The sequence below is a fragment of the Pseudarthrobacter sp. O4 genome, from assembly GCF_050157025.1.
Classification (GTDB): Bacteria; Actinomycetota; Actinomycetes; order Actinomycetales; family Micrococcaceae; genus Arthrobacter.
The window spans coordinates 3,507,355-3,565,025 of sequence record NZ_CP189591.1; the positions used below are offsets into that span (position 1 = coordinate 3,507,355).

The 57,671-nt window shown below is 63.4% G+C and carries 44 protein-coding genes and 1 other annotated feature (2 of these 45 only partly in view); of the genes, 20 read left to right on the top strand and 24 right to left on the bottom strand.

Annotation, left to right across the window (positions count from 1 at the left end; genetic code table 11):
* Positions 1–57, top strand: the 3' end of a protein-coding gene (locus tag ACQCSU_RS16375) for an amino acid ABC transporter ATP-binding protein (RefSeq protein ID WP_426976320.1). It extends 702 nt beyond the left edge of the window; only the last 57 of its 759 coding nucleotides appear in the window; its start codon lies beyond the left edge, outside the window; the stop codon is at positions 55–57.
* A 38-nt stretch (positions 58–95) separates the two neighbouring features.
* Positions 96–1,694: a thiamine pyrophosphate-binding protein gene (locus ACQCSU_RS16380; protein WP_426976321.1), complete on the top strand. Its 1,599-nt coding sequence runs from the start codon at positions 96–98 to the stop codon at positions 1,692–1,694.
* A gap of 487 nt (positions 1,695–2,181) precedes the next feature.
* Here ACQCSU_RS16380 and ACQCSU_RS16385 read toward each other — a convergent pair whose 3' ends face one another.
* Positions 2,182–3,039: a PhzF family phenazine biosynthesis protein gene (locus tag ACQCSU_RS16385; protein ID WP_426976322.1), complete on the bottom strand. Its 858-nt coding sequence runs from the start codon at positions 3,037–3,039 to the stop codon at positions 2,182–2,184.
* Positions 3,040–3,148: 109 nt separating this feature from the next.
* On the opposite strand from ACQCSU_RS16385, the gene ACQCSU_RS16390 reads away from it, so the two are divergent.
* Positions 3,149–3,481: a hypothetical protein gene (locus ACQCSU_RS16390; protein ID WP_426976323.1), complete on the top strand. Its 333-nt coding sequence runs from the start codon at positions 3,149–3,151 to the stop codon at positions 3,479–3,481.
* A 332-nt stretch (positions 3,482–3,813) separates the two neighbouring features.
* Here the strand turns inward: ACQCSU_RS16390 and ACQCSU_RS16395 are convergent, their stop codons facing one another.
* Positions 3,814–4,245 carry a ParB/RepB/Spo0J family partition protein gene (locus ACQCSU_RS16395; protein ID WP_426976324.1) on the bottom strand — a complete coding sequence of 144 codons (432 nt, stop codon included), beginning with the start codon at positions 4,243–4,245 and terminating at the stop codon, positions 3,814–3,816.
* Between the two features lie 108 nt (positions 4,246–4,353).
* Positions 4,354–4,797, bottom strand: coding sequence for a VOC family protein (locus ACQCSU_RS16400; RefSeq protein ID WP_426976325.1), 444 nt, complete (start codon positions 4,795–4,797; stop codon positions 4,354–4,356).
* Positions 4,798–4,932: 135 nt separating this feature from the next.
* Between ACQCSU_RS16400 and ACQCSU_RS16405 the strand changes: the two genes are divergently transcribed.
* A complete protein-coding gene (locus tag ACQCSU_RS16405) occupies positions 4,933–5,166 on the top strand; it encodes a hypothetical protein (RefSeq protein ID WP_426976326.1) in 234 nt (77 codons plus the stop codon).
* Positions 5,167–5,398: 232 nt separating this feature from the next.
* On the opposite strand, the gene ACQCSU_RS16410 is transcribed toward ACQCSU_RS16405, so the two are convergent.
* Together ACQCSU_RS16410 and ACQCSU_RS16415 are read right to left on the bottom strand one after the other, a co-directional pair.
* Positions 5,399–5,860 (bottom strand): phage tail protein, encoded by a 462-nt coding sequence (locus ACQCSU_RS16410; protein WP_426976327.1) that lies wholly within the window; start codon positions 5,858–5,860, stop codon positions 5,399–5,401.
* A gap of 178 nt (positions 5,861–6,038) precedes the next feature.
* The gene (locus tag ACQCSU_RS16415) at positions 6,039–6,851 is read right to left on the bottom strand and encodes a helix-turn-helix domain-containing protein (RefSeq protein ID WP_426976328.1); all 813 of its coding nucleotides are present in this window, start codon (positions 6,849–6,851) and stop codon (positions 6,039–6,041) included.
* A 74-nt stretch (positions 6,852–6,925) separates the two neighbouring features.
* On the opposite strand from ACQCSU_RS16415, the gene ACQCSU_RS16420 reads away from it, so the two are divergent.
* Positions 6,926–7,408 (top strand): VOC family protein, encoded by a 483-nt coding sequence (locus ACQCSU_RS16420; protein ID WP_426976329.1) that lies wholly within the window; start codon positions 6,926–6,928, stop codon positions 7,406–7,408.
* Between the two features lie 48 nt (positions 7,409–7,456).
* On the opposite strand, the gene ACQCSU_RS16425 is transcribed toward ACQCSU_RS16420, so the two are convergent.
* Both ACQCSU_RS16425 and ACQCSU_RS16430 read right to left on the bottom strand, forming a co-directional pair.
* Positions 7,457–8,731, bottom strand: a complete 1,275-nt coding sequence (locus ACQCSU_RS16425) for an MFS transporter (protein WP_426976330.1) — start codon at positions 8,729–8,731, stop codon at positions 7,457–7,459.
* Positions 8,728–9,105: a MarR family winged helix-turn-helix transcriptional regulator gene (locus ACQCSU_RS16430; protein ID WP_426979819.1), complete on the bottom strand. Its 378-nt coding sequence runs from the start codon at positions 9,103–9,105 to the stop codon at positions 8,728–8,730. Before ACQCSU_RS16430 ends, ACQCSU_RS16425 begins: the two co-directional genes overlap by 4 nt.
* A gap of 258 nt (positions 9,106–9,363) precedes the next feature.
* Between ACQCSU_RS16430 and ACQCSU_RS16435 the strand changes: the two genes are divergently transcribed.
* A complete protein-coding gene (locus tag ACQCSU_RS16435) occupies positions 9,364–9,873 on the top strand; it encodes a mycothiol transferase (RefSeq protein ID WP_426976331.1) in 510 nt (169 codons plus the stop codon).
* A gap of 24 nt (positions 9,874–9,897) precedes the next feature.
* Here the strand turns inward: ACQCSU_RS16435 and ACQCSU_RS16440 are convergent, their stop codons facing one another.
* Positions 9,898–10,650, bottom strand: a complete 753-nt coding sequence (locus tag ACQCSU_RS16440; protein WP_426976332.1) for an ArsR/SmtB family transcription factor — start codon at positions 10,648–10,650, stop codon at positions 9,898–9,900.
* A gap of 259 nt (positions 10,651–10,909) precedes the next feature.
* On the opposite strand from ACQCSU_RS16440, the gene ACQCSU_RS16445 reads away from it, so the two are divergent.
* Both ACQCSU_RS16445 and ACQCSU_RS16450 read left to right on the top strand, forming a co-directional pair.
* Entirely contained in the window at positions 10,910–12,424 is a 1,515-nt protein-coding gene (locus ACQCSU_RS16445; RefSeq protein ID WP_426976333.1) for an MFS transporter, read from the top strand.
* A gap of 269 nt (positions 12,425–12,693) precedes the next feature.
* On the top strand, positions 12,694–13,074 hold the full coding sequence (locus ACQCSU_RS16450) for a VOC family protein (RefSeq protein ID WP_426976334.1): 381 nt from the start codon (positions 12,694–12,696) through the stop codon (positions 13,072–13,074).
* 118 nt (positions 13,075–13,192) lie between these two features.
* Here the strand turns inward: ACQCSU_RS16450 and ACQCSU_RS16455 are convergent, their stop codons facing one another.
* Both ACQCSU_RS16455 and ACQCSU_RS16460 read right to left on the bottom strand, forming a co-directional pair.
* Positions 13,193–13,831, bottom strand: a complete 639-nt coding sequence (locus ACQCSU_RS16455) for a hypothetical protein (protein ID WP_426976335.1) — start codon at positions 13,829–13,831, stop codon at positions 13,193–13,195.
* Positions 13,832–13,867: 36 nt separating this feature from the next.
* Entirely contained in the window at positions 13,868–14,629 is a 762-nt protein-coding gene (locus ACQCSU_RS16460) for a FadR/GntR family transcriptional regulator (RefSeq protein WP_426976336.1), read from the bottom strand.
* A gap of 94 nt (positions 14,630–14,723) precedes the next feature.
* On the opposite strand from ACQCSU_RS16460, the gene ACQCSU_RS16465 reads away from it, so the two are divergent.
* From ACQCSU_RS16465 to ACQCSU_RS16475, 3 genes are read left to right on the top strand one after another with little or no spacing between them, the layout of a single operon-like run.
* Positions 14,724–15,602, top strand: a complete 879-nt coding sequence (locus tag ACQCSU_RS16465; protein ID WP_426976337.1) for a carbon-nitrogen hydrolase family protein — start codon at positions 14,724–14,726, stop codon at positions 15,600–15,602.
* 9 nt (positions 15,603–15,611) lie between these two features.
* Complete coding sequence (locus ACQCSU_RS16470) at positions 15,612–16,964, top strand: APC family permease (protein WP_426976338.1); 1,353 nt, start codon at positions 15,612–15,614, stop codon at positions 16,962–16,964.
* 50 nt (positions 16,965–17,014) lie between these two features.
* The gene (locus ACQCSU_RS16475) at positions 17,015–17,797 is read left to right on the top strand and encodes a carbon-nitrogen hydrolase family protein (protein WP_426976339.1); all 783 of its coding nucleotides are present in this window, start codon (positions 17,015–17,017) and stop codon (positions 17,795–17,797) included.
* Between the two features lie 53 nt (positions 17,798–17,850).
* Here ACQCSU_RS16475 and ACQCSU_RS16480 read toward each other — a convergent pair whose 3' ends face one another.
* Positions 17,851–18,525 carry a hypothetical protein gene (locus tag ACQCSU_RS16480; RefSeq protein WP_426976340.1) on the bottom strand — a complete coding sequence of 225 codons (675 nt, stop codon included), beginning with the start codon at positions 18,523–18,525 and terminating at the stop codon, positions 17,851–17,853.
* Between the two features lie 363 nt (positions 18,526–18,888).
* Between ACQCSU_RS16480 and ACQCSU_RS16485 the strand changes: the two genes are divergently transcribed.
* The gene (locus ACQCSU_RS16485) at positions 18,889–19,461 is read left to right on the top strand and encodes a hypothetical protein (RefSeq protein WP_426976341.1); all 573 of its coding nucleotides are present in this window, start codon (positions 18,889–18,891) and stop codon (positions 19,459–19,461) included.
* A gap of 137 nt (positions 19,462–19,598) precedes the next feature.
* Here ACQCSU_RS16485 and ACQCSU_RS16490 read toward each other — a convergent pair whose 3' ends face one another.
* The 7 genes from ACQCSU_RS16490 to ACQCSU_RS16520 form a co-directional block, all read right to left on the bottom strand.
* Positions 19,599–21,161, bottom strand: a complete 1,563-nt coding sequence (locus ACQCSU_RS16490) for a hypothetical protein (protein ID WP_426976342.1) — start codon at positions 21,159–21,161, stop codon at positions 19,599–19,601.
* A 447-nt stretch (positions 21,162–21,608) separates the two neighbouring features.
* Positions 21,609–21,710, bottom strand: a complete 102-nt coding sequence (locus tag ACQCSU_RS16495) for a hypothetical protein (RefSeq protein ID WP_426976343.1) — start codon at positions 21,708–21,710, stop codon at positions 21,609–21,611.
* A gap of 55 nt (positions 21,711–21,765) precedes the next feature.
* Positions 21,766–23,427 carry an alpha-amylase family glycosyl hydrolase gene (locus ACQCSU_RS16500; protein ID WP_426976344.1) on the bottom strand — a complete coding sequence of 554 codons (1,662 nt, stop codon included), beginning with the start codon at positions 23,425–23,427 and terminating at the stop codon, positions 21,766–21,768.
* On the bottom strand, positions 23,424–24,353 hold the full coding sequence (locus ACQCSU_RS16505; RefSeq protein ID WP_426976345.1) for a carbohydrate ABC transporter permease: 930 nt from the start codon (positions 24,351–24,353) through the stop codon (positions 23,424–23,426). The genes ACQCSU_RS16500 and ACQCSU_RS16505 overlap by 4 nt, the downstream gene beginning before the upstream one ends.
* Positions 24,350–25,414, bottom strand: coding sequence for a carbohydrate ABC transporter permease (locus ACQCSU_RS16510; protein ID WP_426976346.1), 1,065 nt, complete (start codon positions 25,412–25,414; stop codon positions 24,350–24,352). Before ACQCSU_RS16510 ends, ACQCSU_RS16505 begins: the two co-directional genes overlap by 4 nt.
* Before the next feature lie 94 nt (positions 25,415–25,508).
* Positions 25,509–26,828, bottom strand: coding sequence for an ABC transporter substrate-binding protein (locus ACQCSU_RS16515; protein ID WP_426976347.1), 1,320 nt, complete (start codon positions 26,826–26,828; stop codon positions 25,509–25,511).
* Positions 26,829–26,947: 119 nt separating this feature from the next.
* Positions 26,948–27,985, bottom strand: a complete 1,038-nt coding sequence (locus ACQCSU_RS16520; RefSeq protein WP_426976348.1) for a LacI family DNA-binding transcriptional regulator — start codon at positions 27,983–27,985, stop codon at positions 26,948–26,950.
* Between the two features lie 498 nt (positions 27,986–28,483).
* Here ACQCSU_RS16520 and ACQCSU_RS16525 point away from each other — a divergent pair, with 498 nt between their 5' ends.
* Complete coding sequence (locus ACQCSU_RS16525; protein ID WP_426976349.1) at positions 28,484–29,785, top strand: hypothetical protein; 1,302 nt, start codon at positions 28,484–28,486, stop codon at positions 29,783–29,785.
* Between the two features lie 126 nt (positions 29,786–29,911).
* Here the strand turns inward: ACQCSU_RS16525 and ACQCSU_RS16530 are convergent.
* From ACQCSU_RS16530 to ACQCSU_RS16545, 4 genes are all read right to left on the bottom strand, one after another.
* Positions 29,912–31,176, bottom strand: a protein-coding gene (locus tag ACQCSU_RS16530; RefSeq protein ID WP_426976350.1) for an IS3 family transposase whose coding sequence is annotated in 2 segments (ribosomal slippage) — positions 29,912–30,903 and positions 30,903–31,176 — 1,266 coding nt in all. Because the reading frame shifts where the segments join, the coding sequence is not laid out codon by codon here.
* Positions 30,773–30,907 (bottom strand) — a sequence feature (AL1L pseudoknot). Its footprint overlaps the gene before it by 135 nt.
* A gap of 181 nt (positions 31,177–31,357) precedes the next feature.
* Complete coding sequence (locus ACQCSU_RS16535; RefSeq protein ID WP_426976351.1) at positions 31,358–32,680, bottom strand: ISL3 family transposase; 1,323 nt, start codon at positions 32,678–32,680, stop codon at positions 31,358–31,360.
* A gap of 191 nt (positions 32,681–32,871) precedes the next feature.
* Positions 32,872–34,416: an SIR2 family protein gene (locus ACQCSU_RS16540; protein WP_426976352.1), complete on the bottom strand. Its 1,545-nt coding sequence runs from the start codon at positions 34,414–34,416 to the stop codon at positions 32,872–32,874.
* A gap of 152 nt (positions 34,417–34,568) precedes the next feature.
* Positions 34,569–35,147, bottom strand: a complete 579-nt coding sequence (locus ACQCSU_RS16545; RefSeq protein WP_426976353.1) for a DUF7255 family protein — start codon at positions 35,145–35,147, stop codon at positions 34,569–34,571.
* A gap of 181 nt (positions 35,148–35,328) precedes the next feature.
* Between ACQCSU_RS16545 and ACQCSU_RS16550 the strand changes: the two genes are divergently transcribed.
* The 3 genes from ACQCSU_RS16550 to istB all read left to right on the top strand — a co-directional run bounded on the left by ACQCSU_RS16550 (position 35,329) and on the right by istB (position 40,792).
* Complete coding sequence (locus tag ACQCSU_RS16550; protein WP_426979820.1) at positions 35,329–38,472, top strand: DUF3427 domain-containing protein; 3,144 nt, start codon at positions 35,329–35,331, stop codon at positions 38,470–38,472.
* A 323-nt stretch (positions 38,473–38,795) separates the two neighbouring features.
* Positions 38,796–40,037, top strand: coding sequence for an IS21 family transposase (istA, locus tag ACQCSU_RS16555; protein ID WP_426976354.1), 1,242 nt, complete (start codon positions 38,796–38,798; stop codon positions 40,035–40,037).
* The gene (gene istB / locus ACQCSU_RS16560; RefSeq protein WP_426976355.1) at positions 40,034–40,792 is read left to right on the top strand and encodes an IS21-like element helper ATPase IstB; all 759 of its coding nucleotides are present in this window, start codon (positions 40,034–40,036) and stop codon (positions 40,790–40,792) included. Before istA ends, istB begins: the two co-directional genes overlap by 4 nt.
* Before the next feature lie 397 nt (positions 40,793–41,189).
* Here istB and ACQCSU_RS16565 read toward each other — a convergent pair whose 3' ends face one another.
* Together ACQCSU_RS16565 and ACQCSU_RS16570 are read right to left on the bottom strand one after the other, a co-directional pair.
* Complete coding sequence (locus ACQCSU_RS16565; protein ID WP_426976356.1) at positions 41,190–42,905, bottom strand: GmrSD restriction endonuclease domain-containing protein; 1,716 nt, start codon at positions 42,903–42,905, stop codon at positions 41,190–41,192.
* 99 nt (positions 42,906–43,004) lie between these two features.
* Positions 43,005–43,505, bottom strand: coding sequence for a DUF1643 domain-containing protein (locus tag ACQCSU_RS16570; protein ID WP_426976357.1), 501 nt, complete (start codon positions 43,503–43,505; stop codon positions 43,005–43,007).
* Positions 43,506–43,696: 191 nt separating this feature from the next.
* Between ACQCSU_RS16570 and pglW the strand changes: the two genes are divergently transcribed.
* The 4 genes in view from pglW to ACQCSU_RS16590 are tightly spaced (at most 53 nt apart) and all read left to right on the top strand, a layout consistent with a single transcriptional unit that may run on beyond the window.
* The gene (gene pglW / locus ACQCSU_RS16575; protein ID WP_426976358.1) at positions 43,697–47,947 is read left to right on the top strand and encodes a BREX system serine/threonine kinase PglW; all 4,251 of its coding nucleotides are present in this window, start codon (positions 43,697–43,699) and stop codon (positions 47,945–47,947) included.
* A complete protein-coding gene (pglX, locus tag ACQCSU_RS16580) occupies positions 47,944–51,504 on the top strand; it encodes a BREX-2 system adenine-specific DNA-methyltransferase PglX (protein WP_426976359.1) in 3,561 nt (1,186 codons plus the stop codon). The genes pglW and pglX (ACQCSU_RS16580) overlap by 4 nt, the downstream gene beginning before the upstream one ends.
* A 53-nt stretch (positions 51,505–51,557) precedes the next feature.
* Positions 51,558–55,109, top strand: a complete 3,552-nt coding sequence (gene pglX / locus ACQCSU_RS16585) for a BREX-2 system adenine-specific DNA-methyltransferase PglX (protein WP_426976360.1) — start codon at positions 51,558–51,560, stop codon at positions 55,107–55,109.
* A gap of 45 nt (positions 55,110–55,154) precedes the next feature.
* Positions 55,155–57,671, top strand: the 5' portion of a protein-coding gene (locus ACQCSU_RS16590; protein ID WP_426976361.1) for a DUF6079 family protein. Its footprint extends 1,203 nt past the window's final position; only the first 2,517 of its 3,720 coding nucleotides appear in the window; its start codon is at positions 55,155–55,157; its stop codon lies beyond the right edge, outside the window.

The following is a 57,671-nucleotide window of genomic DNA, read 5'->3' on the forward strand; positions in this document are numbered from 1 at the left end:
ATAATCTCCCGGCCACAGCACGAACGCACCCAAGCGTTCCTCTCCAAGGTGCTCTAGAACCCGGTCCTCCACGGGACACAGACAAGGATTCCCCCATGACCAGCGACATCCCGACGAACAACGTTGGCCTTGCCGTAATGACCACCTTGCGGAACTACGGGATCAACACGATCTTCGGCATCCCCGGCACGCACAACCTCGAGTTTTACCGGCATCTGAAACCGCTCGGCATCCACCCCGTGACCACCCGGCACGAGCAGGGGGCCGGGTACGGCGCGGACGGCTGGAGCCAGCTCACGGGGCTTCCCGGCGTCGTGATCACCACCTCCGGTCCGGGCCTGCTCAATGCGATGTCGGCGGCGGCCACGGCATATTGCGAGTCCCGGCCCATGATCATCCTGTCCCCGGGCGCGCCCCTTGGCAGCGAGTTCTCCGACATCGGGGCACTGCATGAGACCAGGGATCCGACCGGTGCCGTCCGTGCCCTGATCGGACGCAGCACCAGGGTATCCAGCGGCCAGGAGGCCGTGGAGCTGATCCACGGGGCCTTCGCCCACTTTGCCCACGCGCGGCCGCGTCCGGTCCACATCGAGATCCCGCTGGACCTGCTGGAATCAGCCAGCGACGTCGATCCCGCAGACTGCGCGGCCCGCCCCCTCGGTGCCCCGAAGAAAGCCGACGCCGACGCCGTTGCCGCCGCTGCGGATATCCTCCGGAACGCGTCCAATCCGGTGATCCTGGCCGGCGGCGGCTCGTTGGGGACCGGCGGCGCCCTGCTGGAACTCGCCGAGGCCCTGCGGGCCCCGGTGATCACCACGATCAATGGCAAGGGCGCCATTCCTGAAGCCCACCCGTTGTCCCTCGGTTCGGAAATCCGGCTCACCGCTGCCCAGGACCTGTGCAACGCCTCCGATGCGCTGCTGGTCATCGGGTCCAAGGTGGGCGAATCGGAGCTGTGGGGCGGCAAGATGGTGCCGCAGGGCAGCTGCATCCGGATCGACATCGATGCCGCGCAACTTGAGACCAACCTCGCCCCGGAGATCGGACTGTGCGGCAACGCGGCTGCCGTGGTTCCCCAGCTGCTGGAGGTGCTCGCCGGGCACCGTGCGGCGCCGGCGCCGGAACTGGCGCCGCTACGGCAGGACCTTCGGGCCGAGGCACGCTCGCTGGCGCCGGTGCTGGCCCGGATCAATGAGATTCTTGCCGCCGCGCTGCCTGCGGACACGGTGATCGGCGGCGACTCCTCGCAGATCACCTACTTTGGCACCACGTCCTTCTTCCCCATGCAGCAGCCCCACCAGCTGCTCTACACGCCGGCCTACGCCACCCTTGGTTACGGGCTGCCCGCATCCATCGGGGCCAAAGTGGCGGCGCCGGAGCGTCCCGTTGTCTGCCTGCTGGGGGACGGCGCGCTGATGTTCGCGGTCCAGGAATTCATCACGGCCGTTGAGCAGGGCGTGGACCTGCCCATCATCTGCGTCAACAACGGCGGCTACGGCGAAATCCGGCAGAACATGGCCGGCCGGGACATTGAACCTGTGGGCGTGAACCTCACCCAGCCCGACTGGGTGCGGCTGGCAGAAGGCTTCGGCCTCACGGCGTTCGAGGTCGGGTCCCTGGACGAGCTGGCGCACACGGTCAGGCAAGCCATGGCCGTCAAGGGCCCCAGCCTGATCCACGTCAGCATCCAGTGAGTCCCACGACCACCGCGGGCTCCGCGTCCCGGGTGCTGAACCCGGCCACGGGAGCAGTCCGGGCCGAGTTCCCCGAGGCCAGACCGGCCGAGCTGGAGGCGGCTGTTGCAGCGGCGCAGCGCGCGTTTGCGGACTGGGGGCCTTGCAGCGGCCGGGGGTTCAGGAGTCCAGCGGCGTTCGGCGGTACTTGGCAGGGCCGCCGGGCTGCTTTTGAAGCGGCGGGAAGCGCTGGCGCTCCTGGCCACGGAGGAAACCGGCAAGCTGCTGGCCGAGGCTGTGTCCGAGGTGGAGCTGTGCGCCGACGGCACGGGAATGAATGACAGAACCCGCCCTGCAGGAGGCCCGCCGTTTTCTCGCGGGGCGGCTGCTTACTGGCGTCGCGCGGCGCGATGCCTCGCAAGCCTCGCGGTGTGCTCGCTGGACGGTGGCGATGGTGTCGTCGGGAGGGAAGACATGTGTGGAATATCCCAAGACCGGCTCGTACGATTCAGGTGATCTCGACGGCTTCACCGCTCACGATAATCCCGCCGGACGCAGGAATGTCGACCGTGAGCACGCTCGCGCGGCCGACATGGCTGCCTTGGTGCACCACCACGCGGCTTGGCGGCTCCACGAGTGAAAGCAAGCGGAGGTATCCGCCGAAAGCAGCGGCAGCCGAACCGGTCGCCGGATCTTCAATGATGGTGCCCACCGGGAAGAGGTTGCGCGAGTCGAACTCGCCCGGTCCGATCTCGCAGAGCGTCGTGACGGTGCCAGCCCAGTTCTGGGCATCCATCAGCTTGCGCATGGGATCCGGGTCGAAAACGAACGAGTCAAAGATCTTTCGTTCTGCGAAGACGAGAATGGGGTGCCAGTTTCCGGCAAAAGCGATCATCGGAGGGTACGCAGGGTGCAGCTCGCCCCGGCCCACGCCGAGCAACCCGAGCAGGGTGGTCAGAACACCGTCGGGGAAATCGGCCACTCGCGGCTCCACGCTCGTGAAGCATGCCGTCACCGCTGCGCCCCGGCCTGCAGTCTCGATCACAACAGGTCCCACCGCCGTGTCGAAGACGAAGTTCCCCGTACCATCACGCCCTGACAGCGCGACGGCCAGAGCAATCGTGGCATGGCCGCAAAACGGCACCTCGGCGATCGGGGAGAAGTACCGCACACGGTTTCGGCGGGAGTCCCCCTCAACCGTCGCCTCGGTGACAAAGACCGTTTCCGCATATCCGATGTCGGCCGCGATGGCCTGCATCCGGGCGTCGTCGAGTCGGGTTGCGTCCAGGACAACTCCCGCCGGATTTCCCCCGTCGGGGGTGGTGGCAAAGGCGGCATAACGTAGTACTTCGGAGGTTAGTTCCATTCCGATATCCTCGCACGGCGTCCGGCCCATGCCCGTAGGGCGTTGCCGCGGCATGGCCAGCCTGGTTCGGGAGGTTGTTCCCCGATGTCCGGGGAGGGACGATGATTCTATGCTTCCCGAGGAGCGGTTCAACGCGCTGGTCGACGAATTCAGAGCCAGTCCTGGCGTCAGGGTGCCTGGTGAACCGGGACGGCGCGGGTTCGGTTCGTCCGCGCTGAAGGTCAACGGCTCGATTTTTGCAATGATCGCCGGAGGCAGGCTTGTTGTGAAGCTGCCGCATGATCGCGTCACCACGCTGATCGGTTCCGAAGCCGGTGCACCGTTCGACGCCGGCAAGGGCCGTGCCATGAAGGAGTGGCTCACCGTCACGGCAGACGATGAGGAGTCATGGCTTGCCCTGGCCCGTGAAGCCCTGAACTTCGTGGGGTCTGCGCACCATTGACCTGAGGCGGGAGCGCTCTCTCGTGAGCGTGGCAACACCTGGGGCGCACGGTTCCGCTGCCCACATCCGGGGATAATCCACTTAGGTTATCCACCGCCACGGCTGCCAGGAAGCTACCCCAATGGCTCCCTATTCCAGCCGTGGATAACCCGAATTGACCCCAGCTGTGGACAGCCGGACTGTTGGGTGGGAGGGCCGTTTGGGGAACCTCCACCGGACACACCGCCGCTTGATCCGCGCGTCATTTTCAGAAGTCGTCTGCAAGGGATATCCCAGGTCGCCTGCGCACACCCATCTGCTCAAGGACGCGGCGTCAGAGTTTCCGGCCGGTGCTACGGATTGCCCTCCGGGCGTTGCCCGCGCCGTGCGATGGCGTCGAGGACCTGCTGTCTTGGGAGCCCGCGCTGCCGTTGAGCGAAGTCGATCGCGAACTGCAGGGCATCGCTCCGCTTGCCTTCTCGCACCTCGGCCCTCACCGTTGAGCGGCCGAGCTGTTCGGCTGCTGCAACACGGTGATGGCCATCGGCCAGAAGCAAGTTGCCGTTGACGTTGAACACCACCACAGGAGTCGACTCGTCCAGATGCTTCACGTAATACGAGACCCGGTCTGGATCCAGATGGGGCCGGCTGCGTTCGATCGAGTCCTGCGCCAGGTCAGAAATCGAGAGGTCAATTATCGGCATTTGTCCAGTTTGACCCATGCTGTCACGCCGATACCAGCGGTGCTGAGGAAGGGCACAGCTGGCCGCCAGCTCCTCGCCCATGCCCTGAATCGTCTTGTTGAGAACGAAGGATTGCGAGACTGGCTGATTTAAGATTCACAGGGCTTGCAGCGCCCCTGTGTGCTGCATCGCTGGTTTGGCGGACAACGGTCAGCCGATCCGCTCGGCCAGGGACACGATGATCCCCTCCGGACCGCGCACGTAGGCCATGCGCCAGATGTGCTCGTACTGACCGATGTCGCCGACTAGCCCGTAGCCGTCCGCGGCCAGCTGGTCGACGGCCGCTTGGAGGTCGTCGACCTCGAAGGCCACGTTGCGCAGCCCCAGCTCGTTGGCCATCGCCGCGGGCGATCCGGGCTGGTGCTCGGGCCGGACGAAGCTCGAGAGCTCCAGCCGGGTACCTCCGTCGGGCGGCCGCAGCATGACGATCTCGGTGCGGGAGTCGGGGATGCCGATGACCGTGTCGAGGAACTCGCCCTCCACGAACATCCGCGTGCCCTCGACCTCGAGACCCAGCCCGACGAAGAACGCCGTCACCGCGTTGAGGTCCGCAACGGTGATACCGACATGGTCGAAACGTCGTACATGTGTCATGGGGCCATCCTCCGGTGCTCATCTTGTCGATCCGTCCGAAGGGACGGGCCCGACGGGGATTCTCAACACAATCATGGGCGAGATCCTTAAGGGGCGCCATGATTGAACAATCTTAAGGATTGGCAGATTGCCCCTATGTTGCGCCGAGGCAGCTGCCTCTACCCGTTCAACCGCGCACGATGCCATCAGGCACACACGGCGGCACGTCGCCGGGTCATTGGCCGGCCCAGCGGCTGCGTCGCCCTGAACGTTGTGCCGTTAGCGATCAGGCTGCGCCGCTCGCTGCTCCGCGTGCAGAAACTCGGCGGCCCGCCCGCCACCGAAACACTCCTCACGCTCCTCGACCAGGAAGCACGCTGCGCGGCTTGACCGCGCCGGGGGACCTTTCCTGCACAGCCCGCGAAGAAGCGGAATGACCGCCGCGGATATGGCCCGGACAAACTCATTGGGGCCGGGCCATGTCCGCGGTTCACAGGCTCCGTAGTGGGGCCGATGAAGGGCGAGGGCTTGGAAGTGAGACCATGGCCTGAGCCCCGTGCCGGGCGCGGAACGTCAGCCCGCAGCGGTCGCGGCGTCGCCTAAGATGCGGCGGTGAGCCCGGTCAGTACTCGCCGTTGATCACGAAGAAGGAGCCGCGAATAACGCCCGCCAGCTTCGATTTTTGGCGGGCGAACTTGAAGCGCGACGCCAATTCCTCCGGAATTTCCATGCCTTCGGCAAGTTTGAACCCGACCGCTCTCTTCCCGTCATCGATGCTGTACATGACGTTGATCGACAGCCCCGACTCGTAGAAAACGTAGGCCATCCGCAAACCGTCGACTTCGAAGGCGGTCGCTTCTAGCGGGCGGGATCCGATGACGATGTCACGCTCGTCCCGGAGGATCCGGCTCACCCGGTCGACCACCTCTGGAACCTCGCTTGCAGGGCTCACTGTGAAGACGTGGTCGTACTTGTTCCGGTAATAGCGAGCCTCGTTGGCGCGCAACCCGGCGACGGCCTCGGCGACCGGAGACGATTCCAAGCCGACAGTAGTAACGTTCTCGAAGTCAACGATGTGCGCCATGCGCCCTCCTGGTCAGACGTGTTGGGACCAATGCTAACGCGACGACGTGCTGCCCGGACGTCAAAACGTACGTGCGTAGCGTGCCGAGCCCCGTGACAGGCGGCTCGGCCCGCGTGATGCTCTGTTGCGAAGATGGTTGGAAACCGCCGGGCTCTGCTGGGGGCTGCGCACCGTTGACCTATCCGTCGTCATGATCCCCGGCTTGGTCCTGGAGGACTGACCGCCGATACGTGCTGGGCGTGAATCCCAGGGACTTTTGGAAGTCGTTCGTCAGATGGGCATGGTCGGTGTAGCCGAGTTCGGCAGCTATCGCCGCGAGGTCTGTCGCCGGGTCGGTCCGTGACCGGTCAGCGGCCTCTTGTAGGCGGCGCCTTCGGATTAGCGCGGACGGGCTCAGGCCGATGTACTTCCTCGCCACTCGTTGAAGGGTTCTCGGCGAAACAAACAGACGCGCCGCAACGTCTTCAATGCGGTTCACCTCGGTGCACGTTCCGATAATGTCCATCATCGCGTTGGCAAGAATGCCCTCCTCGGACACCTCCGGACTCTGCGTTATCAGCCAACCAGTGAACGCCTCCACCGCCCGTTGCCGACGTTCCCGTGGATCGGTTCCGCTCATCGCCCCCGACACCGAGGCCTGAAGATCCGCGAGCGGCAGTGGCAGCTGGGCATCCCGCAGACTCCCCGGATCATCCGTAAAACGCGGAACCAGCGCGGGACGTAGCAGCGCCCCAACCGCCCAGCCCCGGCCCGTGAGATCGCGATGTGTTCGACGGGTTGTCGGGCCTGCGAACTCAACGAGATCCTTCTGGACCACAAGGTTGGACGTCGGGAACGCGATCAGGTGCTGGCGTGACGTGTGCCCTGGCTCGATGTCCCATTCGGGGATCCAAAACCACTGCACCAGGTTCGTGACGGACTCGGGCGCGGGCACACGGTGAAACGTGGGAAGCCGGGCCGGGTAGAGGATTCCCTTGAACGAACCCACCATCGGAGGACACTCCTTTATCCAGGCTGTCGCAATTCTCCAAGCTGCTGGGCGGACCCGTGCGTACCGTGAGATCTATGACTGATACTACAAGCCCCGAACTGACCGCGGCTGCCGACGGCAAGCACACAAAATCCGGTATCCCGCATGGCTCCACGAGCCTCACGCCGTTCCTTGCGATCACCTCTGCCAAGGAGGCGATCACCTTCTACCAGGAAGTTTTCGGCGCGCGCACCGTAAACGTCACCGAGATCGGCGGAATCGTGGTCCACGCCGAACTTGACTTCGGCCAGGGACGGCTCCAAATCGGTGAGCCCAACCCCGACTATCACCTCGTCCCGGCGCCGAACGGCGACGATGACTGCTACTCCGTCGGCTTCTACTGCTCCGATGCGGACGCCCTCGTTGCGCGCGCCGAGCGGTCCGGGGCTACCGTCCGGGAGCCGCTGTCCACCTTTGTGTCAGGAGACCGATACGCCAGCATCCGGGACCCCTACGGTGTGCGCTGGTCCATCATGACTCGCGTCGAGGACCTCTCCGAAGAGGAAAGCACGCAGTGAGTCGCCGACTGGGCCGCCAAACAAGGCTGAACCGACGCATCACATGGACTATGCGTCCGAGACCCTCATGCCCCGGCCTCGTTTTCCGGGGAACGCGGTTCGAAGTTGTGCCCGGAACGTCAGCGGGCTGCGCCGGCTGACCGCGATGACGGAGAGCAGGCCTGTCAGCAGCACGATGATGCCGCCGGCAGCCACTGACCAGCGCGCGCCGAATTCCGTGCCGATCCACCCCATCAGCGGCGCGCCGACGGCGGTGCCGCCCTGGAGGACGGCCAGGTAGAGGGCCAGTACACGCCCCCGGAACTGCGGTTCCACGGAGAGCTGGATGGTGGTGTTGCAGCTGTTCAGGAAGGTGATTGAGGCCAGGCCCACGGGTATCAGCACTGCGGCGTAGAGCCAGAACGACGGCGATACGCTGCCTATCAGCGTGAAGAATCCGAGTCCCAGGCCCCCGCCCAGCATGAAGCGCAGCCGGGGGCCGGACCGGCGGGCCGCGAGGAGGGCACCGGCCAAGGTCCCGACGGCCATGATGGAGCCCAGCAGCCCGAATTCACCCCGTCCCACCCCGAACTCCGCGGTGGACATCAGCGCGTTGGTGATGGGGAAATTCATGCCGAAGGCGCCAAGGACCCCCACCATGACCAGGATGAGCACCAGGTCCGGCCGGCCCCGCACGTACCGCAGGCCCTCGGCCACCTGGTGCTTGCCGCGGACTGCCAGCGTGGCCGGGGCCAGCTCTGGGGTCCGGATCCGGAACAGCGAGATGATGACGGCGGCGAAGCTGGCCGCGTTGAGCAGGAAGACCGGCCCGGTGCCCACCCAGGCAATCAGCACACCGGCGATGGCAGGCCCGGTGAGCCTTGCCGTGTTGAAGGACGCGGAGTTCAGGGCCACCGCATTGGCCACCTTGTCCTGCCCCACCAGTTCGGAAACGAAGGCCTGGCGGGCCGGTGCGTCGATGGCGCTGGCCAGCCCAAGGCAGAGGGCAGCCAGGTAGGCGTGCCACAGTTGGGCGGTGCCCGTCACCACCAGAAGTCCAATGGCCAGGCCGCACAGGCCCATCGCCAGCTGCGTCCAGAGCAGGATCACACGTTTGCGGTGCCGGTCCGCCAGCACACCGCCGTAGGGGCCAAGCAGCAGCATCGGCAGGAACTGCAGGCCGGTGGTGATGCCCACGGCCGTGCCGGAATGGTTGGTGAGGATGGTCAGTACCAGCCAGTCCTGCGCCACCCGCTGCATCCACGTGCCGATGTTGGAGACGAGCGCCCCGCCCGCCCATACGCGATAGTTGGGGTTCGCCAGTGCCTGGAACATGGCGCTCATTTGGCGGCCAGCTGCTGCATGATGTGGGCCGCGCGGCTCAGGATCCGGCGGTCCTCGTCGCTAAGGCCGGCCACGCGTTGGGCCAGCCAGGCGGTCCGCTGCTCGCGCGCCTCGGCCAGGATGGCCTCGCCGGCCGGGGTGATTCCCACCTGGACCTGGCGTCCGTCCAGCGGATGGGCTGTCCGGGTTACGAAGCCTTGGTCGGTGAGGGCATTGACGATCCGGGTCATGGACGGCGCCTGCACGTGCTCGCGTTCTGCCAGTTCGCGGAGGGTCTGCGGGCCGCCGCCGTTCAGTTGGGCCAGGACCGTGTACTGGCCGGGTGTGATTACGTCACCGGTTGCTTCCACGCGGAGCCTGCGGGAGGTGCGCATCACCGCCGTCCGAAGATCGATGGCCAGAATATCCGGCTTGATACTGTCCCTGGGCTCCCGGTCCGTTGCCGTCACTGTGTGTTGCGCCTCCCACAATTTACTTAGCACTGCTAATTAGCTCTGCTAACCATTATGCTCCGGCGGGGCGCAGGCGCCAAGTGGGGCGGCCGTGGGCTGCGGCCGGTTCCCGCTACTGGCTACCAACCTGCGCGGGAATAGAATGGCGGACATCCGTCCCGACGATGTGCTGGAGCCCTGATGAAATCCAACGAACTGCTGCTGGACGCCTTTGGCCGGATCCGGGAGACCGTGGAAGCCACGCTTGAAGGGCTCGACGGCGGGTCCCTGGTCCGCCGGCCCGCAGGCACCGGGAACTCGATTGCGTGGCTGATCTGGCATCTGGGCCGGGTGGAGGATGCGCAGGTCGCCTCCGCCGCCGGCCTGAAACAGGTCTGGACCTCTCAGGGGTTTCCAGACCGCTTCGACCTGCCGCTTTCGAAGCGTGACACCGGGTACGGCCACTCAAGCGAGCAGGTCGATTCGGTGAAGGCCCCGCCGGCGCTGCTGCTCGAATACTACGACGCCGTTCACCGGCAGACAGTGGACTTTCTGCAGACCCTCGGCGACGAGGACCTCGACCGCATCGTCGACACCCGCTGGGACCCGCCCGTCACCCTCGGCGTGCGGCTGGTCAGCACGATCGCCGACTGCCTCCAGCACGTGGGGCAGGCCGCGTACGCCAAGGGCTTGAACCGCGGGCACAGATAAGAGCTCGCGAGGTTAGGGCGAGCCTCAGGTGTACATGAGGGAACCGGGCGTGGTGAGGAGCTCGCCGGTTTCCAGCCAGGTCTTCAGGCCGGAGAGGATCATCGGCCAGCCGCCGTAGAGCTGTTCGTTGGCGCCTTCGCGGAGCTGGTCGTGCGTGACGGTGAGGTGGCAGGAATCGTCGCCCACCGGCTCGATCTCCCACGTGATCCGTGAGGTGCCTTCGGCCTTGACGTCCTCGCCCCACAGCGCCCGCATGGACTGGACGAGCTTCCGGGGCGGGTCCACCTCGGTGTTTTCGCCCTCGCCCAGGAGATCCCCGCCCTTGGGGGCCATCTCGAAGCGGCCGCCCGGCGTCCAGTCCGATGTGATGTTCATCCCGAACTGGTATTTGCTGCGGATCTCGCTGTCCGTGATGGCTTCCCAGAGCCGCTCCGGAGTGGTCTTGATGTAGATTTCGAAGATCTTTTCCATGGGACTTTCCAATCTGGTTTTGAGGTCGCTGAGGGCAGCGGCCCATGGTTCTGCGTATTTGCTGACCCAGCGGTCGTGGACCAGGCGGATGGGCACCGGATTCAGGAAGTGGAGTTTCTCCCGGCCCCGACGGCGGGTCACCACCAGGCCGGCTTCCTCCAGCTGCTTGAGGTGCTTCATGACGCCGTAACGGGTCATGTCGAAGCGGGCCTCGAGCGCGTGCAGGGTCTGCCCGTCTTCCCGGAAGAGCTCATCGAGGAGGTCGCGGCGGGTGGGGTCGGCAAGGGCCTTGAATACGGCGTCCACGGTTCTAGGATAGGTGACTAAATGGTCACATGTCTAGGGCTTTTTGGGCAGTAACTGGCGCCTCCGCCCAGCAGAACCGGAGAAGCGTCGCATTTCATTGATGTGCCGGGGCAGCGGTGCGAAAATGGTCGGAGCACCGTGAGTCAAATGCCCAAGATGGCGCCATTTGGGGATGACGCGTGACCTCCCGTGGAGGAATGAAAATGCTTCAGAGCCAGTGCCGGGGCCAGATGAACGTCGAAGCGGGAGGGCCGCGGCCATGACCGTTCAGCCCCCGAAAAAGCGCCGCCTCCGTTTCTCGGACGTCAATGTTGTCCACCATCCCACGCTGAGGAAGGCGCTGGGTGGCACCATCGTCGGCAACACCATGGAGTGGTACGACGTCGGTGTGTTCGGCTATTTGATCACCACCATGGGTCCGGTGTTCCTGCCCGAGGCCGACAAAGCGGTGCAGAACCTGTTCCTGCTGGGAACCTTCGGCGCCACGTTTATCGCCCGCCCCTTGGGCGGCATCTTCTTCGGCTGGCTGGGGGACAAGATTGGCCGCCAGAAGGTGCTGGCCATGACCCTGATGCTCATGGCGGCGGCGACCTTCGCCGTCGGACTGCTCCCGGGCTACGCCGTGCTGGGCATCTGGGCCGCGGTGCTGCTGGTGGTAACGAAGCTGGTCCAGGGCTTTTCCACCGGCGGCGAGTACGCCGGCGCTACCACGTTCGTTTGCGAGCATTCGCCGGATAGGCGCCGTGGCTTCTTCGCCAGCTTCCTCGACATGGGCAGCTACCTGGGATTCGCGATTGGCGCGGGTCTTGTCTCCGTGCTTCAGCTGACCATGGGCCAGGAGCAGATGGAGGCATGGGGCTGGCGCATCCCGTTCCTGATCGCCGGTCCGCTCGGCATCATCGCCATTTACTTCCGGATGAAGATCGAGGAATCACCGGTGTTCCAGGCAACCCTGGAAGCGGAAGAGGAATCGGCCCGGCACCCAGAGACAGGCGAGGTGCTCGGTGCCATGGGACCGGTGGGGATCTTCAGGGCCCATTGGCGCAGGATCGTGCTCGCGATGATTCTCGTGGCGGCTGCCAACACGGTGGGCTACGCCCTCACGTCTTACATGCCCACGTACCTGACCAGCAACAAGGGATACGACGAGATCCACGGGACTCTCCTGACCATCCCGGTCCTGGTGATCATGTCCTTGTGCATCCCGCTGACCGGTCATCTCTCGGACCGGATCGGGCGGCGTCCCGTGCTGTGGATAGGTGCCGTCAGCACGGTGGTGCTGTCGTTCCCCGCCTTCCTTTTGATCTCCATCGGAACCGTCCCGGCCACGCTCACTGGCCTTGCCCTGATCGCCTTCCCGGTGACGTTCTACGTGGCCAATCTCGCGTCGGCGCTGCCGGCGCTGTTCCCAACGGCCCACCGCTACGGAGCCATGGGCATTGCCTACAACTTCGCCGTGGCAATCTTCGGCGGCACAACCCCCTTCATCATTGCCTCCCTCATTCAGGCGACAGGGAACGACATGATGCCCGCCTATTACCTGATGGCCACCTCGGCGATCGCCGCAGTCACCATCTACTTCCTGCCGGAATCCGCCCAGCGGCACCTGCCCGGGTCAATGCCCAGCGTGGACTCGGACGAAGCGGCCCGCGAACTGGTGGCGACGCAGGACGAGAACCCCCTGCTGGACATGGACACGCTGCCGTTCGACAGCAGCTATGAGGCCGCGAGGGCGGCGCATGTGGGGCGTGCAGGGTCGACGCCCGGTAGTTGAGCGCGCACAAGATGCGGCACGAAGCGGCGTCCGTCACCCTTGGCGTCAGCACTATTTCCGTAGCCATGAATCGGTTCCATGATGGCCCCATAAGCTTCGGGGACCCTCGCGCCGATGATGGCTGGCGGGGCGTAGCAGAGTCCCAGGTGGCCGCCCCGGTACTTGGCGGAACGGGCGGCCACGCGGCCACGGGACAAAAGACGTTCCGGAACCGCTACCGGGGGAGAGCATCGCCATCAACGAGAGAACAATGCACAAAGGAATTCATCATGCTCACGGATTCAGACATCATGGCTGTCCTTCCCGCGAAGGACATCAAGAGGGCGAAGGATTTCTACCGGGACAAGCTGGGGCTGGAACCTTCCGAGTCCGCGGAGGAGGACAGCCTGATGTACCGCGGCGGCCACGGAACGGGCTTCCTCGTTTATCAGACAGAGAATGCAGGGACGGCGAAGAACACCCAGATGGGCTGGACCACGGATAACCTCGAACGCGAAATGGAGGAGCTGCGGGGCCGCGGCGTCGTCTTTGAGGATTACGACCAGCCCGGGTTGAAGACGGAGAACGGCATTGCCACCGCGGAATGGGGGAAGTCCGCCTGGTTCCTGGACAGCGAGGGCAACATTCTCAACATCCTCCAGCGGGCGTAACCCGGAACAGACGCGGAGCAGTGCGGCGAGCACCACTAAAGCTGGGATGCGGCGTTCAGAAAGACAAAGCACGACGCCGGTGCTCGCCGCCCGCAGCCCCCTCACCGTTGTACAGTCCTTAAGTGGATGATGCCGGGGGGCTCTCAATACCGAAGTGCCACAGCGCAGCGTCTAGGTCCTCAGCGCGCCATCCTCGTGAGTCGGCAGCAGCGCGGATCACGGCCGACATGTTGGCGTAAGAGATGTCCTCGATACCGGCGGCCTCTGCCACTCTCCGTATCCGCACATCAGTAGTCACCCCCGTTGAGAGTCCACTGAGAATGTCGATGTAGTCCAGCGTCTTAGGGCTCACATGGCGTACAGCTGCGAGGGCATCACGAAGAACCGGCCTTCTTGCTGGGTCGGTGAGTCTGGCTCGGAGTTCCTCTACAGTTTCGATGCCCTGATCCTCGAACACACAGGTTAAGTCGTCTATCTGAGCAAGGCGGCCCGGCGACGGCCAATCGATGACTTCCGAGAGGGTTCCCGTAGCAAGACGTTTCCGGAACCCACTTGTGGTTCTGGCGTCTGGCCATGCGACAAGAAGAGCGTCAACGCGCGGCTTCACGGTCGCCTGGTAATTTTGCCGTCGCTGCAAGGAGGCATCGACGATAATCGCTCCGATGGAAGCCCAACCACGGCTAACCTCAGTCGAGGCGTCGATGCCGTGGGAGTCCATGAAGGCTAGGAGTTTGGCGGTGTCGCCATCGATAGTCATAAGTGAATACTTGCACGTGAGATCCGCCGTCGTGCATCAGGCAGGCGCCGACGTGGCGCCGTCCGTCAGGCCCATGAACATCGTCCGGTGCAAGATGTCCACGTGCTTGCGCGAGACCTCCACGGCTTCCTGGCCATCGCCGGCACGCAGGGCAGCCACCAATGCGACGTGGTCGCAGTTTGATTTGTGCAGCAGCTCGATCGGGTAGGGGATGAAGTAGGCATAGAGCTCTGCCAGGGTCTCGTGGTAGGCCTCGACGGCGGTACCCAGCCCGGACGCGGTGCCCACCAGCTGATGGAACTGCTCGTCTGCCTGGTGGTAGTCGGACCAGTCCGTGGATTCGGCCATGGCGTGGGTCAGCCGGTCGAGCTCGTCCAGCTGTTCAGTCGTGGCGTTGAGCGCCGCGTAGTGCGTCACGGCGCATTCGAAGAGCAGCCTCCGGTCCACCAGCCGGTTCACGGCCCGGGATTCGGCTGGTGATGCCGAGAGTTCGGCCAGCACGCTCCGCGGGGGCTCGTCGGCCACGAACGTTCCGCCGCCCCTGCCGCGGCGGCGGACCACCACGCCCTGTTCCGCCAGGCTCGCCAGCGCGCGGCGGGCGGTGATCGGGCTGACCGACAGGCCCAGGGCCACGTCCTCCTGGTCGGGCAGGCGCTCGCCGGGTTTCAGCAGCCCCAGTGAAATTGCCATGCCGATCCGCAGCCGGACGGCGTCGATGGCGCTTCGGCGGTCGATTCCGGCCAGCCTGCCGGCGCCGATGGGCGAAGTGTCGGCGGTGTCCTCCAACTGACGGGTCATATCCGCTACTTTACGGCCCAATCCCACCTCTTCCCATAATTGGATCATTCTGATCTAATATAGTGCAGATCACATCCTCAACGTGGAGAACACCATGCAACGCACGCTTCCCCTCATCGCTGCCCAGGCCCGGCCCCGGCTCATCGGTGAACCCGTCTCGGCGTTCGCGGACGAGGTCACGGCCGCCCTCGCCGTCCAGCCCCACAGCAGGCTGGTGGTCTTTCCGGAGCTGCACCTGTTCGGGGATTCCAACCCCGACCAGCAGCGCACGGAAGTGCTCCAAGCCTCCGCCGAACCGCTGGACGGCCCCCGGGTCAAGGAGCTCCGGCAGCTCGCCCGGGACCTGGGCATCTGGCTGGTGCCGGGCAGCGTGTGCGAGCGCGGCCCGGAAGGGCAGCTGTTCAACACCCAGCTGGTCCTGTCCCCGGAGGGAGAGCTTGCCGGCTACTACCGGAAAGTTTTCCCCTGGCGCCCGTTCGAGCCCTACGACCCCGGCGACCGGTTCACCACCGTGGACCTGGCTGGCGTCGGAAGGGTGGGCCTGAACATCTGTTACGACGCCTGGTTCCCGGAGGTGTCACGCCAGCTCGCTTGGATGGGCGCCGAGGTCATCCTCAACGTCGTGAAAACCACGACGCCGGACCGCCGGCAGGAACTGGTGCTCGCCAAGGCCAACGCGATCGTGAACCAGGTCTTTGTGGTCAGCGTCAACTGCGCAGGCCCCACCGGCAAAGGCCTGAGCATCATCGTCGACCCCGAGGGAAACACCGTCGCCGAGGCCCCCGACGACGCACCGGTGCTGCTCACAGCGGAACTGGACCTTGCCGCCGTCGAGCACGTCAGAACCCACGGCACCGAAAACCTCAACCGGCCCTGGTCCCAGTTCCGCGACGGCGAAGACGCCGTCGAGCTGCCCGTTTACCAGGGCCGGATCAGCCCGGCCACCTGGGCTCCCCAGTCCTTCAACGCCTAAGGAAACACCGTGACAACACCCACCCTCACCCGCACGCTGAAACTGCCCTCCCTGGTCCTGTTCGGCCTGGCGTACCTGACCCCGCTGATCGTCCTGGGGATCTTCGGCATCATCGCCGAAACCACCGGCGGGGCGTCGCCGGCCGCCTACCTGGTGGCACTCGTCGCCATGCTGTTCACGGCCCACAGCTACGGCCGGATGGCCGTCGCGTACCCCGTGGCCGGTTCCGCCTACACCTACGTCCGCCGGTCCATCGATCCCAGGGTGGGGTTCCTCGTCGGCTGGGCCATCCTGCTGGACTACCTGTTCCTGCCGATGGTCATCTGGCTCATCGGCGGCTCCTACCTGAGCGCGCAGTTCCCCGGTATCCCTATCGGGATCTGGATCGTAGGCTTCATCCTCATCACCACACTGCTGAACATCCTGGGCATCAAGGTGGCGGACAAGGCCAACTACGTGCTGATGGCGTTCCAGCTGCTGGTCATCGTGTTCTTTGTGGCGCTGTCCATCGGCAACGTGGTGTCCACGCAGGGCGCCGGCGGCCTGGCCAGCACCCAGCCGTTCTTCAACGACACCTCCAGCTTCGCCACCATCTCCGCCGGTGCGGCCATCGCCGCATACTCGTTCCTCGGCTTCGACGCCGTCACCACCCTCACCGAAGAGACCATTGAACCGCGCAAGAACATGCCCCGCGCCATCATGCTCATCGCCCTGATCGGCGGCGGCATCTTCGTGACCGTTTCCTACGTGACCCAGCTGGTCCACCCCGGCGGGGTGTTCGAAGACTCGGCCTCCGCGGCCAGCTCCATCGCACTGCAGATCGGCGGGCAGCTGTTCGGCGCGGTCTTCCTCGCCGGACTGGTGGTGGCACAGTTCGCTTCCGGCCTGGCAGCCCAGGCCAGCGCCTCGCGCCTGCTGTACGCGATGGGCCGGGATTCCGTTCTGCCCAAGGCCGTCTTCGGCCGGCTCAGCGCGAAGTTCCACACCCCGGTGGCCAACCTGATCGTCACCGGCATCGTCGGCCTGATCGCGATCTTCCTGGACGTTGCCACCTCCACCTCGTTCATCAACTTCGGCGCCTTCACCGCCTTCACCCTGGTCAACGCCTCGGTGGTCTTCCACTACGTGCGCCAGCGCCGTGCCGGGAACCAGCTGAACCCCGTGTCCTACGTGGTGGCCCCGGTGATCGGAGCCATCGTCTGCGCCTACCTGCTCTCACAGCTGGACAGCAACGCCATTACGCTGGGAGTGTCGTGGCTGGTGCTGGGCGTCGTGGTTCTGGCCCTGATCACGCGCGGTTTCAAAGCGGCACCGCCGGAAATGACGGCCACGGAAAAGGCGACGGTTGAGGCGGCCGCCTGAGCTGGACGCCTTGGTCTGGGCCGCCGCCTGATCAAAGGGGAGGAAAAACCGTGAGGATAGCGCTCGGGCAGCTGGAGTCGGGCACCGACATCAAGGCCAACCTTGCTGCGATCGACCGGTTCGCCGCCGCGGCCGCGCGCGACGGCGCCACGCTGGTCGCCTTCCCGGAATACGCCACGTACGAGAAAAAGACCCTGGACGACACGTTCCCCGGGGTCGCCGAGCCGCTGGACGGTCCCATCTGCCAGGAACTCGCCCGCACCGCCCGCCGCCACCGCATCGCGCTGGTGGCGGGCGTGGTGGAAACTTCGGAGGAGCCGGGCAAGGCGTACAACACCCTGGTGGCTTTCGGGCCGGACGGAAACCGGCTCGCGTCCTACCGGAAGATCCACCTCTTCGACGCGCAGGGCTTCGGGGAATCGACGTTCATCAAGCCGGGCCCGTCCACCAACCCGGTGGTGTTCGAGTCCGGGGGAGTACGCTTCGGCCTGATGGCCTGCTACGACCTGCGGTTCCCGGAGCTGGCCAGGTCCCTGGCCGACGCCGGCGCCCAGGTCCTGCTGGTCTGCTCGTCCTGGGTGCCGGGCACCCACAAGACCGAGCAGTGGCTGGCGCTGAATGCGGCGCGTGCCATCGAGAACAGCGTGTACGTGGCAGGGGTGTGCCAGGCGCCGCCGCTCTCCGTGGGCCGCAGCATCCTGGTTGATCCCATGGGGGTCATTGAAGCCGATCTCGGACTCGAACCCGGCGTTCAGGCGGCGGATGTCTGGCTCGAGACGGTGGCACGGGTGCGGGAGGCGTTCCCGATGTTCCGGCAGCGCCGGCTGTTGTAGAGCTGACTGGGTGCCCGGGCCAGGGACATTCAGGACAACCTGAAAGGTGCGTGCTAATAGGTTTCGCGGGCGGATAGAACTTCCTTGACTCTGTTCAGGTAAGGCCTCATTTGGGTTTCCCACCACTTGTCGGGATTATCGGCAAACTCAGCGTTCGCCGGGATCTCGATGACGGTTCCGACGGTGAGGGTGCATCCGGACGGGGTCGGTTCGAGCCGGTAGGTGGAGCGGCTGTTCATCTCGCCCGGCGCTATGGGGCGCGTGGTTGCCCACCATGGGCTTTCCTCACCGATGACTTCGATGATGGATACCGAGCCGTCGCGGCTTATGAAGCATTGCTGTTCCCCCACGCCGGCAGGTGTACCGGGTACTGTGAACGCCTTTTGCGCATCGGAGAGCAGCACGGCGCTCTCGGCGGGCCGGATCAGTGACCAGACGGTGTGGGCATCGTGCTCGTAAGCTGCAGAGGCGTGCGCGCTATAAGTCTTGGTGAGTCCAGAAGCGGCGGCGGCCTCGGCATTCTGGGCTGAGCGCACTGCCCGCCTGAGTCGGCGGTTGACCATCGCGGAAGCGACCAAGAGCGTCACCGACATCGCAGAGGCCGTGAGGATAATGCCCAGCCCCAGTTCCGGCTTGCCGTAGTAGCTGATTATTGAGGCAAGCACAGCGATGGCGAGGTAGCCGGCCGCGTAGAGAATGTTGTGGAGGACCTTGATGAACGTGATCACTTGGTCATTATGAACTGCTGGGGTCGTCCGCTGGGCGCAAGCGGAGCCGCGACGCGCTGTCACGGATCCGGATGCGGCTGCCAGACAAATCGAATGGACATCTTTGCCCTTATTCGATGATGCGGTAGCCGCCGTTGGTGGCTTCAATATGCACTGGATGGCCAGGGACTACCAGCTCAGACATCAGGGCGCCGCCAAGACCCAGCCGGCCCGACCTACCGTTGCCGGGGTGCCATGAAGCGGTCCGCTTTTCGCCCCTGATGAAGACTGTCACCGCTCCCGGTAGAGACGGGAAGGCGTACTTCGAGCCTGCCGGAATTCGAAGATGGGAGCGATTTCGGTCTTTTGGCGTAAGCGACTGCGATGGGACGATCACGTTGGGCGTTTTATGAGCTGGTGAACGTCTGCCCATTCCTCGAGGTTGACGGTAGGTCCGCAACGCTCGATTCCTTCGGGAGCCGGCTACAGCAGTTCTGGTTGCCCGACGAGCCGATTCTATATGTCGGCAAAGCCGGAACGTCGCTGTCAGCCAGGACGAGTACCTACTACTCGACCAAGCTTGGTGCGACGGGACCCCATGCCGGCGGCTGGTGGCTCAAGATGCTGGCCATCCTTCCCGAGCTGACTGTGCATTACGCACGGCACTCCGACGTCGACGCCGCAGAAATTGCCCTCATCAATCAGTTCGCGCACCAGCTGTCGCCAACTTCACGGGCCAACCTCCTGGATAGGAATCGCGTCGGCCCATTCGCCAACGTCCGGATTCCGGGATATGGCAATAAGGCCCACGGTTTAGACCCGGTCTGGCCATGGCCGATGAGGGCGAAGGTCGTGAGGGTCATGCTTCCATTGCCCCAGGGAGCAGGTTGGCGCCGAAAACGCCGCGAACCAGATGACCTGCACCCGGAGAGCACAGTATGTGGCCATAAGGCCTGAGGGTTTGCTTACGTGATGTCGACGGCGGGTGCCAGGCTTCTGGCCGCTTCGATCCATACAAGGAAACCCCGCCAGTACTTTTGGCTGGCGGGGTTTCCTTGCGATCCAAGGGGTCGTGGTCGGGAGAAAGCCAGCCGCTATTTAGCCACGGCTGCAGTTGGGACGGACGTCCTGGAGAAGGTCGTGTATCCAGTCTTGGACCCCGTCACCTTGACGGTCAGGGTTTTCGCGGCGTCGGTTGTGGTGGGTTTGTAAGTTGCCGCGTTGGCACCGGTGATGGCAACGCCGGAGCGGTACCACTGGTACCGGAGTGTGACCGGGGCCGGGCCCCACGTGCCGGGGTTGGCGGTGAGGGTGGACCCGACCTTAGCGGTCCCGGTGATGACGGGCGTGGCCCTGACCAGCGATCCCTTAGCCACGGCCGCTGTTGGGGCGGAGGTTCGGGAGGAGGTGGTGAATCCGGTCTTGGAACCGGTGACCTTGACCGTGAGAATCGCGCCCAGGTCCTCCGTCACGGGAGTGTAGGTGGCGGCGTTGGCACCGATGATGACGGCACCGGAGCGGTACCACTGGTATCGGAGGGTGACCGCCCCCGGTCCCCAGGCTCCGGGGGCGGCCGTGAGGGCGGTCCCGACCATGGGGGTCCCTGTGACCGTAGGAGTGGACCGGGTGAGTGAACCCTTTGCTACAGCTGTCGTGAGGGCGGACGTTTTGGAGACGGAGCTGTAACCGGACCTGGACCCCGTCACCTTGACACTCAAGGTCGCCGCGACGTCGGAAGCGGTGGGAGTGTACGTGGCGGCGGTGGCTCCCAAGACGAGCACGCCGGCGCGGTACCACTGGTATCGGAACGACGCAGGCGAAGGTGCCCAAACGCCCGCCGTCGCCGTGAGTGGCTGGGCGACTTGGGGCGTGCCGGCGATTGTAGGTGTCGGGGCGGTAAACGAGCCCTTGGCGACCTCTGCGGTGGGTGCCGAATTTTTGGTCACCGTCGAAAAACCGGCCTTGGAGCCGGTGACGCTTACGGTGATGGTGCTTCCGGCATCGGCGGCGGCCAGGGAGTAGGTGCCCGCGTTGGCGCCGGCGATGGCAACCCCCGCGCGATACCACTGGTATCCGAGGGTGACTGGGGCAGGGCCCCAGCTGCCCGTGTTGGCCGTGAGGGTGGAGCCGACCTGCCCGGTGCCGGAGATAGTCGGCGTGGATCCGGCCAGAAGACCCTTAAACGTCAATGTCCAGGAGGAGGCGGCATTCGGGGCCAGCACGTATCCGGTCCGCGCCGTCGCGGTTACCGTTACTTTGCCCGTTCCCTGGTAAGTACCGGCGGAAACCACTTTGCCGCCGATGAGGTAGTCGACGCCGGACTTGGTCGGGATTGTGTAGGTATCGCCCTTAGTGCCTTCCTTTTCAGTGAACGTCACTGCGGCCGGGGACACTGCGGTCGGAGGCGCTTCATCGATCACTGTGACGGTTTTCAGCGTTTGGAAAAAGCTGGATTGATTCCCCCAAGTGTCGCTCAACGGGTAGAGCGTCACATCCCACTGCCCGGTCGCAGCCCCCTGCGGAATGACTATGGTGTGTTTCCAGACGCCGTCCTTCATGGTTCCGGAAACCAGGGTCATTCTGCCAAAGCCCTGGCTCTGGCCACCGCCCCAGGGGTCGGGGTTCACCCAGCTGGCGAGCATGACCGGCGATTCCACACTCGTGTCATCGCGCAAGTGAATGGTGATATTGAGCGTGGCCGGGCCGTTGTGGAGATTAAGGTTTGTCGACGTAACCGACTGACTTACAAGCACTGGCCCTGACATGTCGGATGCTCGTGCCGGGACGGCGAGCATGACGCTCATAGTTAGGAAGATGGCCACAGCGACCATCAAGGTCACCAACGGCCGGGCGCGATTGAAGACGGGCATGAGTTCCCCCAAAGTGTTGCCTGCGAAGGGCTGAGTGAGGCCTGCAGGAACCGCAGACACGTGAATCATACACATGAACCTTCAACTGTCAGGCCTTGCTGCTTGCGCGGCGGAGCGCACTGTCAAAAAATCCATCGCTGTGGTGGTGAAGCCGTGTCGGCGCAGCCTTGCTGGGGCGCAGGAAAGTACATCGGTGCGGTCCGCAAACGCCCGCCCCATCTTGACGGTGCCGGGCTAGAACGGCACTTTCCGGAGCCAGTCCTGAAGGAGCACCACGATGCTGCTGTTCATTGCGTAGCCCTGGTCCACCTGCGGGGAGGGCTGGAACGGGGTCATCCAGATGCCGTCGACGCCGAGCGCGGCGAGGCATCCGCCAATTAGACGGATAATCTCAGCCCCTCAGCACCCAGGCTGCGTTGTTCGGCTGCAGCCAGCGGTCCTCGGTCAGCGGCTCGGCGCTGAGCAGCACGGATCCGGCCGGCAGCTGCACCGGTTCCGTCCCCATTGCGACGGCGACAAAGAAGTCGGCGCTCCGCTCGCAGATCAGCAGGTTTCCGGCGTCGACGCGCCAGGTGCCGCCGTCGTTCGGTCCGAAGACTTCGTTCTTCTGCAGCAGGCGGCGCAGTTGCAGCGCTTTGGTGACCAGTGCCAGCGAGGATTCGGGCTCCTGCTGCTGCCGCTCGATCGCGTGGGTGCCCCAGCCCGCGGGGACCGGGAGCCAAGGTTGGGCAGCCGGCTCGGTAAGTGAGAAGCCGTGGTTCAGCGCGGCGTCCCCGGTCCAGGGCAGCGGGACGCGCGCGCCGTCGCGGCAGACGCCGCCGCGGGCCCACATCGGATCCACCCGAGATTCCACCGGGACGTCGACCTCGGGCAGCCCGAGTTCCTGGCCCTGGTAGAGGTACGCGGCGCCGGGCAGTCCGAGCAGCGCAACGACGGCCGCCCGGGCCCGGGCGCTGCCCAGCTCTCCGCTGCCGAACCGCGTGACGGAGCGGACGATGTCGTGGTTTTCCAGCGCCCAGGTGGGAGCGGCGCCGTGCAGCTGCCGGGCGGCCTCAAGCTCGTTCCCGACGGCGGCCCACGCCTCCGGGTCCCAGTCGAGCTTCACGAACGAGAACGCGAAGGCCTGCTGCATTTCATCGGCGCGGGTGTAACGCGCGGCGCGGGCCGGTTCCAGGTTGACCTCACCGACCAGCAGGCGGTGCGGCTGGTACTTCTCGGCGATGGTGCGCCAGCGGCGGTAGACCTCGTGGACTTCCTCCTGGTCCGAGACCTGCGGGTTGGACCGCAGCCCGTCCACCACCCCGTCCGTGGCGGGCGAGTCCGGCAGGCCCTCGGCCTTGAACAGGGCATGCGCGACGTCGATCCGGAGGCCGTCCACACCCTTGTCGAACCAGAAGCGCAGCACCCCGTCGAAGTAGTCCCCGACGGCGGGATTGCGCCAGTTCCAGTCCGGCTGCCCGGCCGAGAACAGGTGCAGGTACCAGTCCGTGTCCGTCTGCGAAGCCGGGTTGGCGCGGCTCCAGGCCCGGCCGCCGAACACGCTCTGCCAGTTGTTCGGCGGGACGCCGCCGGCGTCGGCAGTCCCTGTAGCCGAGCCGTCGCCGTCGTCGTCGGACATGCCCTCCGGGCCCGGGACAAAGTGGAACATGTCCCGTTCCGGTGACCCCGGGCCGGCCGCGAGGGCCTGTTGGAACAGCGGGTGCTCGGAGGAACAGTGGTTGGGGACGACGTCGAGCAGGACGCGCAGGCCCAGCGAGTGGGCGAGTTCCAGCAGCGTATCGAACTGTTCCATGGTGCCGAACAGCGGGTCCACGCCGCAGTAATCGCTCACGTCGTAACCCTGGTCCAGCTGCGGGGAGGGCTGGAACGGGGTCATCCAGATGCCGTCGACCCCGAGCGCGGCGATGTACGGCAGCCGGGCGATCAGTCCGGCGAGGTCGCCCACGCCGTCGCCGTCGCCGTCGGCAAAGGAGCGCGGATAGACCTCATAGATAACGGCGGACTGCCACCACTCGGCGGCAGGCGCGAGTGTGGTTTCTTCGAGAGGACTCATTTGCTGGCGCCCGCGGTGAGGCCTTCGACGATCCGGCGCTGGAAGATCAGCACCATAATGACCAACGGTACGGTGACGATCACGCCGGCGGCCATCTGCTCGCCGAAGGGCGCCTGGAATTCGGTGGCGCCGGTGAACTTGGAGATCGCCACCGTGGCGGTCTGGATCTTGGGGTCGTTGATCATGGACAGCGCGATGATGAACTCGTTCCAGCTGTGGATGAACGTCAGGATCGCGGTGGTGAAGACGCCCGGCGCGGCGAGCGGGAGCAGGACCCGGCGGAACGCCTGCCACTTGGTGCAGCCGTCGATCATGGCGGCTTCCTCGAGGTCGAACGGCAGGGCCTTCATAAACGTGGTGAGGTTCCAGACCGCCAGCGGGATCGCGAAGGACAGGCTGGGGACGATCATGGCCTGGTAGGTGTTGATCCAGCCGAGGTCCGTGAAGAGGCGCAGCAGTGGCACCACCACGGAGATGCCGGGGAACATCGACGTCGCGATGATGACGCCCAGGATCACCGACTTGAAGCGGAAGTTCAGGCGGGAGATCGCGTAGGCCGCGAACACGCCGAGCAGCAGGGCGAACACCGTGGTGGTGCCGGCGACGATCAGGGAGTTCAGCAGGGCCTGGCCGAACGTGGTGGAGCCGTCGAACACCTTGGCGTAGTTCTCCAGCGAGAACGGCGCCGGCAGCAGGGTGTTGTCGAAAATGTCCGCGGTGCGGCGGAAGCTGGAGACCAGCATCCAGTAGAACGGCGCCAGGCAGTAGGCGAAGATCAGCGCCAGGCCCAGGTACACCGAGTAGGAGCGCCACGTGCGCACCTTTTTCGGCTTGCCGGGGCGGCCGACGGCGGTGCTTGCGTTGGGCGCGACGGCGCCGGGTGCGCCGGAGGACGCGGCGGCGTTGCGGAGGTCGGAGATGGTCATCGGGTGGCCTCGGCCTTCTTCTGTTCGGCGATTTCTAGTTCAGAGTTCCCCTGGGTGCGGGTTGCCTTGGTGCGGGACTTCTTCGAGATCAGCTTGAGGTCCTTGGCGCCGGTGACGTCGGCGCCGAGGACCTTCACGAACACGATCGCGACGAGGGCGACGTAGAGGAAGAGCATCACCGCGAAGGCGGACGCGGAGCCGTAGCGGAGCTGGTTGGATTCGTCCCAGGCGAGCATGGAGAGCGTTTCCACGGATTCCTTGCCGGGGCCTACGAGGACGAAGGGGAGGTCGAACATGCGCAGGGCGTCGAGCATGCGGAACAGCACGGCCACCAGCAGGGTGGGCTTGACCAGAGGCAGCGTGATGGAGCCGAGCTGGCGCCACCAGCCGGCCCCGTCGATGCGGGCGGCCTCGTAGACTTCGCCGGGGATGACCTGCATGCCGGCGAGGACCAGCAGGCCGATGAACGGCGCGGTCTTCCAGACCTCGGCGATGATGACGGCGGCGCGGGAGGCGTTGCCTTCGGCGGTCCACAGGATTTCGCTGCCGAGCAGGGTGTTGGCGATGCCGTCGGACTGGAAGATCCAGCGCCACAGCAGGCCGGAGACGGCGGTGGGCACGGCCCAGGGGACCAGGATGCTGGCGCGGAGGAAGGACCGGCCGCGGAAGGCGCGGTTCATGGCCAGGGCCAGGCACAGGCCCAGCACGGTTTCCAGCAGCACAGTGGTGATGGTGAAGAACGTGGTGTTGCCGAGGGCGTTGAGGAAGCGCCGGCCGGATTCGCCGACGAACATGTCGGCGTAGTTGGCCAGGCCCACGAAGGAGTCGACGTCGGTGACGAAGCCGTCCGAGTCCAGGCCCGATTCGGCCTGGTAGAGGGACTGGTGCACCGCGGAGAGCAGCGGGTACAGGATCACCAGGGCCAGGACCAGGATGGTGGGGGAGAGCAGCATCGCGGCCATGCGGCCTTCGCCGGGGGAGCGTTTGCCGCGTCTGCGCGGGCTGCCTGCTTGGGGCGTACCGGTCTGCGCACCGGCGGGCTGGGCGGTCGTCGTCGTCATGCTTGGTACCTAACTGGAGTTGCAGCGTGCCTGGCCGGCCGGGGTGGACCGGCCGGCCAGGCATGTGGTCTGAACCGCTGGGGTTACTGCTGGACTACTTGGCCAGCTCGGTGAGCTTGGCCTGCATGTCGTTCAGGGCCGTGTCCGTGTCCTTGGCGCCGGTGATTGCGGCGTAGGCCTCTTCCTGGATTGCCTTGGTGGTTGCGCCGTACTGGACAACCTTGGGGCGCGGCTGGGCGTTGTTCAGCGAGGTCAGCAGCGTGGGGAAGAACGGGCGCTTGGCGACGACGGCGGGATCCTCGAACAGGGAGGCGTACACCGGGGCGCGGGAGCTGAGCGCGAGGCGCTTCTGGGCCTGCTCCTCGCTGGTGAAGAACTTGACGAACTCCAGTGCCGTGGCCTTGTTCGGGGTGAACGGGGAGATGGCGAGGCTGCGGCCGCCGAGAGTGGAGACGCCGGGGCCGTCGGTGCCGGGGATGGAGGTGATGTCGAACTTGCCGGCCACCTTGCTGGAGCCGTCCGTGGCGCTCAGGGAGGCGTGCAGGAACGGCCAGTTGCGCATAAAGACGAGCTTGCCGTCCTGGAAGGCGCGGCGGCCCTGCTCTTCGAGGTAGGTGATGGCGTCGGACGGGAAGAGCCCCTCCTTGAAGCCTTCCACCAGCAGGTTCAGGCCCTTCTTCGCTTCGGCGGTGTTGACGGTGGGCTTGCCGTCGGCGTCGACGATCGAGCCGCCGGCGGAGGCTACGGCCTCGGAGAAGTTGACCGTGAGGGCCTCGTTCTTGTCGAACTGGCCGGTGTAGCAGGACATGCCCGCCGCTTCCGGAAGGGCCAGGATGGCCTTGCAGGCGGTCTTCATCTCGTCCCAGGTCTTCGGCGGAGCGGTGATGCCGGCGGCCTTGAGCAGGTCCGAGCGGAAGTAGAACAGGGCGCCGTCGGTGTAGTACGGGGCGCCGACCAGGGAGTCCCGGTACGTCGCGGCGTTGACGGTGGCGGGGATCATCTTGTCGGTGGGGACGGCGTCCTCGGGCAGCGGCAGGATCCACTTGTTGGCGGCGAACTCGGAGGTCCAGACGACGTCGAGGTTCAGCACGCTGAAGGTGTCCGACTTGATCTGCGCGTTCTGGATGAGCTGCTGGCGCTGCTGGTCCGCGGAGTCCGGCAGTTCGATGAACGTGACCTTCTCCTCCGGGTGCGCGGCGTTCCATTCCTCGATGCTCTTGTTCGCGGCACCGGAGGCATCACGGTTGGAGACGTAGTTGATGGGGCCCTTGCCCTCGAAGGACGCGGCGGCGGCCTTCGGGGTGCTCTTCGCTTCCGTGGCGGTCCCGCCGCAGCCGGTGAGGGCGACGGCGGCGACGGTCAGGGATGCGGTGGTGGCGAGAAGAGTCTGCCAGGAGTGGCGGCGCTGCCTCATGTGTTGCTCCTTGTTCATTGGGGTGGTGCGGGCGGTTTGGTGCATGCGGAACTGCGGCGGTGGCTGGTTTGTGGCACGGGGGAGTGCCGGCTGCCGCCGGTAGTGGGTGGTTTGTGGGCCTAGCTGACCAGGAGTTGGTCTCCGGGTTGGGCTGAAGTCGCCGGTGCTGCACTGGGCATTGCTGACTTGGGCGGCGCGGTGGAGCCGCGCTGGATCAGCCGGTGCGGCATGATCTTCGGCCCGAGGTCGCGGGAGCGGAGCAGCTTTTTCACGGCCATCCGTCCCATTTCCTCGAGCGGCTGGGCCATGGTGCTCAGCGGCGGGTTCACGTGCAGGGAAGTGGAGGTGTTGTCGAAGCCCAGGACGGAGACGTCTTCCGGCACCCGGAGCCCGCGCCGCTGCAGTTCATTGACGACGGCGGCGCCCATCTCGTCGCTCATCGCGAAGATCGCGGTGAGGCCGGGTTCCTGCTGCAGCAGTTCGTCGACGCCGGCGGCGCCGCTCTCGTAGAAGAAGCTGCCGGTCGCCGTGACCGGGGTGCATCCGGCTTCCTTCATGGCGCGGAGGTAGCCGCGCTGCCGGGGCTGGGCGACGTAGACCGACGCCGGATCACCGGCCAGCAGGCCGATGCACCGGTGGCCGAGCCGCAGCAGGTGACGGGTCGCGTCAAAGGCTGCCTGCTCATCGTTGATCGCCACGCTGGGCGAGCCCGACTTGTCGCTGATGGCGACGGAGATGATGGGGACGTTGGGCCCCAGCAGCTGCCGGGTCTCCGGCGTGATCACCGCGGAGATGAGGATGACGCCGGCGGCCCGGTAGGTTCGCAGCGTCCGGAGGTAGCCGGCGATGTAGGCGGACTTCGCTCCGGTACGGCCGAGCATCACGGCATAGCCGCGTTCCTGCGCTTCCTCCTCCACACCCTGCATGACCTGGGAAGCCAGGGCATCCGACACCATCGGCGCAAGGAGCCCGATCACGGACGTCTGACGGGTCTTCAGGCCCCGGGCGAGGTAGTCCGTTTCATAGCTGAGGCTCTTGACCGCGGTCTCGACGCGTTCCCGGGTCTCGTCCGAGTAGCCGACGAGCCCGTTGACAACCCGGGAGACGGTGGCCGGGGAGACGCCGGCGTGCTTGGCGACATCGCGAATGGTGACCACTGTTCCTCCTCCCTGAGGGTGTCTTTGTTATCTGCTGTCCGCGTTACGTAATCGGTTTCGGAAAACGGTTTCCGTAAACGGTTTCGTTCGGTGCAGGTTCAACAGTAAGGGGTGGGCACGGGATCGCGTTGCGTTTCGTAAACGGGGCCGGCCGACAGTAGTACGTCGGCGGCACCCAAGAGAGTTGGGTGCCGCCGTCGTACTTATTGCGAGGGGTTCACCAGCCTGAGGCTCCCCCCTTTCCGACCCGAGCACAATTGCGATTGCCCCGGCCAAAGAGGGCGGCACAACATGACCGATTCCGTCTACTTCTGTAGGTTCAGGGTCGGTCGTTTTGGAAGGTGGGAGTCACTTAGTCCAGGAGTTTGAACGCGCCGCGACCTACCAGGTCTGAATCCATGAATACAATCACGATAGATCCAGAGCGGCACTGGCGGATTGTCACCAATCAGCCGCGTTCACACCTCCCGGCGAGGTGCAACCACAGAGGAGTAAGCGATGACCAATATCGAGAGCATCACGCTGGAGGCGGAGCTCGTCGGAGAGGACGCCACGCGTGACATTGCGAAGGCGGTCAGCGCTCGTCACTCGATCGCTCGCAAGTACGTCATGAGGCTCCGCCGGCGGCATCCGGACGCCACGCCCGCGGAGGTGATCCAGATGTTGGAGCGTCACTACGGAACCTCGATCACCACTGCTGGTGCCCTCATCAGCGCCGGAGCGATCGCGGCTGATATTGGTATCGCGATGATTCCAGGAGTCGGGGCGGCAGCAGCCGGCATGAAGAGTGCGGGACAACAGGCCGCCAAGAAGACTGGCAAGGAAGCCGTCAAACTTGCCGCAAAGAGCGCTGCGAAACAGGCCGCAAAGAACATGGCGCTGGGTACTGCGAAGAACGGTGCACAGCGAGCCGCTGCTCTCCTTCCCGCAGGCGATGAGCAGTTGCAGTTCGAGATCACCGCCGTTTTCGCGCTCGCTATTGCCGACATTCACGGAATGGACCTCGACAAGGACCAGGCGCTGGCCCTTGTCTACGGACTCTCGAACGAACGCGTGAGCCAGAAGCAAATCGCAACGATGGCGACAGACCTATCCAGCGCGACTCCCGAAGGCGTCGTCGGCGTCGGTAATAAGATCTCTGCTGGCCGCGGGGACTGGTCGCACTGGGCGAATACGCTAGCGGACACCCTCCCTGGAGGCGCCGCGCAGAGTTTGGTTCGGACCATGGAGACGGGTCAGCTGGACGCCGTGCGCGAAAATTTGAGTGGGAAGCAGCAGGCAACAATTGAGTACGGAGTTGGAGCCTTGGCGGGAGGAGTCACGCGCTTCGTGTTCGGTCGAGACGTCATCGTCGCAGCCCGGACAGCATTCGCCGATGCCCCAGATATGTTTCCCGAACATCTGTCCGTTCCTTTAGAGGCAGGCTCAGACGACCGCGACGTCGACCAGAATCGAGCTCTCGCAGCCATGGAGGACGCGGCAAAGGTGACGGGAAACTGGATTGCGGGTACTGCCAGCACAGTCGGAGGCGGCGTTGCAACGGGTGCTGTGACAGTGGGCGCCGGGGTGGCAACCGCGGCCGACACGGTAACGCGCGCGTTCCGGAGCGTGGACATCGACGGGGACGGGATCCCGGATGAGCCCCAGGCCCTCAGCGCGGTCAAGGGCGTCGGGGGCGCCATTGCCGGTACAGCGGGCGCGGTCGGAGGGAGCGTCGCAGGGCTGTTCAAACGGAAAAAGCGCGGCGACCAGACGGCGGACGGGTCTGAGACCGGCAGCGAGGAACTGGTCGAGAAGTAACCCCGGAGGTTAGTCAGCTGCGCGGCATGGTCCCGTTGCGCTATCACCTTTGGTTGTTCTCAGCCGCTGATAGCAGCTACAAATGCTTCAGCTGGCCGGCGCAGCGAAGGTGAACCGTACCGGGATTTAGGCCGTCTTCTTGCTGGTGGCCTCGTCGTTTGATGAGGCATCTATTTGAGCATAGTAGGTCTGCTCGAACTCGTTGGGCGGGGCCATTTCGAGGCTGCTGTGCAGCCTGGCGGTGTTGTACCAGTGGACCCAGTCCATGGTCGCTTTCTCCACGTCCGCGAGCTGTTTGAGCGGGCCATTGATGAACGGGCTGCCTTTGCGGATGCATTCGTTCTTGAACAGCCCGATCGTGGACTCCGCCAAGGCGTTGTCGTAGGCATCACCGACGCTTCCGATGGATGCTGCCAGACCCTCGAGCAGCAGGGCCTCACCGAACCGGATCGAGGTGTATTGGGAGCCGGCGTCGCTGTGGTGGACCATCCCCTCCGGGACCGGTGTCCCTTCCTGATCCCGGCGCCAGAGCGCCATCTTTAAAGTCGTTAGGACCATGTCTGTGTCTTTGATCGTGGAGCCGTGCCAGCCCACGATGGCGCGGGAGAAGACATCGATCGCGAAGGCCACGTAGACGAATCCGGACCATGTTCTGACATAGGGGAAATCGGTGACCCACACGGCGTTCGGCCGGACCGCGGTGAAGTTTCGGTTCAGCAGGTCCGGGGCCCGCTGCGAGTCCTTCGGAACTGGTCCGGCTTTGGGTTTGCGCCCCCGGACAAGGCCGTTCATGGCTTCATCCCGCATCGGCCGGTCCATTGTGCACCTGGCCACGGCATGGCCTTCCCGGCGCAGCCACGCCGTCATCTTCCGCCGCCCGTAGAGGGACTCAGGTTTCTCGGCGGTGTCCTTCAGCGCCTTGACGATGACAGCATCGCTGACGGTCCGCGCGGCCGGTGCCTTGGACTTCCAGGACCGGTAGGTCCTCGGGGCGGCCTGCACGCCCTGCTCACGCAGGACCCTGCAGGCCGGCTCGACCCCGAACCCGTCAGCACGTAGTTCGTCGATGAATCCGGTTATTTGCGGCGGCGAGGGTCGAGCTCCCTCGCGAAGAAAATCGAGGCCCGCTTCAGGATCTCGTTTGCCTCCCGCATCTCCCGGTTCTCACGCTCCAGCTCCCTGATTCGGGCCTGCTCGGCACTCGTGACACCGGGGCGTTCATCAGCGTCGATCTGGGCCTGGAGAACCCACCGGCGCAAGGACTCCCTGCCGATACTGAGCTTTGGTCCAATGGCGGAACAGGCGGCAAAAACGGAGTCATACTCGCCAAGATGATCCAGGACCATCCGCACGGCACGCTCACGCTGATCCTCGGGGTATCGCTTGGGCATAATCGCTATCCTTCACAAAAAAGGAAGCGGCATCAAACCCGGTACGGTTCAGACAAGGGCTCTGGCACAAAGATTCAGACGTGCGAAAGAGTCGCCTCGACGACCGACTGCGGGCATACGGGCGTGTAGCGGATTTGCTTTGATAGACGCGGAATTACAGTAACAATGGGGCCCTTCGCATTTAGGCATGGTTGGTCTGTTTCGTCCGGTAGGGGCGGTGTCCGCCGGCGGCGAGGAGGCATCTGAGCCGGTAGTTGGTGAAGTTGCGGAAGCCTCTGGCGATTCGGCGGGTGGTTTCGATGACGCCGTTGATCGCTTCGGTGGGTCCGTTGGAGGCGCCGTTGGCATCGAAGTAGGCCAGGATCGCGGCTTTCCAGGCCCGCAGGGTCCGGCCAAGCCTGGCCACTTCCGGGATCGGGCAGGTCGGGAACGACGCGATCACGTCTGTCACCAGCGCCCTGCCGTGTTCCGGGCGGGCGTGGTAGATGTTGCGGAGCTTCTGGTAGCACTGCCAGGCCAGGGTGACTTCGCGGTCTGGGTCCCCGGCGGTGAGCTTCGCGTCCAGCCGGGAAGCCTGTTTCTCGGTGAGGTGTTCTGCGCCGATCTGCAGGGTCCGGCGGATCCCGTAGAGCGGATCTCCCTTGCGTCCGCGGTGTCCCCGGGTGTCCTGCTGGACCCGGCGGCGGACTTCGTCGACCATGGCTGAACCCAGTTTCACGACATGGAATGCATCCAGAACGGTGATGGCTTCGGGCAGCTCGTCGCGGATCGCGTTCGCGTAGCCGCGGAACGGATCCAGCGCGGCTGTCTTGATCCCGGCGGTGAACCCGGTGCCGCGGTCCTTGAGCCAGTCGGCGTAGGCCTTTCCGGAGCGTCCCGGAACGAGGTCCAGCAGCCGGGCGTGAACGGTGCCGTCCGCGTCGCGGGTGTGGTCCACGATCCCGGTGACCATGCCCGTTCCGGGTGGCCCGGTGTGGGACCAGACATGCTCGTCGACGCCGAGCGCATCCACCCCCTTCAGCCTGTCTGTGTCAGCGATCCGTCGTGCGGCCTCTGCCCTGATCCCGTGCCAGACAGTGTGCCAGGAGACGCCGAGCTGGTGGGCCAGTGCCGAGACCGAGGTGTCGAAATGCTGGAGCGCATCGGTTGCCCAGTTCACGGCACGGGCGGTCAGTTTCGCCCGGGCTCCTGCCAGCGGGTGCTCCTCGGTGAACGTCGTTCTCGGGCAGCCCGGGTCCGGGCAGCGCCAGACACGTTTGGCCCACAGCAGCCGCACCGGCCGCCCGAAGCAGGGGATGTCATGGAGCCGGACCTGCCGGCGTCCGTGCCCGACCGCGACGACGCCGCACTCCGGGCAGCCGGTGACGTCCTCCCCGGTTTCGACGTCCAGAACCAGTCCAGCCGCGGTTGCCGTGACGGAGCCGACGTGGATGCCCTCGACACCGAGCAGCGCGCCCGCGCGCGTGCACCAGCGGCCATCGGAACAAGACATAGAGTTATTCATGTCAGGGTCTCTTTTGGGTATTGGTTGCTTGGTCGCTACCAATTCAAAGAGGCCCTGACCTCTTTCCTGCTGCAACACGCCGCACCGGAAACGGCCTACGCCGCGGCGCCAGTCTCGGACCGCCCTAACCACGCTCATCTGCGAAGGGCCAACAATGCGGGCAGCCACATGTGCTCTGCGCTCGGCTTCGATCAGGTCTCCAATCCAAGCTTTCGCAGTGCAGCATCGATGACGGCCCAGACCTCCACAGTATCTGCCGAACGCTGGTGGCCAGCGAGCTCAAGGAGCAATTGCCGCAGGTCGTCTTCGCCCTTGGTCAGTCCGCGGTCGTAAGCGGGGGCGAGCAGATAGGAGTGGTTGTCCGTCGCGTGGGCGGCCATCATATCCAGGAAAATCTCCAGTTCCCTCCCGGCAGTTGCGACCGCGGTTTGGATCGCGGCTTGGCCGGATTCAGTTGCGGGCGCGCTCCCGGACATGGGAAGGATGTCGAGACGTCCTTCCCAGACGAGATTCTGCAGGGGCTCGTGAAAGAGTGACAGGACTGTGCCCATCTGGTGATTCTTTGAAACATCTTGGGGAAGCGCACGCCTGACGTCGTGAACGATTTCGTGGAAATGATCGTCGGCCAGACCGAAGCCAACGAACAGGAGATGATGCGTCAACAGGTGTGCTTTGACCAGGGCGGAAAGCGCGTCTCTATTGCTGTTGTAGCCGAGGTAGTCGTCGCGGGTTAGGACGATGCTGTCAGGCTGAGTCACGGAGCCGTGGAGCTTTAGCAGCCAGTCGTTGCCCACCGCTGGAACGTTTTCTGGCAGCACTGTTCGTGGCCTCTGGGCGTCGTCGCAGGCTGTTTCGAACAGCCTGTCGTAGTTCAAAGTTATGGCACCGGCCGAGGGCAGCGTGGCCAGAAGCGCAGGTGCCAGGCCGTATCTCGGGAGGTCGACGGCACTGGCCACCGCCTCGCCGAAGGCCCCACGAGTGCCAACCTGATCTGAATAGAGCTGTTCCAGCACGCTCGCCTGGTCGAGAAGGGCGAGACCCTCGAAAGCGCGTTCCTCTGTTGCTCCGAGACGCACGCCTGTCTTTAACTGCTCAAGGAGTTGGCTCCAGCTTGGAGCTCCGGCGCTCACGCTCACGCCGGCTCCGAGAAAGGGAACCAAATGCCCTGAGCGGGCTTCCTGTCCCAGTGACATGGCCTTCCCATGCAGGCGGTCACCGAGCGACGGCCAAGACGAGTCACCCGATACTTCCCTCCGCAGCTTCTGGGCCAGCGAGAAAGCTGCTCGGTCTCGAAGGACGAGGACGAGGTCAACTCGGTAAGTAGCGGCCAAATTGCGACAGGCATCGAGGATAGCGCGCAGTGCGGCGCCAAGGTGGTTGCCAGCCCCGCCTCCGGCCGTTCCGAAGAACGGCAAGGCTAGAAGCCGATACGGTCGGTCATCTGGATTAGTAAGGGCCGCCACTGCCGTGGTCACGAACGCTTCAAGCCGTTCGACGACGGCGGTGGGTCCCCAGCCGCCGTCGGGGACTGTCGTCAGTATCGGCAACGGTGCGTTCGGGTCCCAGTGCCGGATGGGCTCGGCCAGCGCAGCACCCTCTCGGAATTCAGCCGAGGCAGAGGCGGCAGCAAGCTCCCGCAGCTCGGGATGAGCTTTGAGCCAATGCTGCTCGATGCGAACGCTTGAGTCCGTTGGCAGCAGCCATGCGTCACATCGGAGATTCAAGATGTCGGCCATGGCTACGAAAACATGAGGCTGAGTCATGCCTTCTGTTTATCAGAACAGCGAGGCAAAGCCGCTTCTCGGTTCCGGCTGTGCGCCAACGAGCTTATCGGCGAACGCCAGTTGAACCAGCACCCTGGCCCGGAGTGGCATCTGCGGGACGGAGCTTACAGAACGGCCCGCAATATCCGTTCTCGATTCCGTTCGAAAGCCGCAGAGCCATGGCCGTCGGGTGCTGGAACGCGAATTATGGGTGGGTGTCCCATCGCCGGAGTGGCGAGATCGCGAAGTGCATCGTAATACGCACGCTGCCGCTGCCGGCCGCCAGGGCCGAAGGCCGCCGCGGTTTTCGTTTGTCGGTACTTGTCGGCTTTCGGAGCGAATTGGCGGCAGAGTTCTTGATACTCCGTGGCTTCGAAATCCAGGGGATAACTGGCTGGGTAGTAGTCGAATGACTTCAGCCGGAAGCTGGTGAAGTGTTGTAGTTCGTCGATCTCAATGATCGTTCCGGTCGCAAGGTGGATGAAGTCGCCAGGCAAAGCCGTCGTTCGTTTCGCCGCCTGCTCAGTGGCTTGACCTCCAAGGGACAAGAAGATGTCATGCAGCGGGCCGGTGACCTTGGAGGCTCGATCGGGTAAACCGAAGTGCCCTCTTTGATTGAGCCACGGTGTTTTGCACCGAGCCAATTCCACACCCTCCCGGCGAGCAGCTTCCAGAAACGCATTCTCACAATCCCCAGCAGGCATGGAGCAAGCATAGAGGGCTGTTCTACAGTCAACGCGTAATTCGATGCGATCGCCGGCCGGGCCGATCCGGGTTTCTACGTGGGCACAGGTTTGGAACCGGCAAAATGGCCACGATGCATTAGCGGGCTAAAAGTTTGGTGTCCAGACATGTACCCAATAGCCTGGCGCAGTGACTAATTCCATGGCGGGAGTGGCAGCGAAGCAGCTGCCCGAGGGCTTGTACGAACTTCTCAACACGGATGCGGTCGGCAGTTTGTTGAATAGCGCGTCTGATCTGCGACCCGTCTTTGCCGCCATAGACGACGAAGACAGCCCGGATATCCTCTCCCGTCACGTGGCCGACGCCGTCCGGCGAGTACTCGCCTCAGCCAAACCCGCCGAACGCGTCGCCCTCGCGAATAGGCTCCTCCAGGAACTGAACATCGGGGACCGCATCGCATCCGGCCCCACCCAACTCCAGTCCCTCCACCGCCCGGACACCCTCAAACGCCGCAGCCTGCGCCGCCCCACTAACAAGCTCAGCGATTCGGCTTTGCTCACCAACAGCAAAGACGATCCAAACCTCGCCGCGGAGCTCCGCACCGAGATCGAGTCCGCCAACACAGTCGACCTGCTCTGCGCCTTTGTCCGGTGGACAGGCCTCCGCCTGCTCCATCCGGCGCTTGAGGAGCTCAAGGAGCGCGGCGCGAAACTCCGCGTCATCACCACCACTTACATGGGCGCCACGGAACGTCGCGCCATCGACGAGCTCGTGACCCGGTACGGGGCCGAAGTGAAGATCAGCTATGAGACCCAGGCGACGCGCCTGCACGCCAAGGCCTGGCTGTTCCGCCGGGACTCAGGATTCGACACCGCCTACGTCGGCAGCTCCAACCTCAGCCAGGCCGCCCTCCTGGACGGCTTGGAATGGAACGTCCGGCTCAGCTCCGTCGGCACGCCTGCGCTGCTGCAGAAGTTTGAGGTCACCTTCGACAGCTACTGGGCGCAGCGCGCCTTCCAAAGCTACGATCCCGAACGCGACGGCGAAAAACTGGACGCCGCCCTGGAACGCAACGGCGGCCGGCGCACCGCCATCCCCGGGGCAGCCACCGCACTCGAGGTCCAGCCGTACCTTCACCAGGAGGAAATGCTGGAAGATCTCGAAGCCGAGCGGCTCAAGGGCTTCAACCACAACCTGCTGGTCGCCGCCACCGGCACCGGCAAGACCGTCATCGCGGCGCTGGACTACAAGCGTCTCTGCGAAGCAGCGGACAAAAATCTGAAACTGCTGTTTGTGGCCCACCGCCAGGAAATTCTGCAGCAGGCCATGCGCACCTACCGTGACGTCATGCAGGACGGCGCCTTCGGCGAACTCTACGTCGGGGAACACAAACCCGGGCAGTGGAAGCACATCTTCGCCTCCGTCCAGTCGCTGTCATCCCTCGGCATTGAACAGCTGGAACCGGACTTCTTCGACGTCGTCGTCATCGATGAATTCCACCACGCCATGGCGCCCACCTACCGCCGGCTGCTGGATCACCTGCAGCCTCAGCAGCTCCTCGGACTGACCGCAACGCCGGAACGCGGCGACGGCGTCGACGTCGCCAAACAGTTCTTCGACGGCCGCACCGCCAGCGAACTGCGCCTCTGGGATGCCCTGGACGCCGATCTGCTGGTGCCGTTCCACTACTTCGGTGTCTCGGACGATGTTGACCTGAGCCAGCTGGAATGGAAGCGCGGCAGCTACGACACCGCGCAGCTGAGCAACCTCTACACCGGCAACGACGCCCGCGCCGCCAAGGTGATCCGCGAACTCCGCGACAAGGTCACCAGCACGGAGCAGATGCGGGCCATCGGCTTCTGCGTCTCGGTCCAGCACGCCCACTACATGGCGGATGTCTTCAACCGCGCCGGGATCGCCTCCGTCGCGGTCGACGGGAGCACCGACGACGCCGACCGTGCGGCGGCGCTGAAGCGTCTCGCCGCACGCGAGATCAACTGCATCTTCGCCGTCGACCTCTTCAACGAGGGCCTGGACCTGCCGCAGGTGGACACCATCCTGATGCTCCGGCCCACGCAGAGCGCCACGATCTTCCTCCAGCAGTTGGGGCGTGGGCTGCGCCGAGCCGAGGGCAAGGCGGTGCTGACCGTCATGGACTTCATCGGCCAGCAGCACCGGGAGTTCCGCTTCGATCTGCGCTACCGGGCGCTCACCGGGTACGGGCGCAAGGAGCTGGAGAGGGCTGTCGAGGACGAGTTTCCGTACCTGCCGTCGGGCTCTCAGATTGTGCTGGACCGGGTGGCGCAGAAGGTCGTGCTGGACAACATCAAGGCGCAGCTGCGGTTCAACCGGTCACAGTTGGTCCGGGACATCGCTTCCTACACCGAGACGGAACTTGAGAAGTACCTGGAGCGGTCGGGTAGCGACGTGAAGTCGATTTACCGTTCGACCAAGGATTCGTGGACCGGCTACCTGCGTCAGGCCGGGCTGATCGAGGGGTTCTCTTCGTTGGAGACGGCGCTCAGCGGAAGGATTCAGGAGCTCTCCGACGCCGACGAGAAGAAGCTCCTCGGCCGGATGGCCGCGCTGATCCATGTGGATGACCCGGAACGCGCCGCGGCGTACTCGATGCTCGTCGGCGCCGACGCGCCGCGCTACGCGGAGCTCGGCATGCGGGAGCAGACGTTCGCCCGCATGCTCTTCTACACGCTCTGGGACGACGGCGGCGGTTTCCAGTCGTACGACGCCGGCCTCGACTATCTGCGCGGCTACCAGTTTGTCTGCAGCGAGATCCGCCAGCTTGTGAAACTGGGCGTGGCGGCGTCCAAGCATGCCGCCAAGGGCCTCGGGGCGGGGCTGCAGCACGTTCCGCTGCTCTCGCACGCGACGTACCGGCGCGAGGAGATCCTCGCGGCTCTGCAGTACGGGTCGCTGGAGCTCGGCAAGAACGTGCAGCACCGCGAGGGCGTGGCCTGGTGTCCCGCCACGGCCACGGACGCCTTCTTCGTCACGCTCAACAAGGACGACAAGAAGCATTCGGCCACCACCATGTACAAGGACTATGCGATCAGCCCGGAGCTGTTCCACTGGGAATCGCAGAACGCGACCTCGCCCGGAAGTCCGACGGGCAAACGGTACCTGGACCGGGGCGCTCACGGATCGAAGATCCTGATCTTCACTCGGGATACTTCAGAGGATGAGACTGGCCTGACCGTCCCGTACACGTGCCTGGGCCAGGTGGACTACGTTCAGCACGCCGGGGAGAAACCGATCGCGATTAGCTGGAAGCTGCACCGCCCGATGCCGGCGGATGTCTTTGCGACGGCGGCTGCGGTGGCGCAGTAGTGGGCTCAAACTTTAACCAAATATTGCAAAATGCTCGCTGAGCGTAAGTACAAATAGGAAAACAATGAATCTCAACGATTGGGCCGTAATTGCTCAGCTCGTGACCGCAGTCGCGGTTGTCTTCGCAGTTTTGCAATTAGTGGGGAGCCGCACCCAGCGTCATCGCGAGTTTGAAAACCTCTACGTCCAGAGGTAGTGGCAGTTACTGGACCGCATGTCAGTCAGAATGTACTTGGGTGGGGAGATGACTAAACCTGTTAACGCCAGCCGAAAATAGGGCCAGGAACGCCAACTGAAAATAGGGCCACCGACCATTATGGAAGGTGATCAATTTGGATGATTGGGCGGAGATACGCCACCTGTTTTCGACGGGCAAACACTCGAAGCGTGAGATCGGCAGGATCGTGGGTGTTTCCCGCGGAACGGTTGACCGGGCGCTTGAGTCGGACCGGGCGCCGAAGTATCACCGGGCGGCCGGAGTATCGAGTTTTGATGCGTTTGCTCCCAGGGTGCGGGAATTGTTGGTGAAGACGCCGACGATGCCGGCCGCGACGCTGGCGGAGCGGGTGGGTTGGTCTGGTTCCGCGTCGCTGTTCCGGGCGAAGGTCGCCGTGATCCGGCCGGAATACGCCCCGCCTGATCCGGCTGACCGTTTGGTCCACGAGCCGGGGTTCCAGGTCCAGTGCGATCTCTGGTTCCCGCACGAACCGCTGCCCGTTGGTGAAGGCCAGAACGACACGCCACCGGTGCTGGTGATGACCTCGGCGTTCTCCGGTTTCATTCAGGCACGGATGCTGCCGTCGCGGACGACGCCGGACCTTTTGGGCGGAATGTGGACTCTGCTGCAGGACGCGCAGGCGGTTCCGTCGCGGCTGCTGTGGGACAACGAGTCCGGCATCGGCAGGCGCAAACCGACGGAGCCGGTGGCCGCGTTCGCCGGGTCCCTGGGACTGGAGATCAAGCTGCTTCCGCCGCGGGATCCGGAGTCCAAGGGCATGGTCGAGCGGATGAACAGGTTCTTCCGGCAGCGCTTCATGCCGGGCCGGGACTTCCGCTCACCCGCGGATTTCAACGGCCAGCTGGAGGACTGGCTGCCCAAGGCAAATCACCGGTACTCGCGGTCCCGCCACGGCCGTCCTGATGAGCTGATCGTCCTGGACCGGGAGAGGATGCGGGAACTGCCGCCGGTGACCCCGGAGGCGGTGTTCCGCAACGCGGTGCGGCTGCCACGGGATTACTACGTGCGGGTGTTCTCCAACGACTATTCCGTGGACCCGTCGTTCATTGGGCGGATCGTGGATGTCACCGCCGATCTGGACACCGTCTGGGTCACCCATGACGGCGTCATCATCGCCACCCACGTCCGGGCATGGGCCCGTCACCTCGTCCTGACCGATCCGGCCCATGTGGCCCGCGCGGCGGTGATGCGCCGTGATTTCCGTACCCAGCGGGTGCACCGCCCCGAACCCGAAGAAGCAGTGCAGGTGCGGGATCTGGCCGCCTACGACGAGATCTTCGGCATCGATCTCGGCCAGCAGCCGGCCCTTCTGGAGGCGGCTTCATGACCGGGACACCGTCACAGATCGAGTACTACGCCCGGGCTCTGCGCGCACCACGGATCAGCGACGGCTTCCGCCGCCTCGGGGACCAGGCCAGAGACGCCGGCTGGTCCCATGAGGAGTACCTGGCAGCGGTCCTCTCCCGAGAAGTCTCCGAACGCGAAGCCTCCGGAGCCGCGACCCGGATCAAGGCCGCGAGATTCCCGGCCCACAAGGACCTTGAGGAGTTCAACTTCGACCACCAGCCCTCCGCGGACCGGAACCTCATCGCGCACCTGGGCACCGGGGTGTTCCTCTCCGAGGCCAAAAACGTGGTCCTGCTCGGGCCACCCGGCACGGGCAAAACGCACCTCGCGGTCGGCATCGGCATCAAGGCAGCCAAAGCCGGTCACAGGGTTCTCTTCGACTCCGCCACCGGCTGGGTCGCCCGGCTCCAGGACGCCCATTCCCGCGGGAAACTTGCCCAGGAACTGGTCAAACTCCGCCGCTACAGCCTCCTGGTGGTCGACGAAGTAGGCTATATCCCGTTTGACCAGGACGCGGCGAACTTGTTCTTCCAGCTCGTCTCCAGCCGCTACGAACACGCATCCATGATCCTGACGTCCAATCTCCCGTTCGCCCGCTGGGGCGACGTCTTCGGGGACCTGACCATCGCCTCGGCCATGATCGACCGGATCGTCCACCACGCCGACGTCATCAGCCTCAAAGGCAACAGCTACCGGCTCAAAAAACACCAACCTGCCGCCAGTACGGCACAATAGAACCACAACCCCGTGGCCCCGTTTTCAAATGGCACTATTGGCCCTATTTTCGGTTGGCGTTAACAAAACCAACGGAAGTTGAGCAACGACTGGCTGTCGAATACCTCCGGCTTTGTGAAGATGAGATTGATTTGAGGGGTCAAGGTTTCGTAACGAACAAGACGTGGGTGATCTGGGCGGAGGGAATTCAGACCCAGCTCCAGACGCCGGTTTTCAGTCAGGCACTAGCCACGCATGTGAACTCTCTGCCCGCTCTCCGCAAGTTCGTTCAGTCGGGACACGATCCGCTCAGGCGGAGCCCGATGGGGAAGTGGTGGGCCGGCCTCCACTAAGAGGCAGTGGTAGGTGCGTGTCTTGTTCACGCACCTACCACTGAGCGCCTAGTGCCCGTTTTAGCTCAAGGATGCTCCCCAAGGCACAGGGACTGAATGACGGGCATCATCATGGAAGCGCGCGCCTGGAGGAATTGCTCGTAGTCCTCCCCGATCTGTCTTGAGCTCTCAGGACTGTACGGTCCAGCCATAGCGAGTTCATCGAACGGGATAAGGTGGGAGGCCAGTCGTGACTGTATGGCCTCCCTTCCAAGATCCGCTCGATCGGTTCGTTCCTCCAGATACTGCAGCGGAGGCTTGTTCGAAATGTTTCGATTCGTACTCCAGGTAATTAGGGCACAGTTGAGGGCCCGCATTGATCTGTTGCCGCCAACCTGGCTTTCCACATTTAGGAGCGAGTCAGGGAAGAGGTGGTGGTACTCCCGGAACTTCAGGTGCTCGGAAGTGACCGCGTGGTCATCAGCAATATCCCGTGCGCCGAGTCGAAGCGACACAGCGAGGATTCCCCGTGCGACGACCTCACGCGTTTTAGGCCAGCCCGCGGTTGTTAGGTCGAACTCTGTGGGGAGCGGGGTTACAGATTCGTCAAATATCGGCGCGGCAGATGCCCAATCAAGTACGTCCCCAACAAGAATTTTCTTCAGCCCCCGGAAGTCCTGGTGGGCCCTTGACCCGGCCGACTGATCATAGCGCCGCGTAAGGAATGAACGCCACAAATAGGACCTGACGAGCTTTCTTGCGTTGCCCGCAGCGTCCAAGGACCTAGGCATGAACTGGTGTATCGCTGCCAGAACTGGCAGAACTACGATGGACGGCAGACGCTGAGCGTCAAATACTTTCTCCGATTCCAAAAACCCAATAGCCCAGGAGATGCCCTCCACGATGTCGTCCCATTCCCGGGCGACCTCGGACAAGTCGAGTTTTTCATAGCTCCTTTGGCCGGCAGGGCGATCAGATCGAAGTGAGGCAACATCCAGGGCCAGGTTTCCTGCGTCAGCGTAACGATGCAGCGACGGGACTTGGGCGCGAAGGTCATCTACAAGCTCATGCAAGGACTGGCCGACTGCTTCCTCGAGCTGAGCGACCACGATGTCGAATGCACTCAGCCTCACTGAGGACGTGTTCATCTTGATGAAGACATCCAAAGCGACGTCCTTGGGCGTCGTCATGGGAAGGCTCAGATGAGGGATGTTGTAGTTCCGGACCTTGCTTCTCAGGTCGGCAATGTTCGTCTCAATATCCCTGCTGATGCGGAGGTCGTCTCCGGCAGCGGAGTCTGCCCATGCCCTCACGTCTTCATTGCTTTCGGGGTTAAGCAAACGCAAAGGGATGTAACCGCGTTCGCGACAATCGACGGGGTTGTCACACCAGATTGGGTATCGGGTCTCGCCACGTCGCCACCGGTTCTGGGCCAGAACCCGTGGGACCTTTTCACCCGTTGACTCGTCCTCTTCGTGACGAAGGAAATACGTCCGATCCGGGTAGTTGTCGTGGAGAGACCTCCAGAGCGCCGTCAGTCGTTGTTGGCCGTCTAAAAGGTGCTCGTGGACACGCTCGGAAGGGGACGGGGCGGTCTCTAGGGCACGAGAAATGAACGGTTCGTTGTCCCCAACTTCGAGGATGAGTGTAGCCCCAGCGGGAAGTCCTCTGAGTACTGTCTCCATCAAGCCAGCGACTTCGTTGTGACTCCACGCCTCATGCCGTTGAAAACGAGGCAATCGGAGTTGGCCGGTTCTAACTCGTGTGAACCAGTCGGCGAGCGAACGATTACGTGCATCCATGCGAGCTTCCCCATTTTTCTTCTGTTGTGTTGACTAGAGACTATCCATCTATGTCGCCCACACCGTGAATTGGCTTGCCAGCCCCGCTCGGAAATACGATCAGTCGCTGCGCACCCACCTTGTGAGGGCAATCGTCAGGGCGGTGAGGAAAGCAGTCTCGGGATGCATACGGTGTGTATAGCGGTGCCAGCGCGAAGGGTGACGAGGTGCTCCGCCGACCCACCAGACAGGTAGACCCCTCTCGTCGATCTCGCTTTCGAGCCACTTCACCTGGGCCACATGATGCTTAGCGGCTTCGCCCGATGGCTTGCTGATGCCATAGGCCAAGAGAACGGCTGACGCTCCATCGAGCGCATGTGCGAGGTTTGGGCGGGCATCCAGCCATCCGTCAGGCGAGATTCCGGCAGTGGAGACGCCGGAGGTGCGGTAGGTGGGCAAACTGAAGAGGTTGACGATTTCGTAGCGATCGAAGTCAAGAACATGTCGCGCCTGCTCCGCGCGGGCAAGCGTGCGTTGACCGCTGGTCGTAGGAGGGTTGCTTCCAATGATCAAGAGAGTCCCAGAGGATGTCGGAAGGGTCGCGGGAACTTCAGGATGCATGGGAACAACCTAGCGGATGCACGTTGTTCGACGAGTCCGGTCGCCGTTGCGCAACCCACCGCGGACCCAAGTGAAAGTCACGCGAGTCAGCTTCGAGGATTGTCGTATCACCCAGTAGTATCGGAAGGCTAGAGTCTCAAGGGCTGGCCGCGCTCACACAGGTGCTGGACGGCGAATCCACAGGGGGAACGTTGACTGAAGAACGCTGGGTTGAAGTCAGCCCGTCGCAGTTTCCCCATGAGATCGAGGGGCTGCGCTATCTCAAGTCGAAGCTGCCCACCACCACGCCCTTCCGAGCCTGGACGAACTTCGAGTTCCTGGACAGCCAAGGGCGGTGGCATGAGGTTGACGCTTTGGTGCTTGCGCGCGGCCGACTTCACCTGATCGAACTAAAGTATTACTCCGGCCGACTGTACGGAAACGACACCCAGTGGTTGCGTGACGGCCGGCGGGCCGAGGAATCACCGCTCCTCCTGGCAAGGCGTAAAGCTCAGCGATTCAGCTCCAAGCTCAAGGATGAGCTGCGGTCATGGGCGCGCGAGAAACAAGTGGACATCGCAGACGATCGCAAGATAATTCCGTTCGTGCAGGAGTCGGTGTTTCTGCACCACCCGGGCATGGTCAGCGAAATGAGTGGCACCGCTGCGTCGCACCTGTTCGGCCTCGACGAACGTGAAAACGAGTCGAATCTTCCCGGAATCAGCGACCTCCTTCTCGAGGAGCCCCGCGCTGACCGCGCGATCGGTCAAAACCAGGAAGCCATCCTCGCCGAGCTAATGGCTCGGATCGGCCTCGTGCAGCGGCGCGAGCGCACGGCAGGCTCATGGATTATCGAGGACGGCGCTCTGGACGAGGGCGAAGGCTGGCAGGATTGGCGCGCCTACCACCAGGTGGTCAAGCAGGACACAGCGCGCATCCGCTTCCAGGTGGCAGACCCCGGGGCAGGCAACGCAGAGCGGATCCGAGCTCGAAAAATCGCCGAACACGAATACCGGGTCATGAACCGACTGTCCCACGACGGGCTGCTCAAACCCCGAGACATGGTCGAGTCCGACCTCGGTGTGGGGCTGGTCTATCCATTCGATGAGTCCATGCAGCGACTTGATCTGTGGATTGCTGAGCAGAGGAACGGCGTCAGCCTGGCGGACCAACTCAGCATCATCCGGCAGGTTGCCGAAGTTATCGACTACGCGCACCGCAACGCAGTTGTGCACCGCGGGCTGTCCCCAAAGGTTGTCTGGGTTGCACGGTCCAAAGACCGCCTTCGCGTGCAAGTCAGTGACTGGCAAACGGCGGGAGCGGCCGCAGCGGTGGCGACCGGCCTTTCAGGCGACGACGGCGTCACACGGCTTTTCGGCGCGGACCAGACGTCCGTCGCGTCTGCAGCGGGAGATGACGCATGGCTGACTGAGGCGTTTCGTGCGCCCGAAGGACGGTGGAGTGCGGCTGCCACGGACCGCGTGGGGCTGGATGTCTTCGGGCTCGGTGCCCTGGCGTACTACGTCGTCACCATGGTTCGGCCGGCGGCCTCTTCACTGGCACTCGCGGAGCGGCTGCGGGAGCAGGGGGGCTTGGACATCGCACCGGTTCTTCCCCAAGTCGGCGAGGCTCTGCGCAAAGCGGTTCTGGACGCCACCCGGCCGGTCCCGCGTGAGCGGCTGCGCACGGTGCAGGAATTCCTCAATGCCTTGGACAGCAGTACGACTGGACCGAGGGATAGCGAACCGGATACCGATCCGCTCGATGCCGTGCCCGGAACGCTTCTGGGAGACGGCCGGTTCACCGTCGTCCGCAGGCTCGGCAAGGGATCGACAGCCCAGGGGCTGATGGTCAGGGACACACGACCCGACGGCACGGAAACTGACCGGGTGCTTAAGGTCGCACTCAACGACAAGGCTGCCGACCGGCTGACAGCCGAAGCCGAAGTCATCGGACGGCTCCGAGGCCCCCGCCTGGCCACTCTCGTTGAAGGACCGTTCAATCTCAACGGCCGTACAGTGCTGTTACTGGAGAGTGCAGGCTCACAGACCCTCGACGAACTGATCCGAGATCGTGGGGGGAGACTCTCCATCGACCTTTTGGAACGCTTCGGCGCCGACCTGCTTGACGCCGTCGTGGCACTGGACAAAGCCGGCATCGATCACCGCGATATCAAGCCCAGCAACCTCGGCGTCCGAGAAGACAGTCGCAAGGCGAAGCACCTTGTTCTCTTTGATTTTTCACTTTCCCGGGCGCCGGCTGCCGCCCTCGACGCTGGCACGCCGCCTTACCTTGACCCGTTTCTCGGGGGAGTTCGTCCGCGGTTCGACTCGGCTGCCGAACGGTACGCCGCCGCCGTCGTGCTGTTCGAAATGGCAACCGGACACCGTCCCTACTACGGCGATCCCCTGGCAAACCCGGCAGCTGTTCCGGACGAGGCAACCGTTGAGCCCAAGTCCTTTGACCCATCGGTAGCAGCTTCGCTTGCTGATTTCTTCCGCCGCGCGCTTGCCCGCGATGCGAGCATGCGTCACGACACGGCGGCGGAAATGCTCGCGGTGTGGCGGGGCGCCTTTACCCACGGAACGACCACAGCGCCGGAGGATGCCGACGAGCTCGCAGCCAAGGCGAAAGTAGAGACCGAGCTCGAGGCAGCTGGCTTATCCGCCCGGGCCTTGTCTGCTCTGGAACCTTTCGGTGTTCGCACGGTAGGGGACCTGGCGGCTGTGGACGCCGTGCGCCTCAACAGACTGTCGGGGGTCGCGGAGCCCACGCGCAAAGAAGTTAAGAGCCGTGCCAAACAATGGCGAGACCGGTTCGGCGCAGGGGACCGCAGCACGGAACTTGGCGCTTTGCCTCCGGTGGAGGAAATCGCCAAGATCTTGACCGACAGTGTGTCTTCTACCCGGTCCCCTGGCCGCGGGCAGATGGTGGCTCTGATCCTGGGCACGGAAGGGCACACGGACGCGTTCGCCACCCAGGCGCAGCTTGCTGCTGCCCTGCCGACTCCGGTGACCTCCGGCCGAGCCAATCAGGTTCTCGAAGCTCTCCACAAGGCGTGGGCCAAAGACGGAGAGGCGCTGGGGCTTCTCCGCCGCCTCGAAAAGATTGTGGATGAACGGCTGCAAGATTTGGGTAACGTGGCCAGCATCAATGAGCTGGCTTCAGAAATTCTTCGTTCCAGCACGGGCGCCCGCGTCCGGGATGATATTGCCCGCCGCTCCGCCTTAGGACTTCTTCGCGTCGTTGTGGATCGACGGCGTGCACAGCTTCGCGCTGAAGAAGCGCTTGGTGCCATGGAGCTGCGGCGTCGTGATGGCCGGGCGCTCGCCGTTGCACGGGAGCCAGGTCTCCTGGACATTGCCGAGGCGCTAGGCAGGGATGCAGACGCGCTCCTGATCGGAGGCTCATTCGGCGAGGCGCTCATCCCCGCAGACCGTGCGCGAACGAGGCTCCTGCCCACCGTGCAATCGGTAGGAGCGGACAATTCTCGACTTCTTGAGGGCACAAGACTGGTCCGGCTGGCGGCGGAAATGTCCCGGACTGCCGCCTTCACCGGTGCGGCTGAACTCTACCGACGCGATCTGGATCAGGCGAAGGCCGTGGCACTCACGTTCCAGGGAATCAGCACCGGGGAACGGCTCAGCCCCAAAGAAGTTCAGGACCGGGTCCATGCTCGCTTCCCCGCGCTGCCGGATCTGCCGCGCCGGCCGTCCCTCGACGAGCTGTTGGACCGGGCAGGCTTGGGCCTGAAGTTCGATGAGGCGTCTCAGTGCTACTACAGTCCCACCGAGGGCGGCGACACCACGGGACTTCATTCGTACATGCCGACTGTGGTGGCGTCCCAGACTGACGACATCGATGGCGGCTCAGTGGCCCGGCGCCTCGAGGAAAGTTCGGCTCGACGCTCTTTCCTCACCCTCGGGTGTCCAGCGGATCGAATCGACAAGCTGGTCAGCGTGCTCGAACACGAGTTCAACGCGCGGGTTCTTGATCTCACTGGCATTCTCATGGACGAGATGAAGCGTCTCGCCAACGAACGCGCAGTTCCGCCATGGGATGTTCTCGTGGCAGCCGACGCACAGCCGGGAGAGAGCCGCGCCGGGAAGGGCCTCGCCGCCGTGGTGAAACGAGCCCTTCCGGCAGTCGAACTGGCCATTTCAGAGGCCGTGATGCAAGAGCACGACGGCGGCACTCCGCGCCCGGTTCTGCTCACCGAAGCCGCTCCGCTAGCCAGGTACGGACACGCCCACGTTCTGCGACGGCTGAGCGACTTGGCCGTGGCCAGAGGACAGGCAGTCTGGCTGGTGGTTCCGCAGCTGGCCGCGAATCAAGGCCCACTGCTCGACGGCGTTCCCGTGCAAACTTCACCGAATCAATTTGTCCGTTTTGATCACATCTGGATCGACACGAAGGCAAACACAATCCTCAAGACCGCGCCCGCTATTGGAGTTCCTGAATGACTGTTTCGCCGCAGCTGACCGCTGATCTGCGCAAGCTTGTCTTGCGGCTGGAAGACGATCTGCGCGAACGGTTGGCGCAGGACCATGAGAACTTGTCGCGCTGGAAGGCAGAGCACCAGGGTGCGTTGGATGCGCAGCGGACGTCGTCGGCATGGCAGGCGTGGCGGGACGACAAGATCACCCAGGCGGCGGTTGCGTGGATTGTGACGACAGTGTTTGTCCGGTTCGCCGAGGATAACGAGCTGGTTCGCACGGTGTGGCTTTCAGGTCCTGGGGTGCGGCGGCAGGAGGCGCTGGATGCTCAGATTGCGTTCTTCCGTGCCCACCCTGAACTGACAGATCGCGAGTGGCTGCTGGAGCCGGTGGAATATCTGAAGGAGCTGCCTTCCACCAAGGAGCTGGTGGGGGAGCATTCGGCGTTGTGGCAGGTCCAGCCTTCGGGACGGATGGCTACGGAGATCCTTGAATTCTGGCGGCAGACGGACGACGCCGGACTTCCAACCTTCGACTTGGCAGACACTGAGCTGTCGACCCGCTTCCTGGGTGACTTGTATCAGGACCTATCCGACTATGCGAAGAAGACGTTTGCGCTCCTGCAGACTCCGGAGTTTGTAGAGGAATTCATTCTCGACCAGACGCTTACCCCGGCGTTGGCGGAGCGGCCGCTCGACGGGTTCAAGCTGATTGACCCGACCTGCGGGTCCGGGCACTTCCTGCTCGGAGCTTTTGCGAGGCTGACTCACGCATGGGCCCGCCATGCGCCGGGCTTGGACGGGCGTGCCCGGGTTCAAAGGGCCTTGGACGCGGTCCACGGTGTTGATCTGAACCCGTTCGCCGTGGCCATCGCCCGCTTCCGTCTCACCGTCGCCGCCCTGAAGGCCTGCAACGAGACGTCCCTGGAGCTGGCGCCGGCCTTCGACTTTCATCTAGCTGCGGGGGACTCACTCCTTCATGGGCAAGTACAGCGCGAGTTCCAATTCGAGGGGTTCGATGCCGACTCTAAGCTCAGCGGGTTCTCTTATGCCAGCGAAGACCTTAAACTCCTTAGGCAGATACTCAAGCCCGATCAGTACGATGTGGTCGTCGGGAACCCGCCATACATCACTGTCAAGGACAAGACGCTCAACGAGGCTTACCGTAAGCGTTACGCGACGTGCAAGGGCAAATACGCCTTGACCGTCCCGTTCATGGAGAGATTCTTCGGCTTGGCGAAATCCGGTGGCACGTCTCAGCCCGCCGGGTGGACAGGGCAGATCACCTCGAACTCGTTCATGAAAAGGGGCTTCGGCTCCGCGTTGATCGAGGACTTTCTTCCCCGTAAGGACGTGACTCACGTCATTGACTCGGAAGGGGCTTGGATTCCTGGCCACAATACGGACGGCACTCCAACCGTTATAATCATTGGTCGGAATCAACCACCGGTGAAACAGACTGTCCGAACAGTTCTGAGTATGGGCATGCGAGAGTCGAGATCAACGGCCCAGAACGGAACCGGACCATATTGGACCTCCACGACGAACAACTTGTCTGCCCCGGGCTTTGAGAACGAATGGGTTACGATTGTCGACCTGTCTCGCGATACGCTTGCTCGTCATCCCTGGAGCTTATCCGGAGGGCAGGCGCCCGCTGTGCTGGATCAGATCGAATCAGCTCGTATTCACAGACTTTCCAAGATCGTTAATTCTATTGGAATTGTCAGCTTTACACTCGAAGATGATGCATATCTAGCACCTGGCCATGTGCACCGGCGGGCGAGCATCTCGGCCGACTTATTACGCCCTATGGTCTTGGGGGACGGGCTTAGAGACTTTTCTTTCAGAGAAGAGCTTGAGGCGATATTCCCTTACGATGAAGATTTCAAAGCTCTTGACGTTTCTGCTACTAGTCACCGTTCCATTTTCACGTTCTTGTGGCCCTATCGGACCAACCTCTCAAACAATGTGATGTTCGGACGAGTCACAAAAGTGGAAAGCGGCCTCAAATGGACGGAGTTTGGACGCCTCACGGCTACGAAACTGAGAACCCCTCTCAGCATCGTCTTTGCCGAAATAGCAACCCATAATCACTTTGTTCTTGACCGCGGGGGCAAAATTTTCAAGCATTCGGCTCAGGTAATCAAGTTGCCGGGGCATGCTACAGAAAAGGACCACTTTCGTCTGCTCGGGGTGCTCAATTCGTCTGTTGCCTGCTTCTGGATGAAGGAAAAAGCTCAGCCAAAGGGCGGCGCGGCTGATCTTGCATGGGCTCGTACATACGATTTCACTGGAACAATACTTCAGGAGTTCCCGCTCGCTGCTAACCTCTCCCACGATCGAGGGCAGACCCTGGATTGTCTGGGGCGGCAGATACTGGACAACTCGCCTCGGGCTCTGGCTGAACAGTCACTCCCAACTTCAGACCGCCTTGCGGCTGCCCGAGAGCTATCGAATTCTCTCGGTCGCCGCATGATTGCCGAGCAGGAGGAATTAGACTGGGAGACCTACTTTGCCTATGGCTTCGTCGATGAAGACCTGACATATACAGGCTCGCACTTACCAGAGGTGTCGCTGGGCGAACGAGCATTCGAGATCTGGCTGGGACAGAAGCTGACGACGACAGGCGCGCAAAAGACCTGGTTCGATGCTCACGGGTCAACTCCCATTTCCGAGATCCCGTCGGCTTGGCCGGAGGACTATAAGTGTCTGGTTCGACGCCGCCTCGGGTTGATCGAGTCGAACTCATCGCTCCAGCTGCTAGAGAGGCCGGAATTCAAGCGACGGTGGGCGTCCGAGTCATGGGAAAAGCAGCAGGACGGTGCCCTTCGCGATTGGTTGCTTGATCGGCTGGAGGACCGGCCACTGTGGTGCGACCGGCAGGGCCGCCCAGGGGCCCGTAGTGTGGGGCAGCTCGCTGACCTCGTCTCCCGGGACGCTGACTTCCTTTCTGTTCTGTCCTTGTGGGACGGCAGCCGGGACGTTGACGTGGTTAAGGCCCTCACTCAGCTCCTGACCGACGAGGCTGTTCCGTTTCTCGCCGCGCATCGACTAAAGGATTCCGGGCTCCGCAAATATGAAGCGTGGATACAGACGTGGGATATGCAACGCCGCGAGGATGCCGGCGATGATGTCGGCTCTATTCCTGTTCCCCCCAAGTACACCTCGACGGACTTTCGGAAGGCATCGTGGTGGCAGGCGCGCGGCAAACTGGATGTACCCAAGGAACGGTTCATTTTGTACCCGGACGCCGGCCGCTCCACGGACCAGACTCTGCTGCTCGGATGGGCCGGCTGGAACCATGTGGAGCAGTTCCTGGCACTGGCAGCCATCATGGATCAGCTGGTTGCAGACGGTGCACCAGACGTACAACTGATTCCGCTGGTAGCGGGTATGGGTGAAATACTCCCGTGGGTGAATCAGTGGCACGCGGAAGTCGATCCTGCTTACGGCGTGAGTATGGCCGACTTCTGTGCCCAGCAGTTCGAAGAACGGGCAGCCCAGATCGATCGGTCCCATGACCAGCTCAAAGCCTGGCGTCCCTCGATGCCCCTCAGAGGACGCAAAGCCAAGGTGACGGCGTGATTTCTGAATCCGTCCGACAATGCTGACAACCACGCCCCCGTAGGAGTTTCTGAATGACTGTTTCGTCGCAGCTGACCACTGATCTGCGCAAGCTCGTCTTGCGGCTGGAAGACGATCTGCGCGAACGGTTGGCGCAGGACGATGTGAACTTGTCGCGCTGGAAGGCAGAGCACCAGGGTGCGCTGGATGCGCAGCGGACGTCCTCGGCATGGCAGGCGTGGCGGGACGATAAGATCACCCAGGCCGCGGTCGCTTGGATTTTGACGACCGTGTTTGTGCGGTTTGCTGAGGATAACGCTCTGGTCCGACCGGTGTGGATTTCAGGTCCCGGTGCACGTCGGCAGGAAGCGTTGGACGCGCAGATTGTGTTCTTCAGGGCACATCCGGAACTGACGGACCGGGAGTGGTTGCTTGAGCCGGTGGAGTATCTGATGAAGCTACCGGCCACTGCGGATCTGGTGGGGGAGCATTCGGCGTTGTGGCAGGTCCAGCCTTCGGGCCGGATGGCCACGGAGATCCTAGAGTTTTGGCGTCGGACGAACGACGCTGGACAACCTATCTACAATCTGGCTGATTCTGATTTGTCCACCCGATTCCTAGGCGACCTATACCAAGACCTTTCCGACTATGCGAAGAAGACGTTCGCGCTCCTGCAGACGCCCGAGTTCGTAGAGGAGTTCATTCTCGATCAGACCCTGACTCCAGCTCTGGTGGAGCGGCCGCTGGAGGGTTTTAAGCTGATTGACCCGACTTGCGGGTCCGGCCACTTCCTCTTAGGCGCGTTTGCGCGGCTTACTGAGGAATGGTCGCGCCAAGCACCCGGGCTGGATCGGCGAGCTAGTGTCCAGAAGGCTCTGGACGCGGTTCATGGAGTGGACTTGAACCCGTTCGCCGTGGCCATCGCCCGCTTCCGTCTCACAGTCGCCGCTTTGAAAGCCTGCAGCGAGCAGTCCCTGGAGCTCGCCCCGGCGTTCGATTTCCACCTCGCTGCCGGCGATTCCCTCCTCCACGGGCAGGTCCAGCGAGAGTTCCAGTTCGAAGGTTTCGACGCCGACGCGAGGCTCTCCGGATTCTCCTATGTCACCGAGGACCTCGAGGCGCTTAAGCGCATCCTCAAACCTGGCCAGTACGACGTAGTTGTCGGGAACCCGCCATACATCACGGTGAAAGACAAGACCTTGAACGAGGCCTACCGCAAGCGATACGCGACCTGCAAGGGCACGTACGCCCTGACCGTTCCGTTCATGGAGCGGTTCTTTGGCCTGGCCAAACACGGAACAGCGTCCCAGCCGGCCGGGTGGACGGGCCAGATCACGTCGAATTCGTTCATGAAACGCGAGTTCGGCTCAAAACTCATCGAGGACTACCTGTCGCGCCAAGATCTGCGTCTTGTGGTGGACAGTGAAGGTGCTTGGATCCCAGGTCACAACATGGACGGGACTCCGACTGTAATCCTTGTTGGTCGGCACCAGCCACCTGTAGGACCCAAAGTGCGTGCTGTCCTGGGCAATGGGCATCGAGAGCCGCGATCGTCTGGCCAGCGGGGCGGACCCTATTGGCAGTCCATCGTCTCGGAAATCCTAAGCCCCGGCTTTAGCAATGACTGGATCGATGTGGTTGACCTCGAACGAAAAATTCTCTCGACTCACCCTTGGAGTCTTTCAGGTGGGGGGGCTGGGGAAGTAGTAGCTCAAATGGCGAAGAACGGCGTTCATACCCTCAACGACATCATTTTGGGAAAGATTGGATTTGCGAGCTTCCCCGGTGCTGATGATTGCTTCTTCAGTACGCAGTCTGAGCTCGGACGGTCTCGAATCCCAGCGGACCTCTTGAAATCTGTGATTTCGGGCGATGGCGTGAGAGATTGGGCTGTCAACGTGAGCGAGACTGCCTTTGTACCGTACGATTTGAACGCAAGGATTATTCCCTTTTCGAAGGGATCGCCGTGGGCTAAGCGCCTATGGCCGCTCCGAACGGTATTGGGCTCAGTAACTGGTTTTGGTGGCGAAACACAGAAGACGTCCGGGAAACCATGGTGGGGATGGTATCGCTGGGTCGCCTCGCGCTATTCATCTCCCTTGACCCTAACCTTTGCGGAGGTTGCGACTCACAATCATTTTGTGTTGGACCGGGGTGGCAAGGTGTTCAACAGGTCGGCTCCCGTCGTGAAGCTACCGGCCAGCGCGACAGAAGACGATCATCTTGCCCTGTTGGGATTGCTGAACTCGTCTATCATTTGCTTTTGGCTGAAGCAAAAATGCAAAGCCAAGGGCGGCGCAGCTGACTACGCGTGGGCCAGAACTTACCAATTCAATGGCGGAAACGTCGGTGACATACCGCTACCCGTTGTTCTTCCACTTGAACGGGGAAGGAATCTTGATGCCCTCGCTCGTGAGCTTTCGACCACGATGGAAGAGGCATTTGCAAGTGGTCTACCGGACGAGGCCGTGATGGAGAATGCTCTCCATAAACGGTCATCGATTCTCCGGAAGATGGTGGCGGAGCAGGAGGAACTGGACTGGGAGACGTACCGGCTTTTCGGGCTGCTAAGTAGCGACAGCGACATCGCTGGGTCAGAACTTCCCGACATTGAAGTTGGAGAGCGTGCTTTCGAGATTGCCTTGGCATCAACCCTGCCTCCGGAGGATCCCGGTAACGCTTGGTTCGTCCGCCACGGATCCAGCCCGGTAGTCAAGGTTCCGTCGCGTTGGCCAGAGTCGTATCGGCAGCTGGTTCAGCGACGACTGCATCTTATTGAGTCAAACCCGACAATCCGGCTATTGGAACAACCCCAATTCAAGCGTCGTTGGGCGTCCGAGTCAGGGGAGAAGCAGCGGGAGCGTGCTCTACGGAGCTGGTTGTTGGACCGTCTGGAGGAGCGGTCGCTGTGGTTCGATCGGCAGGGCCGCCCTGTCGCTAAGAGCGTTAGCCAGCTTTCTGATGCAGTCTCACGAGACCCTGACTTTCTGTCTGTCCTTTCGCTTTGGACCGGTAGTCGGGACATTGACGTCGTCAAAGCCCTCGGGAGACTAGCCGGAGACGAGTCCGTACCCTACTTATCCTCACTGCGGCTCAAAGACTCCGGCCTGCGTAAGCGCCAGGCCTGGGAATCGACGTGGGACTTGCAGCGGCGTGAAGATGCAGGGGAAGACGTTGGCGCGACCGCGGTCCCCCCGAACTACAAATCGGAAGACTTCCAAAAGCCTTCTTGGTGGCAGGCCCGCGGAAAGCTCGATGTGCCGAAAGAGCGGTTTATCTTGTACCCGGACGCGGGCCGGTCCACCGATCAGACTCTGCTGTTGGGGTGGGCCGGCTGGAACCACGTAGAGCAGTTCCTAGCGCTGGCCGCCATCATGGATCAGCTCATCGCAGACGGCGCACCGGACGAACAGCTCGTGCCGCTTGTGGCGGGTATGGGAGAACTCGTCCAGTGGGTGAAACAGTGGCACGCCGAGATCGACCCAGCCTATGGCGTGAGCATGGCAGACTTCTGTACCCAGCAATTCGAACAACGGGCAGCCCAGATCGATCGGTCCCAGGACCAGCTCAAAGCGTGGCGGCCTGCAACGCCCACCCGCGGACGCAGAACTATGGTGACACAATGAGCTGCGCGAGCGATAAGAACGAGAACCGAAAAAGGGGAAGGCAGAATGCCTGAGTTGTTGAGGGATGTCTTTGAGATTCCAGAGCGTGCCGGAAGCGAAGACTACGTCCTTCGTCTGACCGACAGCGTTTCCGGCGAAGGTGCTAAACATGCTGTGGAAGACTATGTGGTCACCCCCGCGATTGCTGATGCCTTCGATGCCGCGCTCGGACTCGTATCGAACGCACTGAGCACCGGGTTCAACCGGGGCGCATTCCTGGCCGGGTCGTTTGGATCCGGTAAATCGCACTTCATGGCGGTCCTCCACGCCCTCCTCCAGCACAGTCCGGATGCACGCTCGCTTCCTGAGCTGCAAACCGTCGTCGCGCGTCACGATCCGACTCTGGAGAACAAGAAGATTCTGCCGCTGGCATTCCACTTCCTTGACGCGGATTCGATGGAGCAGGAGCTCTTTGACAGCTACATCAAACAGATCAAGCTTCTCCACCCGGAGGCACCCCTCCCTGCCTTCTTCCCTTCAGATGCGCTTTTGCGCGATGCAGAGGGACTGAGAGAGCGGCTGGGGCATGACGCGTTCTTTGCTGGCCTTGGTTCCGAAGCCGGCGACGACGAGTGGGCAGGACTCCTGGGGTCCAGCTCTTGGGACCGTGCCCGCTATGACGGAGCCCGCGCAGCGGCACCTCAGAGCGCGGAGCGCCAGGAACTGGTGAGCGCTCTCGTTGACAGTTACTTCAAGTCGTATGCCCGCCATGCCGAATACGTGGATCTGGATACCGGACTAGAAGCGATGTCCAACCACGCCAAGTCTCTGGGCTACGACGCCGTCGTCCTGTTCCTCGACGAACTGGTTCTCTGGCTCGCGTTCGCTATGCAGACCCCTGAGTTCTTCCGCCGGGAATCGCAAAAACTCACGAAGCTCGTCGAAGGTGAATATGAAAGGCTTGCGGCACCGCTCATTTCCGTCGTTGCTCGCCAAATGGACCTCCGCCGCTGGTTTGCGGACTCAGGTGCCAGCGGTAGCGAACAGGAAGCGCTGGACCGAGCCTTCCGCCACCAGGAAGGACGGTTCTCATCCATCGTTCTGGGGGACGACAACCTGCCGTATGTAGCCAGCAGACGACTTCTCAAGCCGAAGACCGATGCAGCCCGCCATGCCATCGAGGATGCGTTCTCTGGACTTGATCGTGCGCCCGCGGTCTGGGATGTGCTTCTGGACGGGGTCAATGCTGACGATCAGCACCGCGGATCGGACGAGGCCGCCTTCCGGATGACTTACCCGTTCTCGCCCGCGCTGGTGTCCACACTGCGCTCCCTATCCAGCGTCATGCAAAGGGACAGGACCGCGTTGAAGGTCATGCAGCAGATGCTGGTTGACCGGCGCAACGCGCTAACAATTGATGACGTTATCCCGGTGGGCGACGCTTTCGACTACATCGTCCAGGGCAAAGGTGACGCTGTCCTCGACCCGCAGGCTGCCGCCCTGTTCCGTTCGGCGACCCAGCTCTATCAGGAGAAGCTCCGTCCCCTTATCTTGCGGGTTCATGGCTTGGCGCAGACGGATCTCGGTAAGCCGGACCGTATCACCAGTGGCTATCTCGCCGACGACCGGCTGGCTAAGACACTACTGCTTTCCGCTGTTGCGCCCAAGGTCCCGGCACTGAAGGGACTCACCGCCGCACGCCTGGCATCGCTTAACCACGGTTCTATCGTGTCCCCATTGCGCGGAGGTGAAGCAGGAGTTGTGCTGTCCAAAGTTCGCGACTGGGCACGCCACGTTCCTGAAATTCACGTGGATGCGGATCCTCGTAATCCTGTCATTCGGGTCCAGCTTTCGGACGTGGACTACGAATCCATCGTGGAGCGTGCCAAGGGAGAAGATAACGCGGGCAGGCAGCGCGAGCTGCTTCGTGCCTTGATCACGGAGAGCCTGGGAATTGATCTCGGCTCACCGGATATCAGCGGAGCCCATCGTCATAGCGTCGTCTGGCGCGGCTCCAAGCGCGAAATTGAAATCATCTTCGGTAATGTCCGGGACGCCGGGGACATTACTGAGGACCGTCTCCAGGCTGGTGCGGGCGCCTGGCGCTTCGTCATTGACCACCCGTTTGATGAATCCGGGCACTCGTCGGTGGAGGACATCCAGCGCATCGATTCGCTTCGTTCCCGAAACTTCACCTCGCGGACGGTGCTGTGGTTGCCACGTTTCCTCTCCGGAGACCGTATGAAGGATTTGCGCCGGCTGGTCATCCTTGACTGGCTGCTCGGTGGCAGTGGTGACCGGTGGGCTAGCCATGCGGACCACCTAGGAGAGGTGGACCGCGCCCAGGCCCGCAATATTCTGGAAGCGCAGCATAGCTCGCTCCGAGACAGCCTGCTTCGAGTAATCCAGCAGGCCTACGGTGCTGCATCGCCAGAGATGGGGGCATTGCTGGACGACGGCGGCACGGGCCAGGTTCTGTGGTCCCTTGACCCGGGCTTCGATCCTGCCCCACCGGTGGGCGCGAGCTTGGGGTCCGCCTTTCAACAGCTCGTAGCGAAGGCATTCGATGCGACGTATCCGGGG

Bases quoted from the DNA above. Each gene is read 5' to 3' on its own strand.
- ACQCSU_RS16400 (WP_426976325.1), bottom strand. From the start codon at position 4,797: ATGACACATGTACGACGTTTCGACCATGTCGGTATCACCGTTGCGGAC.
- ACQCSU_RS16510 (WP_426976346.1), bottom strand. From the start codon at position 25,414: ATGACGACGACGACCGCCCAGCCCGCCGGTGCGCAGACCGGTACGCCC.
- ACQCSU_RS16455 (WP_426976335.1), bottom strand. From the start codon at position 13,831: ATGACTATCGATGGCGACACCGCCAAACTCCTAGCCTTCATGGACTCC.
- ACQCSU_RS16380 (WP_426976321.1), top strand. From the start codon at position 96: ATGACCAGCGACATCCCGACGAACAACGTTGGCCTTGCCGTAATGACC.
- ACQCSU_RS16405 (WP_426976326.1), top strand. From the start codon at position 4,933: ATGTTGCGCCGAGGCAGCTGCCTCTACCCGTTCAACCGCGCACGATGC.
- ACQCSU_RS16545 (WP_426976353.1), bottom strand. From the start codon at position 35,147: ATGCCTGCTGGGGATTGTGAGAATGCGTTTCTGGAAGCTGCTCGCCGG.
- ACQCSU_RS16500 (WP_426976344.1), bottom strand. From the start codon at position 23,427: ATGAGTCCTCTCGAAGAAACCACACTCGCGCCTGCCGCCGAGTGGTGG.
- ACQCSU_RS16525 (WP_426976349.1), top strand. From the start codon at position 28,484: ATGACCAATATCGAGAGCATCACGCTGGAGGCGGAGCTCGTCGGAGAG.
- ACQCSU_RS16570 (WP_426976357.1), bottom strand. From the start codon at position 43,505: ATGCATCCTGAAGTTCCCGCGACCCTTCCGACATCCTCTGGGACTCTC.
- ACQCSU_RS16420 (WP_426976329.1), top strand. From the start codon at position 6,926: ATGACTGATACTACAAGCCCCGAACTGACCGCGGCTGCCGACGGCAAG.
- ACQCSU_RS16430 (WP_426979819.1), bottom strand. From the start codon at position 9,105: ATGCGCACCTCCCGCAGGCTCCGCGTGGAAGCAACCGGTGACGTAATC.
- pglX (WP_426976359.1), top strand. From the start codon at position 47,944: ATGACTGTTTCGCCGCAGCTGACCGCTGATCTGCGCAAGCTTGTCTTG.
- ACQCSU_RS16425 (WP_426976330.1), bottom strand. From the start codon at position 8,731: ATGAGCGCCATGTTCCAGGCACTGGCGAACCCCAACTATCGCGTATGG.
- pglX (WP_426976360.1), top strand. From the start codon at position 51,558: ATGACTGTTTCGTCGCAGCTGACCACTGATCTGCGCAAGCTCGTCTTG.
- ACQCSU_RS16415 (WP_426976328.1), bottom strand. From the start codon at position 6,851: ATGGTGGGTTCGTTCAAGGGAATCCTCTACCCGGCCCGGCTTCCCACG.
- ACQCSU_RS16385 (WP_426976322.1), bottom strand. From the start codon at position 3,039: ATGGAACTAACCTCCGAAGTACTACGTTATGCCGCCTTTGCCACCACC.
- ACQCSU_RS16535 (WP_426976351.1), bottom strand. From the start codon at position 32,680: ATGAATAACTCTATGTCTTGTTCCGATGGCCGCTGGTGCACGCGCGCG.
- ACQCSU_RS16395 (WP_426976324.1), bottom strand. From the start codon at position 4,245: ATGGGCGAGGAGCTGGCGGCCAGCTGTGCCCTTCCTCAGCACCGCTGG.
- ACQCSU_RS16410 (WP_426976327.1), bottom strand. From the start codon at position 5,860: ATGGCGCACATCGTTGACTTCGAGAACGTTACTACTGTCGGCTTGGAA.
- ACQCSU_RS16505 (WP_426976345.1), bottom strand. From the start codon at position 24,353: ATGACCATCTCCGACCTCCGCAACGCCGCCGCGTCCTCCGGCGCACCC.
- ACQCSU_RS16450 (WP_426976334.1), top strand. From the start codon at position 12,694: ATGCTCACGGATTCAGACATCATGGCTGTCCTTCCCGCGAAGGACATC.
- istB (WP_426976355.1), top strand. From the start codon at position 40,034: ATGACCGGGACACCGTCACAGATCGAGTACTACGCCCGGGCTCTGCGC.
- ACQCSU_RS16445 (WP_426976333.1), top strand. From the start codon at position 10,910: ATGACCGTTCAGCCCCCGAAAAAGCGCCGCCTCCGTTTCTCGGACGTC.
- ACQCSU_RS16485 (WP_426976341.1), top strand. From the start codon at position 18,889: ATGGGACGATCACGTTGGGCGTTTTATGAGCTGGTGAACGTCTGCCCA.
- ACQCSU_RS16390 (WP_426976323.1), top strand. From the start codon at position 3,149: ATGCTTCCCGAGGAGCGGTTCAACGCGCTGGTCGACGAATTCAGAGCC.
- ACQCSU_RS16550 (WP_426979820.1), top strand. From the start codon at position 35,329: ATGGCGGGAGTGGCAGCGAAGCAGCTGCCCGAGGGCTTGTACGAACTT.
- ACQCSU_RS16515 (WP_426976347.1), bottom strand. From the start codon at position 26,828: ATGAGGCAGCGCCGCCACTCCTGGCAGACTCTTCTCGCCACCACCGCA.
- ACQCSU_RS16540 (WP_426976352.1), bottom strand. From the start codon at position 34,416: ATGGCCGACATCTTGAATCTCCGATGTGACGCATGGCTGCTGCCAACG.
- ACQCSU_RS16460 (WP_426976336.1), bottom strand. From the start codon at position 14,629: ATGACCCGTCAGTTGGAGGACACCGCCGACACTTCGCCCATCGGCGCC.
- ACQCSU_RS16435 (WP_426976331.1), top strand. From the start codon at position 9,364: ATGAAATCCAACGAACTGCTGCTGGACGCCTTTGGCCGGATCCGGGAG.
- ACQCSU_RS16565 (WP_426976356.1), bottom strand. From the start codon at position 42,905: ATGGATGCACGTAATCGTTCGCTCGCCGACTGGTTCACACGAGTTAGA.
- ACQCSU_RS16495 (WP_426976343.1), bottom strand. From the start codon at position 21,710: ATGACCCCGTTCCAGCCCTCCCCGCAGGTGGACCAGGGCTACGCAATG.
- ACQCSU_RS16465 (WP_426976337.1), top strand. From the start codon at position 14,724: ATGCAACGCACGCTTCCCCTCATCGCTGCCCAGGCCCGGCCCCGGCTC.